Here is a 57,671-nt window from a genome sequence, read left to right as displayed (position 1 = left end):
CGCCATCCCTAAAGCGAACCAGCGTGCCTTCATGTAACTGGGTCAGAGCCGAAAAATGGTTAAAAAGCAATCTATCATAGGGAATCGACTCAATAATGCCTGCTATTACACCAATCCCTAATAACGTCGGGAGAAAGTATGCTGCAGGGGCAGAAATACACATAACTGACTTTCTTCTTTCCTCAGTGTGCTCTGAGAAATAATAGCCACTATTTATAAAAAAGTTAAACCAGTCAGGAACCGGTGCCCAAACATTATTATCATTATAGAAAAAAATTTTGTTATGGATTGACATTGATTATCATCCTTTAGTTCTTTATGCCTAACTTTTTTACATGTTAAAATTCGACATTTTAATCTAGTTTCCTGCTGCGCCAATATTTAACAGTAGCTTCGCTAATATTCAACCTCGCGGCGGAAATGGATTATTTACCATAACTATTTTTATCTCTGTTTTGATCGTTTCAGAATTCTGATTTCTTGCAATTTGGACTGCCTTGTTAATAGCAGCTGCTTGGTTATCCGTTCTAGCGGTTGCACGGGCATTGCTTGCACGAGCTTTTTCAACTCCATGTGTTTTCAATTTTTTTTTGAAAACCATTTTTTAAAAAAAGAGCCGCTTCAGGACTCTTTTAAAAAAGACTTCGGTACACGTATTACCTCCCGCCTTCTTCCATTAAAATTAGGCGGAGATTACAAAGCTCAGATAGTTGCCTACTGGATACTCATCAGACAGATCTCTCGCTGCAATTTTTTTCCTCTCATATACTATATCTAATATCTCTTTCAGGGCTTTCCCTAAATGTCCGAGAAGTATATGACCGTGATTTTTCTTAGCAACAATGCAGTCTTTTAGTCCTTCCAATGAGCTCCCAATATTGTATGCATGATCATATTCTAAATTCAAATTGTCCATGAAGAGGTACTTATCATGAGTCTTATGATTTATCCTCATCCATAGAACAACCTTTAAGATGATTTCATCAACACCTGAAACATTAATTCCATAGACCTCACTCATATTGTAAAAGACCACTCTGCAGCTAGGTCATTATTCTGGAGTTTAAACACTGCAATGACGGACTCAAAAAATTGCATTTGTTGTATTCTCACTTAAAAGCTGTATGCATTCCATAATTCCCACTCTCTTTTTTATTTCGATTTTGTACTTGAAATCGGAAGCCATCTCATTTGACTTAGACCAACTTTAACAAGATGACTTGCGCTATGTGATTTATAAATTTTAGCACATTCGTGAGTCCAATCATGTACATCATTGACCGTGTCGAAACTTCCTATGAGTTTTAGCATACTTTTTCACATCCGAAGGTTTATTCTCAATAACTTTTGGTTAAGCATACCATCAGATTCAGCCCATTTACATGCTGAATTGAGTAGTTTTTGTCATTAATCGTTATTACACTTCCCGTCCCAGAAATAGTGTTCCCCTTCACAACTACATATGTCCCTGTTTCAACGGGTCCAAGTATGCTGTTCCTTGACACTATAATAAATCTCACATTGTCCTGAATTTGTTCGTACACTCCAGGCGACAATGGCTTTAACGGCACTCCTGTCATATCCTCATAAGCGACTGCAGCAGATTTAATATCGTCCGTAAGGACTACCACTTCACATGCAATTTTGTCAATGGTCTGCAACTTTTGCTTTAATTCTTCCGCATCCATCTCATCCATTTTATAAAGCGTTCCATAATCATGCGTCGGTTCTTTCATCAATGCGAGATGCTTTTTACCGTTCATAAAAAACCACTCAATGTATGGCAAGTTTGCCATTACGGTTTCCGGCTGATTTCTGCTTGAGCCGGATCCCCCAAGAACACTATCTACGTGTGCAGCTGGCGTAGAACATAACTTATCCCATATTTTCTTCAGTTCGCTAAAAGGCCTTGTTTTTGCCTTGCCTGCATAAGTAACCAATTCAATCCTCTTAGCTTCCCTGTCTATCCCAGTAAGAGTTATGTTGGCACCCGGTTTAATACTTTCTAACTCCAAACCAACCATCTTCTCGATATCATTAATTACTTCATCAAATGTCATTTTCGTCCTCCTGGCAATTCCGGTGGAAATTTTAGTAGGCTTGTATCCTCGCCTGCCCCTTCAACAGCAGCCACATCTTCAATCCATTGCCTCATGAATGATTCGGTCTGCGGGTCCTCCCCGCCAGCTTTTCTGAAAGTAACTTTATGCGGCAAACTGATTCTGACCGGGTTACCCGGAGCGGGTCCATCTTCAAAGAGACCATCTTTTAAATCAATACCTGCCGCGAATCTGCGTATGTCAGATACGAAGTCGAGAACAATAACCTTTTCCTTGTCTTTCGACAATCTTAAACCTCTGCCTAACTGCTGAATAAATATTCTGCGGCTATGGGTTACTCTCTGAAACACAATAATGTTTACATCAGGTACATCAACGCCTTCATTCAGTATATCAACGGCGCATAATACATCAATCGCCCCGTCTTGAAAATCACAAAGTATACGGTTACGTTCTGCCGGGCCCATCGAACGTCCTGTAGAGGTTTGCGAATATATTGCTGACGCGTTACAAAAACCAAGTGAGTTAATCCTGTCCCTCATAGTTGCGGCGTGGTCTATCGTGCCACAGAAAACTATAGCCCGCGGTTTACGCTGTTCTTGCCAAACCCTCTTCAGCTCAAAGACGACAGCATCGTCCCATTCAGTAATAAATAGTGTTCTATTTATCTGCCGCGGTGAAAAATTCTTCCCTTTTAATTGGCCTAAAGCTTCCCAATTTATATTATCTGTATACATCCTGTAGTCAACATTTGATAAAAAGCCATTACGCAAACCGGTAACAATGTCTACACGAACTAGAGGCTCACCAAAATAATTCGAAAGGTCAACATCATCTGGACGCCAAGGTGTTGCTGTTAGCCCGAGAAGAAAAGGGCCATTTTCCGAGCCAGCCATGGTATCATCTAAAACAGCATTATACATCTGCCCGCCCACATGATGACATTCATCTATAATAATAAGATCAAAATGCGGCAGTTCTTTTCCCCGCTGAACATAATCAGCAACAGTATTTAAACACGCGAAAACCGCACTACTTTGTTTAAGCCGTTCTTCTCCAGGCTGCTCATACCCATTCCATACTGCTGTTTCCTGTTCCTTAGATAAAAATGACCAGAAAGCCTTCTCTATCTGGTAAACAAGTTCATTCGTATGAGCTATCACAAGAATCCTTACCGGAGAAACAGCATTAATCCGTTTAACCGTTTCGCATGCGACGAATGTTTTTCCAAGACCCGTAGCCATCACGACAAGAGCTTTTTTTTTCCCTTCGTTAAAAGCTTGGATCGTTGAACGGATTGTCTGTTCCTGATATTCCCGCGGAACTCTGTCAAGTACGGGCATCTCTGGAAGTTTCTCTGCCTTTGTGACAAGAGCCTTTGTATCCCACAACTGAAGCGGGATTCCTCTACTCATGAGAGCTCTCTGGTGCTCTTTTAACTTTTCATCAAACCCATTTAAAGCTACAATAACTGGGACTTGAGCCCTGTATATTCTCATGGCCTCCAGCGTCTGGTCCGCAACATCGACACCGACCTTGTTCTTCCAATGTTTCATTTGAAACAGCCATCGCTTACCGGCCCGATGTGCAAGAACATCCGCCCCTCGGTCACCAGACTGTCCAACAAGTCTTATACCTTCAAAACCCTCATGGGCTAGTAAGCGCGAGACCACCCGTTCAAATGCCTGCCACGTACCGAACCTCAGGTTTGTATCACTGATAAAAACGCTCACTTCATCACCTTTTGCTGTAGGAAATCCAAAGACAACCTTGTTTTTTGTCCAATGCTTGCCTCAGAGAAACGGTATTTTATATAATTTGCTATATCATTTAAACAGTTCAGATAAATGTTCCGGATTCTTATTTGTGCCTGTTGCAAAATATTCCCTGTTAGTTCTGCGGAACTGGAATAAGAAACATCCCATATTCCACCATCAAAGAAAATGTGTGGATACCTTTTGAATATATCAGTTATTCCATCCTCATCAATATATAATAAAAACGCGCCACTTTCCTTCATATCCCCGAGCTGACTGATATCAGCGCTTTGATTAAGCATGTTATCAACCATAGCTTTCTTCTGCCCTTCGGGCATTTCATTAAAAATATCAACGGCCATTTCCTTTAGGAGTTCCGGAAGCTTCTCCTTTAATTGGGCAAAGAATCCGTTGATCTCTTCTCTTATTTTCTCAGGGCTATCCTCTAACTTATCCGACCATCTGCTATTCAATATCTGCCATTCAATATTAGAAAGCGTATGTTGACCCTGATATTGTTTTCCGGAGAGTCTTCGGTTCATATCGTAGATGTAAAGTGCTACCTCTGCGGCTATCATTTGCTCTGGACGGATTCGGAAAGACTTATATACTTTGTGCGTCTTATCAAGATATATATCGATTTCTTCCCCTTTAAAAGCAATAAGAGGGACCCCTTCTTGTTGCTGATTAGCCTTAATCGATAGCTGTGTTATATACACATTTACATTCACAGGGGAACTATATGTGCCATCAGCTAACATAATAGAACATCCCGGTATGGAAAGATCATCTGATTTATTAGCATTCTTAGAAAGGAACTCTTTTGAAAGTGTATTCTCGGAACCTTTTTCTTCATTACAGGATGTACAGTTTTTTTCTGCTGCCCTGTTTTTCATACCGCAAACCTGGCATGTCCATGGTTCTTCGACTTTTGGATGCTGTGACATTCCGCATTCTGGACAAGAGTGTGCGGATTTCGGTATTTCGTTTTCACATTCCGGATTGATACATGGCTTACCTATTAATACAAAACCACATACGGCACACGTATCATGTTCTTTAAGATTTTGTGCACTGCAGGCTGGGCACTCTGCAAGTTCCTCAAGCGGAGGGGAATCAGCCTGTTCCACGAGCTTCCACCATTCTGAATCATCATAATACCCTGGGAGTTTCACAAGAAATTTTTGATAATATTCTTTTTCAACATCTCTAGATATCCTCTTTGATTCATTCGCTTCCTTATCCCAATACCCCATATACAAATCTGATTTTCCAGGTTTTCTTACTCTGCGGAAACCTTGAAACAATTTATAAATATAACTTTCATTTTGACCTGCACCAGGCTGAGTTGGCTGTAAGGAACTGTCACCTCTTAAATACGAAATAGCACGTTGCCATTCAGGACTGCTTCGCTGAAAATCCTGCTTGAGAAAATCTACAGGAACATGATTGAGATGTACTTCACCTACTATCCTCCCATACGGCCCATCAATAGGGTAATCTTTAATCGTTTTTTTAAATTCGTCAACAAATTCAAAAAAAGCTGTCTTTTCAGCTATTCGGATTGCTCGTCCATTCCGGATCAGATCAATTCCGTACTCCGTACTGTCGTCAAACCTCTGAATACCAACCCAGCCTTTGACTCTTTCCTCAACACTTCGAATGCTTGAAGATTTGCAAGCAGGACATTCAATTAGTCCGGTCGGTACTAGAGCTGTACAGTTACCGCATCTCCTCTGCACTCCTATAATATGGTCAAAATCATATCTTGCCTGAATCTGACCGTGCCCTTTTCGCTCAACATATCTATTGGAATCCCAAACGCAATGCTCAAATGCTTCACACGGCTCTCCATTCACCAATATTCTAATTTCACGTTTAGATAACACTGAAGCATACCGTCGGCCAATCTCAAAACGGACCTTAGGAAGCCCGTATTGAATCAGGCGTTTGACAAATTGACTGTTTGCATTCCCCTCAGGCCACCAATGGCTTATTTCAATAACAGTCCCATAATTGACTTCTCTAGGTTTATCAACGATATTAACAGGAAGCTGATAATTTTTGGATTGATTAATATTATCCAGATCAATAATAACCTCTATTGCCTTCTTCTCATCCTTCCGAGCTGTCAGTAGCCGGGTTACTCTACCTAATTTACCTGTAGAAATATTAAACCCCATACCAAATAATCCGAGACTGTCGTAAGGGTTATTACCAGAGAATCCCGCCTTTATTGATTTCTCAGCCATTTCAGCCGTCATGCCTGGCCCATTGTCACGAATACGTACTATTCCTACATTTTTATTGAGATCTGAATTTCTTGGCAATTCAATTGAGATTAATGGATTATCTATTTTTACACCTATAAGTTTAGCAGCCTGAAATGAATCTATCGCATTATCGATCAATTCACATAACGCATCTAAAGGAAGCATTGGTGTGTGAGTTAAAGCTATCAGCACTTTTGGATCCGGTGTAAAATCAAAAAACAACCCTGGCTGTATCATATAGGTTCCCCCTCTATCATTTTCCTTATTGCTACCGCCATTGCATGTGCCAGCTTCACTGGCACGCCGTTACCGATTGTTTTGAACTTATAAGTTAGTGGCATTTCCGGCGGTAAAACATAGTCATCCGGAACACTCTGAATTCTTAGTGCTTCCCTGACAGTAAGCCTCCTTGGTTGTGTCGGATGCAAGTGAACCTCATTATGACCGTATGCCGCAGTAGGGCTATATCGCCAACGATGCAGCCGTTTAAAACTTTTTCGGTAAACATCCCCTTCATGAATAACATAATACTTATCACTTAATGGCCTTAATCCTTCAAGACCGTTTGGCAATAAAGCTATCTCATCCAGATTACATATTATTGGACCCACCATTAATTCTTCTGGAATATCAGAGGGTTTCTCGGGATTGAATCCAAAAGGGTTTTCCCGCGGCCAAGTAAACCGCTGTTTCGCTCCCGCAAAACGGTGGTCCTCCGGCCATTGAAACCAGTTATAGTCCTTGGGGATATTCCTTACACCAAGTTTCTTTTTTAGCCACTTCTTTTTCAGCCCCACCATAAACACGCGTTCCCTGTCTTGTGGCACACCGAAATCGAGCGCATTCAATATGCGTACATCTGTCAAATAGTGTTCTGAAAACTGCATTCTCAGACTATCGAAAAACTCACGATGTATTGCAGTTTTAAAAAGCCCTTTTACATTTTCAAATAAAAAAAAGGATGGCTGAAGATCCATTATTTTATCAACGTACACCTTTGAGAGGGTTCCATTTTCTCCAGTCCGTCCCTTATTTTTTCCGCCTACCGAAAAGTCAGGACATGGAGGCCCTCCAATAATCCCGAATGTTTCAGGAATTTGGGTATTATGAAAGGCCTCTTTGGCGATTTGATTAGGACCTATCTCAACTATTGAAGAACAGTTAGTGATTTTATGAGGCTGCACCCTCATGGAACTAAGTCCATATTCAAACCCCTTCACAAACTGACGATCATATTCGTTAGACCAAATCGTTTGAAATCCTGCTTGCATAAAACCGATATCTAGAAATCCTGCACCAGTAAAAAAGGATAAGATAGGTATCGGTATTGTATTGATATAAAAATTGTTCATTTCAATACATCCTTTCACACTCGCCACACAAGTCAAGTATTCTTAAATTGTACCGTACGAAAAAATTTAAAAGGGAGATTTTAATTTGAATCATACTACATATTATACCTAAAATCCTCCAGGGAACATATATTCGTTTTTTCCTGAAAGTTTATTGAATATCCTTCGATAATCGGTGATAATAGAAAATAGCATTCAAGATAGAGGAGACTTATTAAAATAATGACCTATCCCGTTATTTCGCTTTTTTCTGGTGCAGGCTTTCTCGATTTAGGCTTTACCGAGACGCATGCTTTTTCTATTATTTGGGGAACAGAATTAATAAAACAATTTGCTCAGTCAAATAACTACAACATGAGGCAGCGTTATGGACATCCTGATAGAATTATCACAGGTGACGTTACTCAAATTGATCCTATAAAAGACATTCCCAAAGGTGCAGTTGGAATCATTGGGGGGCCCCCATGTCAAGACTATTCAATTGGAAATGCTAATAGTCCTGGGGTTGAGGGAGATAGAGGGAAGCTTGTCTGGGACTTCTTAGATAAAATTGAGAAACTGAAGCCAGACTTTTTTTTGTTTGAGAACGTTGAAGCCTTATACAAAACAAAAAAACATCGAATTCAGGCTTTAAATCCTCTCATTGATAAATTTGAGGAGCTTGGCTATGAAGTACAATTTAAGGTGCTTAATACGCTTAACTATGGAATTCCGCAAGATCGGTCAAGAGTATTTATTGTAGGATTTAGGAAATACATTCCTATTACTTTAAGACAGCGGGGCTTTGAAACTTTTAAATGGCCTGCTCCGGTCTATCAGGATCCTAAAAAATCATTTGAATGGCCTGATACATGGGAGATCGGGACTGAAGTTAGTGAAGCTGACTACATTGCTAATCTCGCACCCGATCAATACCAACTAACCATTCATTCGGTTATAGGAAACCAAAACGAATTATTACAATTGCCAAATCATGTTTCATTTAATCCCTACTCTCAACGATTTTTCACCGTACTTGAAGGTGACGTTAAGAGGAAATCATTCAAACGCCTACACCGCTTCAGATATAGCCCAACCGTAGCATATGGTAATAATGAGGTACATCTTCACCCTACTCTACCGCGGCGCTTAACCGTGCGTGAAGCACTTCGGCTCCAATCTGTCCCTGACTGGTATCATTTTGAGGAAGATATACCGCTAGATAAGATGTTTAAGATGATAAGCAACGGAGTAGCCTATAAACTTGCAAATTTATTAGCGGAAGAGATTAGAACAGTTCTAGATAACTACAACATTGCGGTTCAGGAACGCACAGAAAAGATAAGATTAACAAATGAAACTATTAACAAAAATTCTGTATAACATCCCTAGAAGAGCAGTTCGCATAATATGCGAACTGCTCTTTTTCTATTAAATTTGTAAAAAAATTGAGAGAAACTGTCTGATACGTTAATAAAGCTTGTTAGGATCCTCCTTAATAGTATCACCGTTTTTCAAAGTGTTATTATACATGATTTTAAAAACAACAAGTTATCTGGCACATCTCTTAAAATGAATTTATTTTTCTTTTTTATAGGAAATAATGATTCATTTTTCACCGTCCTCTTTGCAGATATACTCCAATTAAGGAGGTGACATGGTGAATCTAAATTTAAAAGAGGTGGGTAAGCGGATTAGACTCGTGAGAAAGAGCCGTTATAGGACAGCGAAGGCTTTTTCCGAGTTTTTAGGCTTGTCTGAGCGTCACATTCATAATATTGAATCTGGAAAAAACCTGCCTAGTTTCGAAATCTTAGCTCAAATCACAAATGAGTTTCATGTAACAATTGATTTCATTTTATTTGGTCAAAAAAGAGGGTTAGTGTACGAAGAAAATTGGGATGCCTTACTAAATACATTTAACAGTCTGAGTCCAGATGGACGGCAAACTTTATTTCACATCGCTAAAGAACTACTAAGATTGGAAAACAAAATAACAGGAGGTAACTCAGAATAGTGGAATTTGACTATTTGAAAAGCTATAGCGTTGAACTGTACGGTACGGAAAATAACCAAAAAACACGGATAAAACCCTCTATAGCTCTAGCTGAGGTATATGGAGATAACCTCCCGACAGGAACTATTAAAGAAAACCTCGACAAACTTGAAATGCACACAAAGAATGCAGCATTGGCACAAAACATGATGGTTCCTAATTCACAAGCTTTCTCAAATACCCGGGGATTCTGGTTTGAAGTTTTCATAGCTGTCCATGCTTGGAATTACCGTATTAGACACAATCTAGATGACGTGTTGATCGTTAAAATGCCCAACGTTAGCTCATTTGATTTCCGTAGAATTTTTGAAGAAAAAACAGATAGAATGCTAAAACAACTGGAAATATCGTTACTTAAAAACAATGTGCGGTTGATCACTTCAAATCCAGATTTATTAATAGTAGAACAAGAAGACCTAATATTGGATGAACATAACATACCCATATCCTGTCTTGGTACTCAAAATATTATGGATGCCGTTAATTTATATAAGATCCTCGAAAATAAGTGTCGTTGGAATAGCCTGAAAGCAGGAATAGGGGTCAAAACATCTTTACGTCCTGATAGAAGGCTCCAAGTCGTACACGAAGGCAACATTCTAAAATCATTATTTGCTCATTTGAAGATGCGTCACTGGAACCGGGAGGCAAACTTTAAATATTATGGTGCTTCTAGTGAGATTATAAGTGGTGCTGATGATGATGCCTTACAAACAGCAGCAACCCATACTATTGTTAATGTAGATTCCTTGCCTGAGAGAGCAGTGGATGGTCTTTACTCCCTCCTTACTTTTGATGACATAGAAAAAATGCTTAATACGATCTTAAAAACAAAAGCCCCCCATCAATAGAGACGGGAGACTCTAAAGAATAACGCTAAAATAATTTTAAACAATTCGCCGTCATTTAATAAGGATCATTGAAATTGAATTCACTATTAATGCTCCTTTTCTAAAAGCTCAGTTTTTAGATTATGTTCAAGAAAATCAGCCAATTTTCGAGATCATTCGTGCGTTGACCACCGTACATAGTGCAACGTGGGAACAGCATTTGCCTTGATATAGGAAAAGGCGGAAGCGTGAGGCGGACCTCAGAAGCGAGTGTATCAAATCGGTGTCTACGACACGTTTCGAGGATGGGGTGTTTATTCTACGAGTCGGGTCCGCTCATAAGCATCGCTATCTTGTATCGCTGTACAAAATAAATTTGCCTATATAGGCTGTATTATCATTTTGAACGCAAAAAGCAACAGCAAGGTCCCTTCAGTGATAAAATACCTGAGGAATAAGATCACGAACAAGTTTATTGTAAACCGTAATGGGCATTCAACCTTTGCATTTTAGTTAATTTTCATCTGTAACACCCTTTCATCTTAATCGTCATAATTAGGAACTATTTTTTCAAGTACTAGAATCAACCACGTTGTTAATATATTTCTGTATTAATAACCGGAAACCTCTGGATACATCCTTTTTATTTCTAATATAAAAACACCTGAATGCAACTCCAGGTGTCCTTGACTAGCGTGTATATTTTTTCGTTACCAATTAGCCAACTCTAGTATTTTTACGCTTCAGTTTTCATTTCATCTGTATTACCCCACACCCACCCCATCACTGCATTCTTAGCCCTCTGTACCATTCCTCACCAACATCGCCACCGATTCCACATGCACCGTGTGCGGGAACATATCCACAGGCGTTACCTCCACCGTGCGATAGCCGCCGTCCTCCAGTACACGCAGGTCTCGTGCTAAGGTACTCGGATTACAACTCACGTACACCACGCGTTCCGGCTTCATCTCAAGGATGGTATCCAGCAAACGCGGGTCGCAGCCTTTGCGCGGTGGATCAACGACGATGACGTCGGCTTCGATGCCTTGTTCTTTCCAGCGCGGAATGACGTCCTCGGAGGCGCCGACTTCGAACTTGACGTTGCGCATCTCGTTCAACTGGGCATTGCTTCGTGCGTCCTCGATAGCTTCGGGCACAATCTCTACCCCATACACTTGATCCGCATGCTGCGCCAGGAAAAGAGAAATCGTTCCGATGCCGCAATAGGCATCAATAACGGTTTCTTTGCCGCTCAGTCCGGCGTATTCTACCGTTTTTCCATACAACACCTCAGTCTGTACCGGATTGACCTGATAGAACGAACGCGGAGAGATTGCAAATTGCACATCACCGATATAATCATAGATGACATCACGCCCCCACAGGACACGGGTTTCGTCACCGAAAATAACGTTTGTCTGCTTTTTATTTACGTTCTGACAGATGCTCGCCACATGCGGAATCGCTTCGCGGATGCTGCCGATCCATTCGTTTTGATGTGGAATATCCCGACCGTTCGTGACCAGCACCAGCATCATCTCGCCTGTACGGAACGCCTTTTTCACCACGACATGGCGCAGTAACCCGCGGCCTGTTTCCTCATTGTATGCACTAATACCAAGATGGCTGCCGATCTCCTTCACCTTAGCCACGACTTCATCGTTGTGCTCATGCTGAATAAGACAGGTATCCATGTCGACAATCCGATGGCTTCCTTTTGCATAAAAGCCAACAACTAAACCACCTTCAGCTGCGCCAATCGGCACCTGTGCTTTGTTCCGGTAACGCCACGGCTCGTCCATGCCCATCGTTGGCAGTACACGGATTGCATGCTCAGTGTCTTCTTCGTTCATGACACCTTCAAGTCGCAGACGTACTCGATTACTCTCGTTGGTTTTTTCTTCGATTTGTTCATCGAATGGAGATTGTTCAGGCTCGCTTACCTGAGTCTCATCCTCCACCAACACGTTCAGCTTCCCGATGCGCTGCAGATTATCGATCACCAGCTGACGTTTCCACGCCAATTGACCAGCATAGCTCATATGCTGAATCTGGCATCCACCACACTGATCATAGATCGGACATGGCGCGGATACGCGATCCGGGCTTGCTTTGACGATCTCCAGCAACTTGGCGTAGCCATACTGCTTTTTCGTTTTCATCACGCGCACACGCACGGTTTCACCCGGAAGAGCACCCTGCACAAATAGTGTGTAACCATTCGCGCGGCCTACGCCCTCGCCGTCATGATTCATGCCGATGATATCAATGACGGTTTCTTCATTTTTACTGACGGGCAATCCTTCGATTGGTGCTGCCGATTCACGAGCTCTTGATTGGTTTGATTGACTTGGCTGACGGGACGCTGAAGTCTTCCCTTTCCCTTGAGGAGCAGCCGAATTCCGGCGGTTTTTTCCACGACCGCTACGGTTCATATTAGACAACGTACATTCACTTCTTTCTTATATAGTACACCGCCTGCAAAGGCAGTGGTTAAATCCAGCAATAAGTCGCATTTTGCGTCATCCAGAGACGATGCAGGTAATTTTTTAAAAGGATGGGCACCGCTCGCTTATGCTCGCTGAATTCTAACGAATCCTGGGAAGCTTATTCACGCCAAAAATAACGTTCCAAAATTCTAACGAATCTCAGAGACGTTATTTCAATGTAAAATCGAGTTTATCGGCCATTTTGAGTCATTTTACCTCAAATAGCGTCTCACCGAATCGTTAGAATTCCAAATGCACTCATTTCGCCAAAATAAGGCTTCCTGAAATCGTTAGCACAAAATGTATCGATTCCAGGCTTACCAAGCGATTCCCACAACAGCAGTGCTCTTACATATACTATCGTTCTCTACACATACATTCGCACTACTCTTACACATACTATTGCTATCTCGCATTCCCGTACTCTCGCACCCTTACATATGCTCATGCGCTCCACGTCTCACATTTACTCTTACACAACAGTCCGCTCTTAAAGCAGTACTCATGTACTCTACATATACTATTGTGCCTCTTAGAAATACTGTCGGACCAATTCCACCACACCAGCCCCAAACAGGGGCTGCTTCATTTTACCGATGGAACAGCTGCAGATGATGCTTGAGATTCGTAAACGTTGCCGGCAGTGATCCGCCCAGTTCCCCGTCCAGATTGAGCAGCACATGTCCTGGCGAGGTCACTTCCATATGATCGGTCTGGAAATGTAGAACCTTCTTGTCGTTCAGATGCTCCCCACGCAGCGCCAGCGTAACAAGGCGGATCATGTCGGCCAGGTTACACTTGCGCACTGCAATCACATCGAGCATCCCGTCATCAATGGTTGCACCAGGAGCAAGCTTCTCGAAGCCGCCGACGGAATTGGTATTGGCAATGAGGAACAGCATGAATTCATCATGAATTTCTTCCTGTCCGTTCGCACGAATGATCAGCTCCTGCGGGGACAGGTTCGACATCTTTTCGATGCCCTTCATATAATAGGCCAGCTGCCCGATCATCGTTTTCAGACGACTCGGCACTTCATAGGTTAACTCGGTTAACGACCCGCCGCCTGCAATATTAATAAAATATTTATCATTCGCCTTGCCCAGATCAAGCGGACGTGTCTGTTGATGAATGACCAAATCCACGTAATCTTCCCATTGTCTTGGAATACCGAGCGCACGTGCAAAATCATTCGTCGTTCCCAAAGGAAATACACCCAGCGGCGGACGATTCTCCCGTTCAGCCATGCCGTTAATGACCTCATACAACGTGCCGTCGCCGCCTGCCGCAATAATCATGTCATATCCGCGTTCAATGGCCAGCTCCGCTTCCCGCGTTGCATCCCCTTCACCCGTTGTTGCATGACAGGAAGCCTCAATACCGCCCTGATCCAGACGCTGCAAAATATCTGCCAGACGTTTCTTCATTTCTTCCCGGCCGGAGGTCGGATTATATATTAATCGAGCTCTTTTCATCTGATACGCCACCTATTCCACATTATCCATGAGTCGGAACGACCTCATCCGCTTTGTTCACTTTTCAGTAAAGGCCGCCATTTAACACAACATTAAACTTCAATTCATCCCGCCCAAACAATACGTTCCACATTCATATCTATGCCAAAGGAATTTCGTCTCATTCCATAGACCGCTACTTCTATCATATCACCAAACGTAAAGATGTCCTAGCCTGTAATCCACAACTCGTTTTTGCAAAAAAAACTGCCTATCCTTCAATTCTGCCCGCCTGAACACGAATTAATCTCTCCTACCCTTTCAGGCATCCTTTAATGATGACATAAATATACCGCAAATTTACAAATCTCAATATAAAAATATAAATATAATCAATATTTTTCCAGTAAGATGGGAGTACATGTCTCATACATAACAACCAGCACTCCATTATGTCGCAAAGGAGAATTGCATGATGAACAAAACGAAAAAACTTGTACTGATGCTCATGGTCACCCTCCTCGCCTTTATGCCTCTGGTTACTACCGCCGATGCGGCAGTGATCAATCATGATCAGGTCGTCGGCTTTCAGGAGGTCACACCCGTGACCGCTACACAGATTACAGCGAAGCGTTTCCAGCCGTTCTTGAAGGTTTATCATGGATGCGTGCCTTTCCCCGCTGTAGATGCACAAGGCAACACAAGTGCAGGCTTGGCAACATCAGGATCACACAATGGCGGCTGCAGCTCCAATCTGGGCCAGGTCTACTCCCGTTCTGCCTGGCATAACGGGGTGTGGGCGATCATGTACGCATGGTATTTCCCGAAAGACAATCCATCTCCCGGATTTGGTCATCGTCATGATTGGGAAGGCATTGTCGTGTGGGTAGACAATCCCGCTGTAGCCAATCCGAAAGTGCTCTCCGTCGCCTATTCCGGTCACGGCCAGTTCACGAACGTAGCTCCAAGCTCAAGCAATATGCAGGGGGATCATCCGAAAATCTCTTACAACAGCACTTGGCCGCTTAACCATGAGCTGGGGGTAACCAATGTGGTCGGAGGAACTCAGCCGCTGATTGGTTGGGATGATCTGACTTCGGCCGCACGCAATGCACTGAATACAACGGACTTCGGAAGCGCCAATGTGCCTTTTAACGATAACAACTTTACGAACAACCTGAACAAAGCCTGGTTTAGATAATGAATAATGCAATGATTATTCTTAATCTGAACCAAAGACTTTACACGGCCCACTTCAAGGACGAATAACCTTGAGAGCCGCTGTTATCCCAAGATTTTATCGTATTCATTATCTAAATTTAACTGCTTACTGACTACGTTTTGCCTAACTAAAAATCCGAACCAAAAAACCACGTCCTCGGACGTGGTTTTCATTATGCTGACTGGATGCTTACAATTAAAAGCCATTGACGCGAATTCCTTTCCTTAATCCTGAGCGCTATTGCACTGCTCTAACAAAAACTGAATTTGCCGTTCCAGCCACTGACCAAGCAGTGGATGAGGCAGCAGCGTCTCCCCGCTATATGCGAACTCCACACCTTGAAGCCGCTCTGGAATAACATGACGCGTGAAATAACCGGCGCTCAGAAACAGCGGCGCCACAATCACACGGCTTCCACGCTCTTCGCTCCAATATTTCGCCTTGTCATGCACACTCTCGGGATTAAGCAGCGCGTAATCTGTATAAGCTACACCGCTAATATCTTGCACGCGTTGGGCAAGAGAAGCTATGCCGGCTTCCCAGCGCTGGCGAAATCCGTCATGGATGCTTCCATGACCGATAAGCAGAATAGTTTCCTTTTCGGGCTGCTGTGACAATGACTGAACCTTGTCCCATACCATCACCGCAATATCTGGATCATCATCCACCGGATAACCGAAATGAACCCGGGCCTGTACCTCGAAAGGTTCGAGATCAGTCTCCCGTTCAGGTGCTTCCTTGGCTCCAATCGCGTATTCAATCTCGTCCACATGTGTGCTTCCAGACGAAACAAAGAGAGGTACAACGAGCAGATCCGTTACACCTTGAGCTTCCAGTCGGTTGATACCGTCCTGAATTAAACGTCCATCCACGAGTTCCAGAAATCCGGCTTCGACAGGCAGCGGCTCAGGTAGATTCAGCCGGGAAATCGCGTCATCGACGGATTCAACCCAGGTCTTCTCCTGAGAACCGTGACTAATGATGAGTACACCCGGCTTCTTCATGAATTAGCGCCCCAGGCGTTCCAGCGTCATCTTATAACCATCATTGCCGTAATTCAGACAACGCTTCACACGCGAGATTGTAGCTGTGCTCGCGCCAGTCTCCGCTTCAATCTGGTTATATGTATTGCCTTTACCAAGCATACGTGCCACTTCCAGACGCTGGGACATGGATTGAATCTCGTTTACGGTGCAGAGGTCATCAAAAAAGACATAACACTCCTCAATATCCTTCAGTGTCAGGATGGCCTCGAATAGTTGTTCAATACTTTTATCATTTAGCTTTTTCAGCTGCATTTATTTATCATCCCCTAGCGGTTACTGTGTACCTACATTGTACCTACCCTGAGTTGGTATTTCAAGCGTTAACGATTTCACGCACTACAGAATAAAAACACATGTTAACGCTTACAAACAGTATCATTGTCCTTCACTCGTGGACATTACCCCTAAATATCGCAGTTTATCCCCATTTATAGGGAACTATATCCGATTATTCCTCTAGGATTTTACACAACTAAATTGTGACAAATTTGTGTCCAAACTTCATTTTTCTTCCTCAAGGCACATTCCCGCTCCCTACATGCCATCTGCGCCCAAATCCGCAAATATCCCGTTTCCCGTGACACTCGCCTACGCCGCTTCTCCGCGAATGACATACAGTATATCAAAAGGGAGTTCCACCTTGCTTGTTGTTTCCTCATTTCACTCCAATGATATCTCGGTAAAAATCCATTCCGGGACCCTCGGTGGAACGCAATTCCGAAATCCAATATAGAAGGAACGTGATCGTTCATGCCACAGCATTATTACCATCGTCAGCCGGGAACACGGCCGCGGCCGGCTCCTCCTGGTCATCGGCAGGCCCATACATCGGCCTATGTACCTTATGGTGTCCCGCGTTCTCTGAATGAAGCCCAGATTCAGCCGATGTATCCTGGAGTTGATCCGCAATACCCGGGCTTCGCTGAAGTGGAAGCATCCGGTCTTGTGCCTTACGGGCAAGGTGCACCGGGTGGGAGCTTTCTGGGAGGCGGCACTCCAGTTACCCCTGTTGTTCCAGCCCAGACACCCGCATCTTCAGGTAGTTCAGGCTTTTCCCTCGCGAATCTGGGGGAGCTCAAAGGCATGATTGACCGCTTCGGCGGTATTGACGGCATCATGAACGGTGTAGCCAAGATGCAGAAGGTCGTTGGCGGTATTCAGCAGATGGCACCGATGATGAAGCTTGTCATGGGCATTCTGCCTTTTGGCAAAAATAAAAATAGCAGCAGTGAAGCAGACGCTGATTTCGAAGAATACTCCAAGCCTCGCCCGCGCAAGCGCCGCAAACAAACGAACGGCACGCAGCGCAAACGCACCTCGTCTCCGGCACGCCGCAAAAACTCTACTGCAAAACCGCGCCCCAAAAGACGCAAAAGCTAGTTTCCTTCGGACACCCCCTGTACGAAGGCGGGGTGTCTGAATAATTTTTTTCAAGATATATTTATCAGAAACATATGTTCTCATCCAAAGAAAATGAGGTATACTATATAAGTTGAACTCTTCATTTACACGTTAACGGAGAGGACAGAAAAAACCTGAAAAAGCGGAGCGGTCGCCTTTATCACCGGATTTTCCCCTTTGGAAAAGAGGATCGAAAAAATCTGGGGATAACAGCGATTGGAAGGTTATTCTGTCATCGGAGTGGTCTGTGTAAATTCTTTAGTTCAACTTATACTAGAGAATACATATAAGGAGGCAGACCATGGAACTGTTCAAAGACAAATATACCCCCGCTCTGGTTGATCGGACCGCTGACCAGCTTCGCCAGTTTTATCCGCAGCTGCAGACACAGCAATTTCATGAGTTGATCTTTGCCGAGGGCTGGGAGACACTCGAATTCAAGGCAAGAATTCGTCGCATTACGGAAGCTTTGACTCAGGTGCTTCCAGCAGATTATGAAGAAGCGTTACATATTATCGGGCAGGCAGCTCCGCAGCTGCGGGGTGTTGAGTTTCTTTTCATACCTGACTTCATTGAAGTGAATGGACTTGCACCAGACAGATACGAGCTATCCATAAAGTATCTTGCGCTTGTTACACCTTATTCCAGCTCGGAGTTTGCGGTGCGCCCCTTTATTCAGCGTTACCCTCTCCAGACGATCAAACAGCTGATGGAATGGACGGAAAGCAGTGATGAGCATATTCGCAGGTTAGCCAGTGAAGGCAGCCGCCCTCGTTTGCCATGGGGAGCCAAGCTTGGTGAATTTATTGCTGATCCGACGCCGGTGCTTCCCATTTTGCATGCACTCCGGCAGGACAACTCTCTCTATGTACGCAAAAGTGTCGCCAATCACCTGAACGATATCTCCAAAGATCATGCGGATCTCGTACTGGATTTAGCTCAGTCCTGGCATGGCCAGCACCCGCATACGGACTGGATTATCCGTCACGCGAGTCGTTCACTGCTCAAAAAAGGGCATCCCGCTGCATTAAGCTTGTTCGGCTACAACAAACAGGAAGCTGTTCATATTGAGAACCTCAAGCTGGAACGGGATACCATCGCGACAGGGGAGGAGCTTCATTTTTCATTCGATGTGGTCAATACAAGTGGGGAGCCGCAGATGCTGCGAATTGAATATGAGATCGGTTATATGAAGGCTAACGGCAAGCAGGCACCCAAGCGCTTCAAATGCTCTGACAGAATGTATCCAGAAGGCCGCACGCCAGTCGCGACCAAGCAATCCTTCAAGCTGATCACCACTCGCAAATTTTACGCGGGACTCCATACGCTCACGATTGTCGTGAACGGGCAGGAAATGCAAACTGTTTCGTTTGTGCTTGAGGTAGATTAAGCCTGCGTTTAAGGCAGAACTGGTCGTATTTTTACTCTTTTTACTTATGCACAGCAGCTATGTATCAACGAAATGACTTATTCACATGTGGATAGAACAATAAAATGAGACAAGACAGGGGCAACTAGCCCCTGCCTACTTAAACCAGCCTCGCTTCACAAACCACGCCACCATGCAGCCGCCCAGCACAAACATCAACAGCAGCACGGCACCATATCCGTATTTCCATTGCAGCTCTGGCATATGGGTGAAGTTCATTCCATAGATACCGGCAATCAAGGTGAGCGGCATAAAGACGGTTGTAATTACGGTTAAAGTTTTCATAATCTGATTCATGCGGTTGGAGTTCAGCGAAATATAGCTGTCACGCAGATCGGCCGTCATCTCCCGATCCGCTTCAATCATATCTGCCAGCTTGAGCAAATGGTCATATATATCAGTGAAATACACCGTATGCTCCCCTGATCGCTGCACATGCTGTGAATTCACGACCCGATAGAGCAGATCACGCATGGGAACAACGGTGCGTCTCAGCTTCAGCAGTCGACTTCTCAGGTCAAATACCTGATTCATCAGTTCCTCTACCGACTCCTGACCGCCGCGGTTTTCCAATTCAGCCAGCTCATCCTCAATGGCAAACAGGGACGGAAAATAATGATCCACCAGCTTGTCCATCACGGTATAGGCTGCCGCGACCGGCCCTCTTGCCCAGATCGTTCGTTCGTGTGCATGCTGCAGCAAACGATCCCAGGCTTCATCTACTTCTTCCAGCTTCCCATGATGAAAAGACACCAGAAAGTTGGCTCCCAGAAACAAATCCACCTCTTCGGCCTCCAGCGTGACCGGATTCAGTGCATGCAGCACGAGAAACTGCAAGTTTTCATAATAGTCCAGTTTGGGCCGCTGCAAGACATGCATACAGTCCTCAATCGCTAACGGGTGAAAATGAAAATATCTATCCAGCAATCGGCTCTCTTCTTCTGTCGGCTGGTTGAAATCTGCCCATACCCATGCATAATCGCTCAATTCCAGCTGCTCCAGCGGCATGTTCACGGTAACCTGATGATCCCGCGTAATTGCAAGTGTACGAATCATGGAGTAGACCACGTCCTTGTCTCTTGTCAAAGTTCTTTCTGTTATCATACAACGCCCAAGCCTCACACGTCTTCTTTACGGAGTAAGTCATCGCTGCAGATGTTTTACTTGATATGACTTATTGTGGCTTGATACGACAAGCACAAACAAAAAAAGCCAACCCGGTTGGCTTCTCTCATTTCCCCTATCCACACAGTTTCCTGTATCCACAGGAAGATTTCTTTTGGTTTATCATTCCACGGATGGCTATCCACATATCCAGCCTGTCCACAATTTCGTGCACAGCCTATTTTCCATATCATTGATTAATTATCCACATATCCCGATATTCACATGGTTATAGACAGACCATTGTTCGGTTTTCTAAAACATATCCACGGATGTGTTGCTTTATATGAGCGGTTTAGAAAATAATCCAGTACAGCAGTCCCGCAAGAGCTCCCGTAATTGGAATCGTAATAAACCACGTAATAATTATACGGCCAGCCAGTCCCCATTTTACCGCCGAGAAGCGCTTAGCGGAACCTACACCCAGAATGGCGGATGTAATCGCATGTGTAGTACTTACCGGAAGGTGAAGCAGCGTTGCCGTGAAAATAACGGAGGCCGCCGACAAATCTGCCGCAAAGCCGTTAATCGGTTCGATTTTGAAAATTTTCGTGCCCATCGTTTTGATGATTTTCCATCCACCAATGGACGTTCCCAGTGCCATCGCAGTGGCCGCCGAAATTTTTACCCACAGCGGTACTTCGAGATGATCCTGTACTTTAGCTGCGACGAGCGCGAATGTAATAATCCCCATAGCCTTCTGCGCATCGTTAGTACCGTGCGTAAATGCCTGCAGTGCAGCTGTGAAAATCTGTACCGTACGGAAGCCTTTATTGACGTTATGCGGGCTTCGTTTGGCAAATACATATTTGAGAATCGTCATGACGATATAACCAATCGCAAAAGCAATCAGAGGTGATAACAGCAAACCGCCTACAATATCAATAAAGCCCGTCCATTTCACTTTGTCCGAACCTGCTCCAACGAGTACAGCACCCGCGAGCGCGCCAATCAGCGCATGTGAAGAGGAAGAAGGAATTCCAAACCACCATGTCACCAGATTCCATATGATAGCGGCGATCAAGGTGACGATGACGACCTCGATGCCGTTATCCAGCTTGGTGGGGTCCGTCACACTCCCCCCAATCGTCTTCGCTACACCTGTAAACATCATTGCACCGACAAAGTTCATCACAGCCGCCAGAAGAATAGCCCGGCGCGGCGTCAATGCACGTGTTGATACCGAAGTTGCGATTGCATTGGCTGTATCGTGAAAACCATTAATGAAGTCAAACGCCAGTGCAAGGAAGACGACTATACCTAATACCCAAATCGTTGTTTCCATTAGTCTCTGGCTCCTTAAGAATTACGCATGATGATGGACTCAAGAACGTTGGCAACATGCTCACAATCATCCGTTGTCGTTTCAAGGCGTTCATAAATCTCTTTGCGCTTGATCAGTTCAATCGGATCGGATACTGTAGCGAACAGATTCTTGATACAGTTACGCAATACCTCGTCGCCCTGGTTTTCCAGATCGTTCAGACGAATGGTGTATTCGCGAATCGCCAGCAATTTTTTCTGGGACAGCAAATGAATCGCCTTTTGAATTTCATAAGCCGATTGACGCAAAATTTCTGCAAATTGAATGATATACTCATCCGGTTCAACCAGTTGGTACATATAGAAACGGGAAGCTGTAGCTTCGATTCCGTCCAATACGTCATCAAGAGTTGTTGTCAGTTCCATAATATCATCGCGTTCAATCGGCGTGATAAATGTTTTGTTCAGCTCTGTAATGATGGTGTGTACATAGTCATCACATTGCGACTCGTACTTCTTCATTTCATTAGCAAAAAGAGTTACATCCTGAAGGTTGGAAACATGCTGGGAGAAATAATCTGCCGCTTGAACCACCGTATCTGCCATGTTCTCCAGTGTTTCAAAAAATATATCCTTCTTCTTCTTAATCTTCATAGCTCTATCCCCTCTTCGAGAAATTGCGCTGATAACCGATGAAACATGAAATGACAACCTTTGATATCTTATCATATTTGTTTCATGGTTTGTACAAAAGCTGCGATGCTTTTTTATATTCTTCTCATATAAACCTGAAATGAATCTTAATTATGTGGAATTATGGCAAAATCAGACTCAAATTTTACACTGCGTTTACATTTCTCCAGGAAAATCAACCCAGAAGCTTATCATGACTGCTCACCGAGCTTCACATGATCTGCAAATTCCGGGGCGTTTGGAACGATGTTAATGAAGGTTTTACCAGGAACAAGTTTCATCTCCACTCCGTCCTGCACGAAACGAATGATATCCCCTTCTTTCCTCACCCACTGCCCGCGAATCATTTTTCCCTTCTGAAACAGCATCGCTTCCCCGCCTTGATCCACATTAACAGCCAATCGGCCTACATCGTCGAGCACCTTGTGATCTGCTCCGGCAACAATGATGTTAGCTGCACCAAGCTGATGGCCATTATCTTTATCCTCATCGGGCTTTCCATTAACCATTCTCATATATCGTCCGCTAACCTCATCGTAATCATACGTTACTTTATAACTATTCAATAAATAATGGAGTTCAAACTGCTTCACAGCCTCCCCTGCTGAAGTAGACCCTTGTTCGTCGTACATATACACAGGAGATTGAAACTCATGGCTGTACCCCTTCTTCTCTGCACCCTCTCTAAGCTTTTCGACAGAGGTATACAGATTGTGAGGAGCCTTGCGATCCTTGGAGCGCCAGAAATAGGGGCCGCCATTCGAAATTTCATCCATATGCTGCTTCTGCTGTTTTTGCAAAATAGAATAGGCCTCCGGGCTGCCTCCCGCATGCACAAGCACACCATCATAGCTTTCGCCGAGCTCGATCAGGTACGGACGTATGCTGCGCACTGGGCCAACAGCGTCTGCGCCGCCTTCACTCTGGAAAACCGCGATAAAACGGGTGATGCCGCCTTCAGCAAGCACCTCGATAATAATGTCTGCTGCGCTTAGCCCGGATTGAGGACGTGCCGCAGGTGCATTGTTAATCATGACCGCCAGCGGGCGATCCGTAGGTGCTGTCTCCACAGCTAGTCCTGTTAAAGGAGCTGTAAACATCGGATTAACAGGCTGCTCAATCGGCTGCTCTTCCTGCACTGGTGCAGGTGCAGGCTCCGGCTGAGGAACCTTGGCGAGCTCCTTATCCTGACAAGCGACAAGGCTAATAGCCAGAAGACAGCCTGATGCTGTCAGCAATGCTTTTTTCCAAGAAAACGAATTCAAAATAAAACCTCCTGAACGATCTGGCTGACTCCCTTCAGATGTCATATGTGATATTTCTCTCATGCAGACAACCATCTCACGTATTTCCTTCCATTTAATCACAATGCTCCCGTTTTGTCTGCGCCTGAAAAGCCTTGATACAGCTCGTTTATCGTTTTTGAATCACAGGTTAAGAGATTAAATGTGTCAGAAATGTGAACTTCTTAAACCTTACTTAAAATTTGAACTAGATTGTGATTATTATCACAAACAAAACACCTTTACGGCTATACAATAAAGACATCAAAGGTGATCACTTAGAAAAACAAAAACAACACACACATTAGATTTCATAAAAGGAGTGGTTTATATGTTCAGCTTCAACCAATGGATTAGAGAAAACAAAGTGGCAATGTGGATTTTGACAATACTTCGGGTGTATATCGGTTACGACTGGATGACTCACGGCTGGAGCAAATTGACTGGCGGTTTCCAAGCTGGCGGTTTCCTCGCAGGAGCACTTGGTAAAGCAACAGGTGAAAACCCGGCCGTTCAAGCTTGGTGGGCAACATTCCTTGAAAAATTCGCAATTCCGAATGCCGGATTGTTCGACTTCGTTATCCCGCTTGGTGAATTCCTTGTAGGTCTGGGACTTCTCCTTGGATGCTTCACAACCCTGGCAGCTCTGATGGCAATGGTCATGAACTTCGCGTTCCTCTTCTCGGGTACAGTAAGCACTAACGCTCAACTGGTTCTGATGGAAATCTTCATCGTCGTAGCTGGTGCAAATGCTGGTAAAATCGGTCTGGATCACTGGGTTCTGCCTTACCTTCGCGGATTGTTCAACCGCAACAAAACGGTGACACCTACGACACCAACCATTACACCAACGAAGAAAACAGCGTAATCTAAATAAATTATAAAACCTCGGTCCTGCTCCTTCCACGGAGCAGGATTTTTATTGATTTGTAAGTTGGCCGCATCTTGTTCACCACAACAAATAAAGCAGCGGCTTCCCAGAGGAAGCCGCTGCTAACGATGTTATATAATTTAAACACATAATATCATTTGAATTTCATTTCTTCGGCTCTCATCAGAACCTGAGTTGCTTCCGCGCGAGTCAACGGAGCTGAGGAATCAAAAGCCCCATTGACTCGGCCCTTCATTATCCCCGACTGCTGCAATTGAGCTGCTGCCTGAATTGCCCAGGCAGGAATGGTTGCTACATCCGTGAAGGAAGCCTCCGCGTCAGCATCTGTGATCGCCATGGCACGGCTGACCATAACGGCCATCTCTGCTCGGGTAATCGAAGCGTTGGCACGAAAGTTACCTCTCATATCTCCCTGAATCCAGCCCAGAGCACTGGCTAAGGCAACATCTTCACGCGCCCATGCCCCGATCTGTGCCATATCTGAGAAGACTGGCGAAGCTGAATCCGTATCGATATGCTCAGTTGCTGGCTTGAGCATCCGCACCAGCATTGCTGTAAACTCCGCTCGGGTTACAGGGGCTCCCGGATGGAATGTACCATCCGCATAACCTTTGACGATACCCAGCTCAGCCGCTTGGCGAATGGTGGAAGCTGCCCAGTGTCCGCTAATATCACTGAAATCACCTTTTGCAGGTATCGGACTCGCGTCAGCTGCTGGAACAGCCATCACGGCAAAACGTGTAAAGTGATTCACATCTACACTAATTGTGTTCCCTTTGATTACGCCACCTTCAACCATGATCCATGGCGTATTGGGCTGATTTTGGTAGAAGACAGCAAGCTTCTCATTGCTCGAGAGTGATGTAGGGTCAAAACTCAGCGTTAATTTCACTGGAGCGCCAAAGTTCCCCTGCATGTTTTTGGTAAATTCGTATACCTGACTCACAACACGCATGTTGCCGTTCAGCCCGGTCAGTGGTGTGTTCACAACGATAGCTTTGATCTCCAACTGCTGATTGGCTGCACCTGCTGGGACCTGGAGCTGCATTCCCGTACCTAATTTAATTTCAGCAGCTTGCCCTGCAGCAATAGATACGTTTACTTGCGTATCACTCGTACTATTCGAAGCATTATTTTCAGTGCCGAGGGCAGAGTTAGAGTTGGAGTTAGAACCTGAACCTCCTCCACTTTCGCTGCTTCCGCCATTCCCACTGCTCCCTGTGCCACCGTTGCCATTGTTCCCTGAGTTTGAACCGCCCCCTGGTGTCGTTACCGGCTTCCAGCCCGCGTACAACGTCACATTCGACTGGATCGGCTCACTAAAATCAAACGGCACCGTGAGCTGGGTATCCGTAAACCAACCGGTAAAGGTATAACCGGTTCGCGTTGGTGCGGTGGGTTCAATACCATGATCACCGTAATACACTTCTTGCTTGTCTACACTCGATCCGCCGCCGCTGTCAAATAAGAGCTGGCGCGGTGCATAATAGCTGAAGGTAAGTGTCGAACTATTATTAGCTTCGTCAGTAACAATCAGGGTGTAGCTCCCCTCCTGACTAACCTGACTCCCACTTTTAAATGCTTCACCATTCAACTTGGCATTCCCATCACTGAAGGTGATCGTAGGCGGTTCGGTATATCGTGCCCCGTTTCTTACACCATCCACTGTTGGCGGTGTAAGATCAATTGTAAAAGAAACGGTTGTTGTACCATAGTTGTTGGTTACTACTAAAGTGTAGCTGCCTTCCGAACCAATGGGTGTTCCATTCAGATATTCACTACCATTTAGCGTCGCCTTACCATTTGTAAAACCGGGAGTTACGGTACCATTGTATATGCCTCCGTCGCTAACCCCACTCACCGCTGGGGGTACAGGTGCCTCCACTTTGATCCTGATCGTAGAATAACCGCTGGCGAATCCATTGTTGTTGTAAGTACGGACGGTAAAGCTGTCATCCCCTGAATAATTGCTTGCAGCTGTATACGTAAAGCCGTTACCGCGATCGCTTACCGTTCCATGCTGAGGCTGCGTTCGCAACGATACACCCGAAGCCCCACTCCCGGATGCATTGCCAAGCAAATCCGAACTATATATTTGTACAGACTGACCAGATGGAACTGTATAGATCGTGCTTGTTCCTGCCAACTCACCCGGAACACTTCCACCATCAACACGTCTCGGATAACCACCGTTTTTAACAATATAATATTGGAACGCATAAGGATTATTGCTCATATTCGGCACTCCAAACTGGCGAGTTCCATCACCGCCAAATTTCTCGCCTAGCAGTGAAAACAATTCTTGGTTGTCCATTAATGAGACAAGTCTGCCATCACTAGGTTCCCAGGTTGTCTGCATTGGCACAAGAAATGGTATCGTTTCGCCGATAAGCTCATAACCAGTTCCATTACCGATATCGTTCCCATTCTGCTCGGCAGAAGTTGTTGCTGCCACAGCAAAAAACAGCTTGGTGTCCGGTATCGGAATCTCAACAGACGGCAGCGTAAACGTTTCACCATCCGAAGAACCAAACGCCGAGCCAATCGTATCATAAAGTCTTGGGTAATCCAGTGATCTATGCTTGCTTCCATCCAGCTTCAGCCATCCACTAGGTACAAAAGCGTATGGGAACATACGCACTTCGCCCGCCAGAGCATTACTTACCATTCCTTCCTCTCGTGGTGGGAACAATCCCCCGGTTGAAATGTAATATCCCATCCCGTCAGGCACGGGTAAAGATGTCAGATTCGGCAACGAAAAGTTATCCTTCCCATCGCCGCCATACCAAGTTCCGATCAAGGAAAACAAAGTTGAATTGCTCTGAATGCTCAATGTCTGGCCTGCAGCGAATGTCCATCCTTCTGGTGCAAAATTGTAAGGAAAGAGCTGAATCTCACCTACATACGGTTGATTAGCAGCCGCATGCGCTAATCGCGTTGTTCCATTCCCCAAGGAACATGTCGTAAACGTTAACACAAATACCAATGTGATTTTCCAAAAGACACGGCACGCATGTTGAATCACTCCGCTATCTCCCCTTTATTCATATTTCCTCATGCTAAATGCAATAAGAATTATTGAACTTTCCGCTATCCCCGCCTGTATGGGATTTTTCGTAACACGTAACATGATTACGCTTAGTTTAATTGATGCATTGGGAAATGAATATAGCGAATTTCTAGCTATTCAGCCTTATTTTTTTTGCACAATTATGAATTGGCAATGATATTAATCATAATACCCATTCACTTTTTCCAGAACGCTACAATACAAGTTGATGGTATCCAGTCCCGTACACTTGCTCACCTGCCGGACTCCATATTATGATAAATATAAAGTCTGTTCGTAAAAAGGAGTATCCTATGCCAACTCAACGCCGTCTTGAAACGGACGCCGATTTTCAGGAAGCCATGACTTTAAAACATAAAATTCGCGTATTCAAAGATAACCACCAGATTGATTCTGGCGGCATTATCATTCGTTTTGATGAGAAAACCGTTGTTGTGCAATCCAGTGTCAGCGAGCTGGCCTATCACTCGCGTGCGGAATGTGAATTGTTCGAGATTCGTAAATAGTGTTAAAAGTCAGGATACAGGCATGCTTCTTTGAGATATTACAGCAAAAGCCTGTGACGTCTCTAAACACCAAAAAAAGGTTCCACGCAGTCGTTAACAGACGCGAGGAACCTTTTATCTTATTTATACGGTATTCTTCACTTCATTAATCGTTAATAACTTGAAAGACGTCACTTGCATCCAAACTGGATGAGAACTGCATCCCAGTATTTTCATGTACTCCACTCTCATCTGCTCCGGGTTACATGCCGTCTCCAAACTGCCAGCAGTTCAGACTAAGCGTGCCATGAGGATAGGATTGAAATAACCTCCGGGCTGTGCGGGACATATCCGCTGAGCCCATCGCATAGAACAAAGGTGCGATATGCTCCATTCCATAGGAGGGTACTGCTGTCCGCGCATGAGGAGCTTTTTTATCATACTGAAACAGCTCTCTTGTATTCCACTGCTGCAGTCGCTCCCCCAGCCAATCATCAAATTCGATTGCCCAGTCCTGTGGCTCGTCATCCTGTGCCAGCATTCTCAGATTATGAACCGTTCCACCGCTACCAACAATCAGCACATTATCATACCGGAGCTGCTCCAGCATACGCCCGATATCATACTGCTCTTGAGGAGAACGCAGGGAGTCCACTGATACCGCTATAACCGGAATGTTGGCCTCGGGATACATATGCAACAGCGGCACCCACACGCCATGATCCAGCCCTCGTCCAAGAACAGGCTGATATGGCAAGTTGCTTCGGGAGAATAACGCACAGATCTCGTTCGCAATTTCAGTCTGCCCGACTGCAGGGTACTGTATGTTATACATTGCTGAAGGATATCCGTAAAAATCATGCAGGGTCTGATGGTTCTCATCCATCGTCACCGAAGGCACAGGACAGTCCCAGTGTGCAGTAAAAACAACGATAGCCTTTGGAGCCGGCAGCCTCTCTCCAAGCTGGTTCAAAAATTGAGTGTAGTCACTGCTCTCCACCGAAAGCAGGGGAGAACCATGCGCAATGAATAGTGCGGGTAATGTCATCGCTGCCAACCTCCAGACACGGATAGGATGCTTACCTCTCTATTTTACCCCGAAGAAGGCGCTTTTCCAAGCTACCCCCCGTGACTTTTGATTGATGACGTTTGACTGATCGCTTAGATCATCCAGTGCTGCCAGTTCTCTTCAATCTTCTGACGCTCTCCAAGCCATTCTCTTGTGCGAGTAATGAGCTGTTCCCGCTCTTTACCTGATGAGAAGGTATGATTGCCTTGGAAGATAATCTCCTTGTCGCAGCGCCCTTCCTGACGCATCCAGAAAACTTTCTGATACAGAAACGCATAGTCTACCGGGATGACCTCATCGGAAGTACCGTGTACAACCAGCACATCCCCGCTGAACTTCACGGCTTCCTGGAATGGTTGATGTTCTGCCAACGAATCGAAAAATTTCGGTGTGAATTTGTAACCTAGATAATCGGCAGCACCTTTTCTCACGCCTTCATCGTACACGTCCCGGCCTGTAATCTTTACAATATCGTTGAATGGATAACCGACAGCAGACCACATCACGAGATTTTTAACCCGTTTGTCTCGAACAGCCGTCAATAGCGCAACAGCTCCACCCAAGCTGTGTCCAATCAAAGTGACACGTGTAGGATCTACATCACTGCAGTTCACAGCATAATCCAGTACAGAACGGGTTTGCAACACCATGGACTCCAGCCCTTCTGCCCCATACTCACCACTGCTCTCTCCGCAGCCGATGTAATCGAAACGAAGCACCAGATATCCGTCTTCCGCGAGTTCGCGCGCTGTCTTTACAAACAAACGATCCACACCAATTCGGCTTCCCACAAAGCCGTGGCAGATGACCGCCAAAGGCACACGCTGCTGACGTGTCTCCTCTTTGATATCTTTTACAACCGGATAGTGAATGGTCGCGGTTAACTCCTCTTCGCCGTGACGGATGCTGATCTGACGTTCCATACCGATTTCCCCTTTCCTTGGTGAAAATGCAATCTATTTGACGTTTATCGTTCTTATGTTAATTGTATTTAATCCGATAAGTTTAGTAAGCATTAAGAAGATATTAGTATATTATCATTCCCTTACCCGTAAGTCAACGCGAGAAATGATCGTTCCTTGTCGTATGCTGTTGTTCTCTTTTTGAGCCATTCCCCCTGCAAAAAAAAGAGCCTGGCTATGTTCAGCAAGGCTCGTAATTTACGCTGTTTGGTTCCTGTAGCAGTTATTTCCTCTGCATGTATAGTCCATGGTTCTTTCCTACTCGTAACTCCTACGGAACATCGCATGAGTCTCGATTCGGCCATTCCATTCATGCTGCTGACCTTCACCATCGTTGTCCCAGAAGCTTCTGCCCTGCAGATTGTCATCGTTAAGCTCTTCCCCAAACTCCGCATCGTCCACAGTCTCATTCATTGGCACTACCTCATCCTTAACACCACGGGAATTACTGTTGAGCAGCATTTTGCGTGTCAGTTCTGATTGCTTGTCCATCTTGAGCTCCCTCCTGTCCGTCATTTCGGTTTTAAATTGCTACTATTGTGGTGGATTGCACAGCTCTTTATTCACCGTTCACAGAATCGTTGCTTCTTCGGAACGGTCTGTGTATATTCCAGATTCACAAGGGGAAAATACAACCAAAATCAAAGGCATCCCCTCTGGAACGCCTTTCACCGAAAGGAATGAGCTCATGGCACATCTGCTTGCATGGATTCAGCATCATGGAAAGCTGGTGCTCTTATGTACCTGTGTTGTGCTAGCCTGCATCGGGCTATGGGTGAACCACAAGCAGTTATTTTATAAGGAATGACTTTGCGAAACGACAGCCCTTCCCGTATACTAAAATACCGTCAGGGTCTTCATGAATATGGAGGATCAGAACGTGTGAGGACAGGGGGAGCAACATTGGGGATTTCGTATAAGAAGCTGAAAGAAATACAAAATCGGCAAATCACCGAGATGAGTCGAATGACACCAGATAACGTAAAACTGTATAACCAGATTAGCAGCATTGCACGGCAGTCACCGGCAGACGAGAGAACTCAGGAAGAATGGATTCTCGCCGCAGGTAAAGCCATCGTACAGGCACAGCAGTCAAACAAACCAGCTCGCGAATTGTATGGACCTGATCTGGAAAAGGATATTTATATGCAGCTGGGAATAGGTGATGCTGAGCCAAACGTCCAATCAGGGACAAATACGGGCAGAAATTATTCCAGTACAGTTTCCAACAAAAAGAATAATGCCAGCACCGTTCAGCACGCGGATCATGACAATACGTCAGAGCCTGCGCAGCGAACACCTAAATGGTATGTGATGATCGCCTGGGCAGCTATATCCGTAGTACTGTTCATTCAAGGCTGCGCAGGATTATTCTTCGGTATGACAGACGGCGATACCGAGCCTTTCGAGCATATTAGCCTGTTTTCCCTCCTTATTGCCGCTGTAGGCGGGATTGCACTGGTGGAGATGCTGCGTCGCTTAGCAGCACGACCAGACGACCAGGGCGAGGACAAACATATGATGCCCAAAGTCAACGTTGGAGGCATCCTCATCTTTATCGTCATCGTTGTGCTTGTACTCTTTGTCGGTTACCCGCTTAGAAATAAACTTCCTGTTTTCTACATGGCCCCGTGGGTGAGTGCGGTCATTGGCATTGTTGGACTGGCTCTAATGAGACCGCTATTCGGGCAAAAGAAACAGGCATAAAAGGACACAGACAGGCACATATTCACTGGTGGTCATTACTACAATGGAAGTTTAACAGGGACCGAATAGGTCCCTTTTTATATGGCTGCCGTTTTGATAGTTTAAATCACTAATTCAGTTTATGCCATTTGATTAATCAATTTTTTGCTTCTCATCCCTCTACCAGAGGTTTCGGGCTACTGCTGTGGTGCAGCGTAAGACTCTGCTCCAGCTTGAGCTGATTGCGCTGCTTTACACCTTTGCCCGGCGTCTCCCCGAATTCACGTTTGTACATCCGGATAAAATAATTTACTTCCATGCCTACATTCTCTGCCGCTTCCTTCACACTCGCGTGAGGATGTTCGTTCAGCCACTCCATTCCCTTATGCAAACGCCAGCGCTGCATGTACTGATGCCCTGTCACACCGTAGTGCTGATGAAACAGGCGATTTAGATGCTGTACAGAGTAACCTGCTGCATCAGCCACATGTTTGAATAACAGATCATCCTGATAATGAGCCTGCATCAAGGCAATAGCCCGGTTGAGCCCCTGTTGGCCAGCATCCGGGTGCAGCTGCATTCCCGACACGCTGCTCTCTTGCCCTGCACTGTCCGCTTCCTTGGATAAGTGCCTGATTTTTGGCGCTGCCGCTGGAAAAGTTGACAGTGCTTCTTGAGGCATAGCCTGAGCGAGTTCCAGAATGAACTGGTATACCAAGGCAGAGATACTCCACATCGACATCTTGCCCTGATCCAGCGCCTTCCACAATTCCGTCATCCGTGACCATATCACATCAAACCCCGATACGATGCCAGGTTCCCTGCGAACCAATCCTGCAGCCTGAAGCACCGATGCCGCTGATTCACCGCCGATTCCGATGCACGCCAGCTCACCGCTCGTTTTGGGATGAGGAATATACTCATGAGCTATTCCCGGTTCAAGTGCAAACAATTGACCTGAACCAATAACAAGAACCCCTCTTCCCTCAATGTTAAACCGCCCCCCGCCACCTCGTGCCATAAACAGCTGGTACACCGGAAAACCGTCCGGTCTATGCAATCCCTTCTCTTCCTGCGTACCCACACCGTACAGGTACAAAGGCATTCTTGAATCCGGCCGCCCTGTCAAACGAAACGCTAACATGCCATCCTTCCTTTCAGCTTATGAGCTAATGCCTCTCTGCCTTTTATTATCGGTCGTTTGATCACAGATCAGCAATGGCCCAAGGAACCCTTTTCAGCGCTATAATTGTCCGAAAATAAGGACATTGGTCATGACGTTGGCAGATGCTGTCGTGTGGCGATAACGGAGAAAAGGAAAAACTCCCTTTCCGAAAATGGAAAGGGAGCTGAAAAGATGTTATATAGAGATTAACCTTGAGTTGTTGTAGATGATTGTCCTGTAGGCGTTCCCGACGAATCACCAGGTGTATTTGTGGTATTCGTTTGATCCGGATTTGTAGTTTGAGTAGATGCGGCTTTTTCTAGCTTAGCTACATTCGACGAACCTGAAAGTGCATGTTTATACTTGGTGGCATCTGTAGCAAATGACAAAATATATGCCTTATACTCTCCCCCAACTGCAATTTTAGCACCAGCGGAATCTATTGTTGATACTGCCGATAAGTCGACCACACCTGCTGCCAATTCTTGAGGAGATAGTGTTCGATAGTTGTTGTTAGAAACTGCTGATGAAAGATCCAAATCTGATCCTTGAACAATGAATAAGCGATATTGGTTACTACCTTCTGCAGTTTGTGGAGTAAATGTGAGTTTGTAGCTCTCATTGTCAACTGTACTTGTATTTTGAAGCGATAATCCTGTTGCCACTTGAGCTTGAGTTGCTAGGGCATAGATACTAAATACATTAGAAGCAGGTGACAAGCTTGATGAACGAGAAGAACTTTCGGATACAGACATAACAAAGGCTTGATAATTTTGTCCAACAACAAGATCTTTGCCGTTAATATCCTTATACCCTGTATTCAATCCAATCGGTTGACCTGCATTTGCTTTTGGCTGATCAGAGTATCCTTCTGACCCAAGTTTGAGAGCTGAACTCAAGTTGAAGCCACTTACATAATTTGCAGGTACTATAAATAGACGATAATTAGCTATGCCTGTTTCATTCGCTGCCTTAGCAAAATTCACAGTCACATCTGAAGCATTGCCTGCCTGTTGCCCTTGATTTTTAACAGTTACATCTACCTTGCTTACTGCTGCTACAGCAGATGTGCTATTCAATCTCACTACAGCCGATGCCGATGAGATTGTACTGGACTGAGAAGAATTATTGTTCACCGCCACAACAAACACTCGATAATCAATATTGTTTGCTATAAGATTTCCGTCCGTTGATCTGACATTATCCGTTAAATTGAAAGTCTGATTACTTCCCGTCTTGCTTCTGTACGTGTAATATCCATTATTTAAAGCAGAATTCAAATTAAAGTTGCTAACATCCGAATTTTTGACAACAAACACACGATAATGATTTACATTCGTCTCATTGGATGACTTATTGAACGACACACGCAGGTCACTACCATTACCGTTATCGCCAACATCAGCTGCAGCCACATTCGTCGGAGCCGGCACCGTTGCATTCTGTGTCAGTGTAATTTGAACCGATGATGAGGACAAAGCATTCTGGCTCCAATTGCCGTTGTTGTTCACGGACAGGACGAACACACGGTAAGGAAGCCCGTTAACAATGAGATTTCCAATGGTATCTCTAGTGCCCGATTGCAGTGATACTGACAGATTACTGCCCGTTTTGTTTACCTGAGTGTAATAATTCGACGAATTGGCTGCATTCAGATTGAAGCTTCCCGCATAGCTGGCAGGTACCACGAACACGCGATAGTGCGAAATATTGGACTCATCCGACGCTCTGTTGAATGTTACGCGCAGATCAGAACCGTTCCCGTTGTCACCGATATCTGCAACTGACAGGTTGCTTACCACACCTGCAGTGCTATTCGACGTCAATCTCAATACACTGGAAGAAGCCGACAGTGCATTGGTGTAGTTATTTTGCTGACTGCCTGCTGCCATGACATAGATTCGATAATCCTGCAAATTCGTGATGTTATAACCGCTTGTATCCCGCATATTGGAAGGCAAGGTTACAGTAATGTTGTTGCCCGTTTTATTTACCGTGTAATAGAGGCTGGAAGACAGATTGCTTGCTGTATTCAGGTTAAAGCTGCTGGTTACCGAATTGCGTACAACGAACACACGATAGTTTGCCACCTTCGACTCATCGGATACACGGTTAAAGCTTACCTGAATGTCGCGGCCATCTCCATAATCTGAAATGTCTCTGACTTGTGTAATCACTGGAGCTGCTGCTGTATTCACGGACAACGTCAGGGAAGATGATGATGTGGATAGCTTGCTATCCATTGTTGTATTCGCACTCACTGACATGATGTATACCACATAGGCTGTTCCGCTTTTGATCAACTCGCCAGAAGTATCCCGGGATGAGGAAGTCAGCTGAGCTTTAACTGCACTTGAGTTGCCTTTGTAGATGATCGTAGAATTGGCACTGGATACTTTATTAGCCGCATTGAGATTAAATGTCGAGGCATCCTTTGCTTTCACTACATATGCGCGGTAATACGTAATATTGGACGTCGTGCTTGGCTGTGTAAAATTAATCTCCATATCTCGGCCATCGCCATAATCGTTTACGTCAGCTACACGCAGCCCCGTTACAGCCTGAACGGAAGATTTCACCTGGTTCAGCTTTAGAACTTGGGAAGACCAGTTCAATATATTTTTGTAGTTATTACTGCTGTTGCCTACGGTTAATACATACAGACGGTAGCTTTCATTGCCGTTAAGCAAATCTCCGTTAACGTCACGTGTCTGAGCATTCAGTGTGAGCTTCGGATTGCTGCCGTTTGGCGTAATGGAAGTATAATTTGCGGAAGGAACAGCTGAGGCCGTCTTTTCATTGAAGCTGTTCACATCACGCGTTTTTACCAGCATAATCCGGTACGCAGACACGGTTTTTTCCGAAGTCGCACGTGTAAAGCTTACCGTCAGATCGCGACCATCTCCGTTGCTGCCGGATACCGCGCCATATATATTCCAGGCCGCAAACTGCGTATCATCTACTGGCGTTTCAGGCGTTGATGATGTTGTTTTGATATCCACACGCTGATTCCGTGAGTTCCAGAATACTTTTTCGCCAAACGCTTCACTCACAAAACGAATCGGCACCATCGTGTTTCCCTTGATTGTACTCGCAGGCACATCCAGCATGGTGAGCTGTCCGTTGATATATGCAACCTTGGAACCGAGCGTTAATGAAACCTCCTGATCCCCGCGTGTTGCTGTAATTTTTTTCGTTTGATTGCTGTACTTTACATCTGCATCCAATCCTTCGAAAATCGACCGCAGCGGTACAAGTACGCGCCCAGCCTTCATAACTGGAGCCTGAGCAGATGGTAGCTCGGCATCATTAATATAGATACTGATTCTTGCCGCTGCGTCCATCACCGACAGTGGCAGTGCAGACATGAGCATGGCCGACACGGCCAACGCTGACATCACCTTTTTGACTTGATTTCCTCCCGCTTTCCTCATACCTGTATCCCCATTCTCTCCATAATTAGTAACATCGTATAGACTAGCTTTGCTATTGGTGAATTCCTGTATTTTCCTATGCACATCTAAGACGTTCCGATTCGATAAAAAGTTTCCGGTCTGCCCAAAAATTATTTTCGCAGAAAAATTTACCTGTTATCTACCTTGAAAAGTTAAAAATAACAGAAGAATTTGTCATTATTCCGCAACCACTTTGTGTGCCAATTAATGTAATCTGTGGGTAATGGTTAACCACGACTGCTCAGGCAGGGGACTTATTTTCCTATGCAGCCTTTACTTCGATCGCTCCTAATAATACAGAATTGCAGGAGGTTTATACGGATGACATCATCTTTACATTATTTTAAAAATAAAGGTTTACGCACGCTGCTTACCGCCACGGCTATAGCTGTACTGTTGCAAACGGCCGCTGCTCCAGTCACTGGCATCGCTTCTGCTGCCCCGGCTGCGGAGACCAAGGTTACAACAGCCAGTTCATCCGCGATCTACAAATCATTTCAGAATATGCTTTACAAAAAAAATGGTCTGCCCGCAGCCGATCGCTACCTTGAATCCAAGATCAGCCAGGTGACCCCGTATCATGCAACACTAATGGTAATGCAGCTGGAGAACGCTCGGATCAAGGCACTGACTGCTATGACCGATCGTATGCTTGTTCCGAATGTACAGGATCAGATGTTGAAAATCTATAAGTGGAATAACAGCTTCACCCAACTGATGGCCCGCACCAAAGACAACACGCTGCGCAACTTGCTGCAGCAAGCCAGAGACAGTGGTTACCGCCTGACGATGATCGAGGGCTCGCTGTATCCAATCATGAATTACGCTGCTTTTGACAAATATACCTCCTACGTGAATAAGGATATCAAACAGTACATCCGAATCATGGCCGTGGAAACAAGCAATATTTCTACGGAGGATGGAGGCCTCATGATTGGATATCAGGAGATGCTCAATCGTGCGCTGAATCAGGAACAATTCCTGAATGATTATCCCAAGTCCAATCGGAAGCAGCAGATACAGATGCTGCTGAACGAGTATACCTTTTATACTTTTTATGGGCTGGATAATACACCTCTGTTCGATTATGACACCACTATCATGGATGCGAATGCTCAAAAAGGTTACAAAGCTGTCTTACAGCGCAACTCCTCCAAGGACAGTGCTTTTCTGAAAAAGCTGAATGCTTTTATGGATGTCGTCGCCGAATCCAAGTATGAACAAACCGAAGCGGTCGAAAACTGGCTGGAACAGAATATGCCTAGAAGTGAGTTTTGGAACTAGTAGTGTGAGGTTGCGATGAGACGGTGATTGCTGAATGGCATAACGTGAGCTAGATGAATGGGTGTGCAGAGTTATTTACATGCTTAGAGTGATTCAGCAGTGATTCAGATTGCTTTCGAGTACTTTAGATTGCGTTAAATGCTTCAGCTTTCTTCAGAGTGCTTAACCCTATGTTTCGAGTCGCAGCAGACTGCGTTTGCGGGGCACAACATTTTCTAACGATTCCCAGAAGCCTTATTTGGCGTTTTTTGAGCGGTTCAGCAATGTAACGATCTCCAGCGACGCTATTTCATCTAAAATGAGTGAAAACCTGCGATTTTCGGCATAAAAAGTGGAAATAACGTTTCTCAGATTCGTTAGATGTTAAAGTGAGCTGAAAATGGCGAAATAGCGTCATCTGAGATCGTTAGCCGAATCGCTCTGTCGGTACACACAGCAAAAAGACGAAACCCACCTCATCATGAGGGGGTCTCGTCTTCTTTCTTTTGCGTATCCCGTTGTTCCTGTGTTCCTATGTGCAGCAAATGCGGAAACGTCATGACTATCCTTGTCCTGTGTCCTGAGAATCCACCTCGAGCCCGTAGCCAGTAGCCTACCGTCTCCGGCCTTCGCCTTTAGCCATATTTGACAAAGACCACGTAACACAACCGCTTAAAGCGGTTTAATCATATGATCGTACGCATGTCCTCCAATGAGGATGGTTTCATCCCGGACGTAACCTTGCCGTTCATACAGCTGCCTCGCACGTCCATTGTCCTGTTCTACGATGAGGGCTGCCCGTGTGTGGCCGAGTTCTTTCCCCTGCTGCTCAAAAGCAGCCATCAGTGCACGGCCGATGCCCTGCCCCTGAAATGACTCGCTTACCGAGAGAGTATCCAGATAATACTCCCCGGGACGGGTTTCTTTTACCAATGCATACTTCTCGTCCGTATCCCGTCCAGGCCGATCCAGAATCGGCTGATCCAGACGGTCCGCATCATCCCCCGCGTAAGCTACCAGAATTCCAGCAACCTGCCCTTCCTGCTCCATCACGGTAATGTTCTGATAACTGATCCTGTTATGCTCCTGTGTCATCAATTCCCGCAAAATGTGCATCGCCCGTTCAAGATCACCCTCACCTGCAAGTGCATAAGCAATATCGTCAATCGCCTGCACCAGCAGCGGAAGCATCTGATCCACATCTTCCTTCCGGGCAGGTCGGAGCTGAGGTGTTGAATTGGGTACAGCTGACTCTGTCGTTGGTTTCACTTGTCACCAAATGCCCCTTTCTGCTTGTCTGTCTTATAACCAGCTGAGATCCTTCATCAGATTAACATGTTGAACAGATTGAGGTTTTTGTTCAGCTCTGTATAGGCGATGCCTTTGCGGTTCATGCGCTCGATCAGCGGCTGGTAGTCCTCTTTGTACATCAGCTCGATGCCGACCAGGGCCGGGCCGTTTTCCTTGTCATGCTTTTTCGTATATTCAAATCTGGCGATATCGTCATTCGGACCAAGCACTTCCTCCAGGAACTCGCGCAAAGCCCCTGCACGCTGCGGGAAATTCACCATAAAGTAGTATTTCAACCCTTCATAGATCAAGGAACGCTCCTTGATCTCCTGCATCCGGTCAATGTCATTGTTACCGCCGCTAATTACACAAACAACCGTCTTGCCGGCAATCTGTTCCCGATACTGGTCGAGTGCAGCAACAGCCAGCGAACCGGCAGGCTCCACCACGATGGCATTTTCGTTATATAACTCCAGAATGGTTGTGCAGGCTTTGCCTTCCGGCACCTTAACGATGTCATCCAGAATGCTGCTGCAGATGTCAAAGGTCAGATCGCCAACCCGTTTCACCGCCGCACCATCGACAAACTTATCAATATCATCCAGTGTGACCACCTGCTTGCGGAACATCGCTTCACTCATAGAAGCCGCGCCTAGCGGCTCAACGCCGATAATTTGAGTGTCAGGGCTGACCGTTCTCATATACGTTCCCACACCGGCTGCCAGACCACCGCCACCAATCGTTACAAATACATAATCTGCATGCTCATCGAGACTTTCCATAATCTCCATCGCAACCGTACCGTTGCCCGCAATAATCTTCGGTGAGTCGAACGGGTGAATAAAGGTCATGCCCTGCTCGTCACACGCACGCATTGCTTCAGCATAAGCATCATCATACGTGTCTCCGATCAGAACAACCTCTACATTATCGCCGCCAAAACGACGCACCTGCTTCACCTTCTGATTCGGCGTTGTGCTTGGCATAAAGATTTTGCCGTGAATTCCGAGCGCATTACAGCTGAAGGCCACGCCTTGCGCATGATTGCCGGCACTTGCACAGACAATACCCTTCTCCATCTCGGCTGGAGTCAAATTGCGAATCATATTATAGGCGCCCCGAATTTTAAATGAACGCACCACTTGCAGGTCTTCACGCTTCAGATAGACGTTACAGTTATATTTGGCCGACAATACAGCATCCCGCTGCAGCGGCGTTCTTACGATCACTTCACGCAGCACATGATGTGCGCGCACGATATCTTCCATGCCAACACTGGCATGTCTGGAGCCTTCATTTCCTGTACTCGTTCCTGTTGTTTCCTGATTCTCTGGTTTCATCTGTCTCCACACTCCGCTTATATGGTCTAACAATGTCACACATTGTTTTTTCTTTTCATTGTATCACTTTTGCTCTGTCCATGCGCCTGGTGAAGAATTGGATAACCTCTACTCCCCGTCCCTCACCATTCGCATAATCTCTGCCGTAATCACCTCAGGGTCTGTGAACATCACCATATGCCCTGACTGTGCCGCCTTCACCCATCTGGCGTTGGACAGCTTGTTAACCGTCTGTTGGTGAGCCTTCACGATGGCGGGTCTGATTTTACGCTCCCCTTTGCCCGGCAGTGTACCTGAAATCAGGCTAACCGCCACATTTCCCAGCTTGGGAGGCTGCTCCTGCAGCATTTTCAAATCCTGTATAAATCCCTTTCCCTCCGCAGCCATCGTGCGTGCCGCCTGTACGGTAAAGTCCTCCTGTCGGTGTTCCGCAACAACATCAGCAGGCTGCATGTGGAATGCTTTGATACCAAGGAAACGATACAAGCCCAGATGAGCCAGCATCGGAATAAGTGCACCATTGATTGCAAAGCCCACTTTCGCCATCCTGGAAAAATACAAATCACAATGCTCATCCGATGGATCAACGAGAACAATCCCCCGCAGACGAGACAGATTAACCCCTGCCGCTGTACGAACAATGGGACCTCCCCAGCTATGTCCGACCAGAATAAACGGCCCTGGCCCCAGCGCATCCAGCAGCTCGTTCAGATCTTCCGCAATCCGCGCCAGCGTACGAGGAGAAGCATCGACATCACTTCGTCCCGCTCCCGCCCTATCGTAGACAACGGTACGTGCCTGCTCGGCTACAGCGGGTACAATCAGTCCCCATGTTGATCTGGAGACACCCATGCCCGATTCAAACACAACCGTAACTTCCCCTTCTCCCCTGGACATATAATGAAGCTTTCTGCCATCACGGGTTTGAATATAAGCACTGGAACCAAACGTATGTAAATCAGGATGATGATTCATCAACTTGCCTTCCTCCCTCCATTGATGCACAGCTATCTCCATTTTCTATCGTTCATGCTCTCTGCTATCTTTAACCCGCTCTCTTCTATCTTCCATCCTATCTCTTCTCTCTTGTACCTTCCGTTCATCTATTCCCTATCTTCACCGTTCCCTAAATGAAAATGATTATCAATTAATGATTATACCTTGTTCTATGTAAAAAAAGAACACCCGATCCATCATCCGATCGGTCCCCCTCCCAGCCTTGCAGCGGCTGACCGTATAATATCAATCCTCTGGCTTCGCGCGCATTTCCTTGCGCATAACCTAATCTCTTAACGCAAAGATCCGCCCTCTTATCCACAAATGTTGTGATGTTTGTTGTTCATACGCTCCAGCAGCTGGTTCATCGCCTCTTAGCTCATGGCACCGCCGCTGTAATAAAAAAATATTTATAAGAAAAACAGCCCGATCTCAATAATCAGGCTGTTTTTTTACTGCTTGTATGTCGATGTGTACTCTCATCTTATAGATGTGGATCGGTATACTTATATACCTAATTACACCTGTGACTTATACCATGCTGCCGCAGCTTCTGCCTCGGTGCGTGTCAGCTGATGTCCCTGACGCTCCCAGTGCATATGCACATCAGCACCTGCCCCGCTCAGAAGTGAAGCCAGCTCCTCCGTTTCGTGCCGAGGTACGATCGGATCATTCTCTCCCGCACCGATGAACACAGGCAATCCTGTCAGATCGGGCAGTGTGAGCCCGCGCAGCGGTACCATTGGATGGTGAAGAATCGCTCCCTTGAATACATCTGCCTGATGGAACATCAAGCTTGCAGCGATGTTAGCGCCATTGGAGTACCCCAGTGCATAGACGTTTTTCCGATCAAATCCATACTCTGCCGCAGCAGCATCGATGAAGGAACCCAGCTCCGCTGTTCGTGCAATCAGATCCTCTTCGTCAAAGATTCCTTCGGCCAGGCGGCGGAAGAAACGTGGCATGCCATTCTCGGATACATTGCCCCGTACCCCAAGTATAGCGGCTCCCGGCGCAATCATCTCTGCCAGTCCAATCAGATCGTTCTCCGTACCTCCCGTGCCATGCAGCAGCAGCATCGTCGGTGCATCTGGCTGTGCACCTGCTTTATAGATATGTTTCATTGTCGCTGTACTCATGATTTGGACTCTCCCTTCCACTCACGTACTTGAATTGGCGGCAGCAGTTGTTCAATCTGCTCGCGTTGTGGTTCATACCATTCAGGCAGCATCAATTTTTCGCCCATGCTCTCTTGCGGCTCATCCCGCGCAAAGCCTGGAGGGTCCGTGGCAATCTCGAACAAAATGCCGCCTGGCTCCCGGAAATATACCGCATTGAAGTATTGACGGTCAATCACCGGCGTTGGGTGATATCCGGTTTGCTCCAGCTCCTGCTGAATCTGTTCATGCTCGGTGTAATCTCTGGCACGCCATGCAATGTGATGTACCGTACCCGCACCGCCGATGCCGCGCTGGATGCCTGTCGATTGAATATCAATAATCTGTCCCAGATCACCGCTGGCACGCAGTCGGATCAGGCCATTCTCTTCACCCACTTGCTCCAGACCCAGCTTGCTGACGAGCACCTCCATCGTTTTCTCAGGCACATGACTGTACAGTACAGCACCACCGAATCCCTTGATGGCATGCTCCGGGGTTACTCCATTGAATGTCCACTGACTTGGCTGACCGCCTTCACGCTCAACCAGCTCAAGCAGCAATCCACCTTTATCGAAGAAACGAATGTAGCTTTCACCGAATCTCGTTTTATTTTCATATGGGATATCAAAGGAAGCAAGACGTTCCTTCCAGAACGACAGGCTGCCCGCAGGTACCGCATAGACGGTCACCCCGGTTTGGCCTGAGCCAATAACACCTCTTCTTGAATTTTGCTGTGGGAAAAAGGTAATAATGGTCCCCGGCGCGCCCTGCTCGTTGCCGTAATACAAGTGATACACGTCTGGTGCATCAAAGTTAATTGTTTTTTTCACCAGTCTGAGTCCCAGCACACCTGCGTAAAAATCTACATTTTTCTGTGCATCGTCAACAAAAGCCGTAATGTGATGAATGCCTGACGTTCTGAACATAATCTCCACTCCCTTGGTTTTGGTTTATAAATCATATCTTGGTTGTAGTATGCTTCTTTTATTTACTGTAAATAAGAATTAACTTACCTTGACTTTGTTATTTATCTTTAAATTAAGATTCTTTAAATTTATATTAGTACATTTCTATCCATTACGCAAGCATTTATTTTAAAATTAAGACTTTAGTGCTGTGAATCTCTTAAAAACGGTTCATTTGCAGGTTCTAAGGAAGTATATCCATGAAAAAACAGGCCCCGTCCTACGGGAACCTGTCGGTTTAAGCTCAGTATCATGTTTGTTAAACCAGCTTTATTGTCTTTCCATACCAGTTTCGTTGTCTTTTCCATACCAACTTCATCGCCTTTTCTACACCAGCTTCAATTTTTTCGGCGGATTTACCAGATCTTTATGCTCATACTCATCCTTGATATCCCCGACAATCTCTTCAAGAATATCCTCCATTGTGACCATACCAATCGTATCCCCGGCTTCGTTTCTCACCGATGCGATATGCACGCGGCTCTGCTGCATCTGAACAAGCACATCCTTGATCGGAGTTCGCTCCGAGAAGCTTGGCATCGGATGTATGAAGGTGTTCATACTGAACTCCCTGCCTGCGGCCACACTGGTCAATGTTTGTTTCGTATTAATAAAGCCGACAAAATGGTTGGTTTCTCCGTGTGCAATGACTGGATATCTCGTATATTCATGCTGGTTCAACACCTCGATAATCTGATCCAGCGGCATATCTTTGTTGAGTGTAACAATTTTGTTGCGTGGAATCATAATCTCCTGGAGCAGACGCTCATCAAACGCAAAAATGTTTTTGAGGTAATCCAGCTCGGTTTGGTTGATCTCCCCGCTCTCATACGATTGTGCCATAATCAGCTTCAGTTCCTCCTCGGAGTGAACCGTATCATGTCCGGCGGGTTTGATACCGAACATACCAAGCAACAAACGAGCCGCACCATTCAAAGCATAGATGAATGGATTCATGATTTTACCGAACCAATAGAGCGGTGGTGCAAGCATTAAAGTCATCCGCTCGGCAAACTGTATAGCCAAAGTTTTGGGTGCAAGCTCACCAATCACGACGTGCAGGAAAGTAATCACTGCCAGCGCAATACCGTAAGACAGAACGGTGGACAGAGCGGCAGGCACCTCCAGACTTTCAAATAACGGATGCAGCATCTTCTCTACTGTTGGCTCACCCAAGGCTCCAAGCACGAGAGCCGTAATCGTAATCCCAAGTTGACATGCAGACAGATAATAATCCAGATGTTGTGCCACTTTTTTGGCGACCACTGCTTTTTTGTTGCCTTCCGCGATCAATTGATCAATACGGGACATCCGCACTTTCAGAATCGCAAATTCAGCACCAACAAAAAACGCGGTCAAACCGATAAATACAACGACTAAAAATAAATTCAAGGCTATTATTCCGTCCAATGACTTCCCTCAGATTGAGGGATTCACCTCCATTAAGTTTAGAAATAAAAATATATTCAAGAGACTTAACATTAAGCCAGATCGCTTGCAGGTTCTTCAGCCTCAGTGCCCTGTACACGCTCAAGCAGCACCTGCTTGATGTGATAGTTCTCGGCATCCACAACCGTCCAGACATAGTCGCCGTGTTCCACAGTGTCCCCTTTTTCGACACCGACACCCCTCTGGTACTGAATCCATCCGGCAACGGTATCCATCTCTTCATTGCCCTCAAACACCATCCCGAATTGACGCTCCAGTTCATCGAGCAGCACACGTCCGTTGATCAGATACTGGTTTTCCCCGGTTTCCTGAATGTCTGCCACTTCATCTGCGTCGAACTCATCCCGAATCTCGCCGACCAGCTCCTCAAGAATATCCTCCATCGTAATGATTCCCGAAGTACCGCCGTACTCATCCACGACAACAGCCATGTGCACACGTTCCTGCTGCATTTTGATCATCGCATCCTGAATGGAGGTCACTTCCGACACAAATGGGATTTCACGCACGAATTCACTCAATTGATGTGCTCGTGTCGCCACCATGTCCGGCAAAATCTTCTTCACATTCACCACGCCGATAATGCGATCTTTATCTCCATCCTCAATGACGGGATATCTGGAGTAGTTATGCTCATCCAAAATCGGAATAATATCGTCATAGGTCATATCCTGATTCAGTGTAATCAGTTCGGTACGTGGAACCATGATGTCTTTGGCATCCCGTTCGTCGAACACAAAAACATTTTCCAGATACGAAAGCTTCGTCTGATTACTCTCATCGCCTTCATAACTCTGATTCATAATAATTTTAATCTCGTCCTCTGAGTAGGCCTGATCATGCCCGGCGGGTTTCACTCCAAATCCGCGCAAAATGACACGGGATGCACCGTTGAGCGCCCAAATGAACGGATACATGATTTTACCAAACCAGTACAGCGGTGGCGAAAGTAATAATGTCAGTTTTTCGGAAAACTGAATCGCCAGCGTTTTGGGTGCCATCTCACCCACAACAACGTGCAAAAACGTAACGAGAATAAAAGCTATCGCATAAGAAGCTATCGCCGAGATGGAGGCAGGTACGTCCAGATAGCTGAACACCGGATACAGCAATCTCTCCACCGTTGGTTTACCCAAAGCCCCGAGTCCCAGGGCGGTAACGGTAATGCCAAGCTGACAGGCAGATAGATAATAATCGAGATCCGAGACAACCTTTTTGGCTAACACAGCCTGTTTATTTCCCTCGGCAACCAGTTGATCCACCCTTGATGTACGAATCTTGACCACTGCAAACTCCGATGCCACGAAAAATGCAGTCAATACAATCAAGATGATAAGTAATGCGATATTTAATATGGTAATTATGTCCAAAGACTTCCCCGATCCTCAGGGATTCACCTCCAAAGATAGTTACAGCGCGGTATAGTAACGTTTATGTCGTTAACCATTCATACGCTGTTTAGTGCCTGAAGTTAATAGCCTAAGACTATTAATATGCCAAACGTATATAAAAATCAGTTCATGATCATTTCTGAATGCATCGCATAATGACCTTGTAAATCTAAAACAGGAATCCAAGATGAAGTCAATACGTCCATGACGTCTAGAAACGACTTCACTCCAAGCGGGTTTGTTTCCCCCTCATGCTGTCCATTGTTCCTTGATCAACTCCACCTAGATTCTCCATTTGGACAATTTACAATATCGCCTACCCAATAGATATCCACCTCCCCCCGTACCGATTCCTGTTTCCGAAAAGTATATCATGTTTTGATCCAAACCATCCAGTTGCACGTTATGGTTTGGATCAAGCTTACAGTCTATTGTTCACAGAATAGTCTATATGTATGTTAAGTCCTGACCGCTTAAACTCAATATAAAGTATTACGCAGCAAAGAGCCCGCAGGATGCAAATACCTTTCGGTACCCCATCGTACGGGCTTGTTCAAATAGGTTTGGAACGCTATTTTGCTTGCACTCTCGCGGGTTTCACCGCTTGAATGCTGCGTATTCGTATGCGGCTTATACTAAAGCTTTCGCTGCAATGTCGCTGCGCTGATGTTTGCCCTCGAACTGAATACGCTCTGCCTGTGCATATGCTTTGTCTCTTGCATCCGCAATATCTGTGCCTAGGCCAACAACCCCCAGGATTCGCCCACCATTCGTTACCCATTCTCCGGCTTCGTTACGAGCGGTTCCTGCATGGAATACGACGCCCTCATGCACCTCATCCAGTCCGTTGATAACGACACCTTTCGCGTATGGACCCGGATATCCGCCGGAAGCGAGCACGACACATACTGCAGCCTCGTCACTCCACTCAATCTCAATATCAGCTAATTTCCCGTGCACCGTTGCCCAGAATATGTCCAGCAGATCACTTTTCAGACGTGGCAAGACCACTTGCGTCTCTGGATCTCCAAAACGTGCGTTGAACTCAATCGTTTTGGGCTTGCCATCCGGGGAGATCATCAGACCCGCGAACAATACACCGCGGAATGGCCGACCTTCGGATACCATCGCTTTCGCTGTTGGCTTGATAATCGTTTCCACCGCTTCTTCAATAATAGAGGCCGGAATATGAGGCAGCGGGGAGTATGTCCCCATTCCACCCGTATTGGGACCCTGATCATTATCGAAGACAGGCTTGTGATCCTGCGCTGCCGCCATCGGACGTACGGTTTCGCCATCGACAAAAGCCAGAATCGACATTTCTTGCCCTGCAAGGAATTCCTCGATAATGACCTTTGCTCCAGCCTCGCCGAATACTTTATCAACCATAATGCTGCGCAGCGCCTGATTTGCTTCTTCACGGGAGTACGCCACGGTTACCCCTTTACCCGCAGCGAGACCATCCGCTTTAATGACCACAGGAATGGCCTGCTCATCCAGATAGGCTTGAGCCTGCTCGTAGTTATCGAACTTCTCGTATGCAGCAGTAGGAATATGATACTTATGCAGCAGGTCCTTCATAAACGTTTTGCTGCCTTCGATCTCTGCCGCATTACGGCGCGGTCCGAAGACCGGAATGCCTGTCGAGTCAAACGCATCTACAATCCCGTCCGCCAGCGGATCATCCGGTCCGATCACGACAAGGTCTACCTTCAGCTCCACAGCAAGTGCCTTGAGCTTATCGAATTCAAGTACAGCAATCGGATGACATTCTGCCAGCTGCGCAATCCCTGCATTCCCCGGTGCACAGTGAATCTTGCCTGCCTTGGGACTCTTCGCCAGCGCCCAGATGATTGCATGCTCGCGGCCACCGCCGCCAACAACCAAAATATCCATTCGTCTCTTCCCCTCCACGCTTCAATAGTATTGGTATGTTCACACATATCAGATCATATCTCTTCCTGAAAAAAGGAGTGTCCCATACGTCATGAGCATGACAGGTGACACCCCCTTGAAACACCTGTCACTTATGATGACAGATTATAGCTTATACCTTCGTGCCTAGTGTTTGAAATGACGTACGCCTGTAAATACCATGGCGATGCCGTATTCATTGGCTACTTTGATCGACTCTTCGTCTTTGATCGAGCCGCCTGGCTGAATAACTGCTGTGATGCCGGCTTTCGCTGCCAGCTCCAACGTGTCACCCATCGGGAAGAATGCGTCGGAAGCAAGAACTGCACCTTTCGCCAGCTCGCCAGCTTGCTCAATTGCAATTTTGGCAGCACCGACACGATTCATTTGTCCTGCGCCAACACCTACGGTCATGTCGTTCGCAGCAAGTACGATGGCGTTGGACTTCACATGTTTAACGACTTTCCAGCCAAACAACAGCTGTTTCAATTCTTCTTCGGAAGGTGCACGGTCCGTCACCACGTTAAGCTCGCTCGCTTCAATGGAGTGTACGTCCGATTGCTGCACGATCATACCGCCGTCAATCGATGTCACCACGAATTGGCTTTCGCGGTTGCGAGCTGCACTCAGCTCACCTGTTTTGAGCAAACGAATGTTTTTCTTTTTCGTCAGGATATCCAATGCTTCCTGGGTAAAATCAGGCGCGAGTACGATTTCCAGGAAAATCTCGCTCAGCTTGTTCGCCGTATCGCTGTCGATGATGCGGTTTGCTGCGACAATGCCGCCAAAAATCGATGTTGGGTCAGCAGCATAAGCTTTGCTGTACGCCTCATAGATACTCTCGCCGATCCCCACACCGCAAGGGTTCATATGTTTCACAGCCACCACAGCAGGCTCTTCAAATTCCTTGACGATCTGCAATGCTGCGTTGGCATCGTTGATGTTATTGTAGGACAGCTCTTTGCCGTGCAGCTGCTCGGCTGCTGTCAATGTATCCTGTGCAGCCAGCGGTTTGCGGTAGAATGCTGCTTGTTGGTGTGGATTTTCGCCATAGCGCAAATCCTGGAGCTTTTCATAAGTAACCGTCAAGCGCTCTGGCAGCGGGTCGCCATTAACGTTGGAAAGGTAGTCGGAGATGAGTGCATCGTAAGCCGCCGTATGACGGAACACTTTTGCCGCAAGCCGTTTGCGAGTTTCAAGGGTGGTATCTCCACCGCTGCGAACTTCCTCCAGCACCTGGCTGTAGTCTGCAGCATCAACAACAACGCTGACAAAGGCATGGTTTTTCGCCGCAGAACGAAGCATGGTTGGGCCGCCGATATCAATGTTCTCGATGGCATCTTCATAGGCTACATCCGGTTTCGCGATCGTTTCCTGGAAAGGATACAGGTTAACCACAACCAGATCGATATAACCGAGACCAAGCTCCTGCATTTGGCGTGTATGCTCTTCGTTATCACGAACAGCAAGCAATCCGCTGTGAACTGCCGGATGCAATGTTTTGACACGTCCGTCCATAATTTCCGGGAATCCGGTCACGTCCGAAATTCCGATGACAGGAACGCCTTCCTTCGACAACAGGCTGCTTGTACCTCCTGTCGAAATAATCTCCACACCCATTTGCGACAGCTCGCGGCAAAAGTCCACGATGCCTGTTTTATCCGATACGCTGACCAGCGCTCTTTTGATACTCACAATATGCTCCTCCTTTAATGTCCCATAAGCTTCGCGTTTCCTGACGAAACACAGCCGATTTATTTCCCGAGAAATATCACAAAATGCGTACCAACATTCGACTTCTGTTATATAAGTTGAACTAAGATGTTTACACAGAACACTCCGATGACAGAACAACCTTCCAATCGCTGTTATCCCCAGATTTTTTTGATTTCCCTTCTCAAGGGAAAAATCCGGTGATAGGCCTATGCTTCCGATGCAGCTTTCTTTCAGAAAGCTTTCAGGCGAACGCTTCGCTTCTCCAGCTTATTTCTGTTCTCTTTGTTCATGTGCGGAAAAAATCTCAACTTAATATCAAACCGGTTTGGTAATGGTGACATGGCGTCCGTCTAATTGAACCAGACCTTGCGCAAACCAGGATACCACTTCAGGGTACAGCTGCTGCTCAGCTGCATGAATGGCTTTGCTGATCGTTTCAGCTGTATCTCCCGGCTGCACTGGAACCGGGTGCTGGGCAATAATCGGCCCCGTATCCATTCCCCCGTCAACAAAATGCACGGTCACACCGGTCACCTTCACACCATACTCCAGTGCTTGTCCAATGGCATCCTTGCCTGTAAATGCTGGCAGCAGGGAGGGATGAATATTGATTAGTCGGCCTGCGTAACGATCCACCATTACTGAAGTCAGCAGTCTCATATACCCCGCGAGCACAACCAGATCAATCTGTTTAGACTCAAGCACCTCGATAATCTCTGCCTCATATGCTTCACGCGAAGCATACGCCTTAGGTGTAAACAGATGGCAGTCTATACCTGCATCCTGTGCTCGCTGCACAACACGTGCAGCAGGCTTGTCACAGACAAGCAGCTCCACCGAAGCGTTCAACGCGCCATTGCGTGCTGCATCGACCAGAGACTGGAAGTTGCTTCCCTCCCCGGAGGCAAATACAGCAATGCGATAGTTCGCCATTAAACATCCGCTCCTGTGAAGGTTACTCGCGCATCTCCTTCAGTTACACGGCCGATGATGTACGCTTCTTCACCCGATGCTTTCAATTGCTCCAAAGCTTTCGCTGCATCTGCTTCGTTCACAACTAACACAAGCCCGATGCCCATGTTAAAGGTAGTGAACATATCGCGGTTGGAAACATCGCCTTTTTGCTGTAACAGATTAAAGATCGGCAGAATTGGCCATGAGCCATAATCAATATCCACATTCACGCTGCTTGGCAGCATACGCGGGATATTTTCGATAAATCCACCGCCTGTAATGTGCGCCATGCCTTTTACTTTCACGTTTTCCAACAGGGACAGCAGTGGTTTTACGTAAATTTTTGTTGGCTCCAGCAGCGCATCTCCCAGCTTGCCGCCCAGTTCTTCCACTTCCGAGTGCAGATCCAAGCCAGCTTCTTCGAGCAGCAATCTGCGAACCAGAGAGAAGCCGTTACTGTGTACACCACTGGAAGCGAGACCGATCACCGTATCTCCAGGTGCAATGGTTGTGCCGTTGATAATCTTTGCTTTGTCCACAATACCAACCGTGAAACCTGCGATATCATACTCGCCTTCACTGTACATGCCTGGCATCTCAGCCGTTTCGCCACCAATCAGCGCACAGCCGGACTGATGACAGCCTTCTGCGATACCGGCGACGATGGCTTCAATCTTCTCAGGAATGACCTTGTCGCAAGCAAGGTAGTCCAGGAAGAACAACGGCTCAGCGCCTTGTACGACGATGTCATTCACACACATGGCTACTGCGTCAATCCCGATGGTGTCGTGACGATCCATGGCAAAAGCAATTTTTAGCTTCGTGCCAACACCATCTGTACCGGAAACCAGTACCGGCTCATCATACTTATCTTTGTTCAAGCCGAACAGTGCTCCGAATCCACCCAGATCAGTCATCACTTCCGGACGGAAGGTACGCTTTACGTGTTTCTTCATCCGTTCAACCGCTTCATTGCCTGCCGCGATATCCACGCCGGCCTTTTTATATGCTTCGGACACAACCCTCACACCCTTCGTATCTTGTATAAATTGAGTTGAAAATATTATTTGTGTAAATGAAAAGTCCAACTCATTTATTGCTACTCATCTCTAGCAGATGAATCTGTACCAATTCAAATCCAGCTACACCCATTGTAATGTACTGACTGTACTCTTCTGGTGGAACCATTCGAATGTATTCGTCACCGTTGTATACCGCACCGGCACACTGGAATACTTGCAGTTCCTTTTTCTCCGGAGTCAGCGGGATGTTACCAACAATGCGCCATGTGCCATCTTTCAGCAGCTTGGGTGACGTGAAGATCACGCTGCTCTTACGTTTACCATAAGAATAGACAAGGAATTCGCCGTCTTCCAAACTTACAGTTTCGTCACGCTGAATGCTCATCACGCCGAATGAAAAAACTTTTTTGAAGCGATCTCGCAGTGCACATACAATCTGACAGACAGCAAACCGTCCATCATGCATCGGAATCAGAAAAATATCGCCCTCATTATAGCTTTTTCTTCCCATAAGCCTGACCTCCTAACAGCTGCAGCCGAACTTCTCTTCACCGTCGAAGTCGAGACGGGTCGGATAATCATTATCGAAGCAGGCCAGACATAGCCCGCCCTTATAGTCATCCTGATTATCTCCTTGAATCGAAGCAATCAGTCCATCCGGGCTGAGAAACGCCAGTGAATCCGCATTAATCTCACGGCAAATCTCTTCTACCGACAGAGAGGATGCAATCAGTTCACGGCTATCCGGTGTATCAATGCCATAGAAGCACGGATTTTTGAATGGCGGTGATGTAATGCGCACATGTACTTCGGTTGCCCCTGCATCACGCAGCATATTCACGATCCGGCGCGATGTCGTGCCCCGTACGATGGAGTCATCAATCATGACAACACGTTTGCCTTCCACGACGCGGCGCACTGCGCTGAGCTTCATCTTCACGCCCTGCTCACGCAGCTCCTGGCTTGGCTGGATAAACGTACGTCCCGTGTATTTATTTTTGATCATACCCATCTCATAAGGAATGCCCGTCTGTTCAGCGTATCCAATCGCCGCCGAGATGCTGGAATCTGGTACCCCCGTAACCAAGTCCGCATCCACGAACGACTCAATCGCCATCCGGCTGCCCATCCGTTTACGAGCAGCATGCTGGTTGGCTCCATTCATATCACTGTCCGGGCGAGCAAAATAAATATATTCCATCGCACACAGCGCCTTACGGTGTTTGTGATCGTCAAAACGATCTTCATGCAAGCCGTCTGCATCCAGCACAAGCAATTCACCAGGCTGAATATCACGAATCAGCTCTGCGCCGATGGTTTCAAGCGCACAGGTCTCGGAGGCAAACAGATAAGCATCCCCCAGCTTGCCCATCGTTAACGGACGAAGTCCATGCGGATCAGAAGCTACCAACAGCTTGTCATTCGTCATAATGAGGAAGGCATACCCGCCCACAATACGCTGAAATGCATCTTTTGCCGCCTCCACAAGTCCTTTTGGAGAACGTGCAATCAAGTGAGCAATAACTTCAGTGTCACTTGTCGTTTGGAAAATAGAACCGCTCTGCTCCAGCTCGCGCCGGATCGTTGGCGCATTCACGATGTTTCCGTTCGTTGCAACGGCCAGATCGCCATCGCGATATTTGAATACGAGCGGTTGTGCATTCGTCAGCTTGCTGTCTCCACTCGTGGAATAGCGCACATGTCCTATGCTAATATCGCCTGTCAGTGTCTGCATCAGGTCTTTGGTGAACACTTCCTTCACCAGTCCCATGCCGCGATGATAGTTAAACTGTGTACCATCGCTTACACACATGCCTGCGCTCTCTTCCCCGCGATGCTGGAGTGCATGCAAACCATAGTAAGAAAGGGAAGCCGCATCAGGGTGACGATACACCCCGAATACGCCGCATTCTTCCTTTAATTTGTCGAGTCCTTCCTTGCCGGACCCTTCGTTATAATAATCGCCTGTCCACAACGGTTCCGTCATCAGTTCATGAGACATGGAATCGCATCCTCCCAGACCTTCGCCAAACCTCCTACAGGTTCGTTCACGGCTGATGTTCCGTTCAATTCAATCGTCAGGTTACTTCCTTCGACACGTCCAATGACAGCTACAGGCACACCGCGCTCACGTACAAAAGCTTCAAGCTTGCCCGCTTGCTCCGGCGAAGCCGACAGCAAAATACGGGATTGACTCTCACTGAACAATGCGTGATCTGCACGCAATGCAGTCTCTACATTCACTTGTGCGCCCACGTTACCGCTGATGCAGGACTCTGCCAATGCAACCGCCAAGCCGCCTTCGGACAAGTCATGCGCTGAGCGAACAAGTCCGGATTGGATGGCTTCCAGCACGGTGCTGAGCAATGCCTTCTCCGTGTTCAGGTCAAGCTGTGGCGGACGTCCTTCCGTCACGCCGTGCACGGCGTACTGCAGCTCGCTGCCGCCGAGTTCCGCTTTGGTTTCACCGAGGAGAATGATCACATCACCTTCGGATTTGAAAGCCTGTGTCGTGATATGATCCGTATCATGAACGAGACCTACCATACCGACAACTGGCGTTGGATAGATGGAGCCTTTGGCGTTTTCATTGTACAAACTTACGTTACCACCGATGACCGGTGTATCCAGAACACGGCAAGCTTCTGCCATACCGTCTACCGCTTTTTCCATCTGCCAGAAAATATCCGGTTTCTCCGGGTTACCGAAGTTCAGGTTGTCCGTAATTGCGAGCGGCTCCGCACCGGAACATACGATATTACGCGCTGCTTCACTCACCGCAATTCGTCCGCCCACTTCAGGATCAAGGTACACATAACGTCCGTTACAGTCTGTCGTCATCGCAAGACCTTTGCGCGTGCCACGGATCGTTACCACCGCTGCATCCGAGCCTGGACGCACGGCTGTGCTTGTACGCACCATGTAGTCATATTGATCGTAAACCCATTTTTTGCTCGCTACAGTCGGGGAAGCCAGTACTTGTTTCAAGGCACCGCCGAGATCCGACACCTCGTCATAACGCAGCGTGTCGATGGAAGCACTCGCTTCATAATAAGCGGGTACAGAAGATGGCTTGTCATATACTGGACACTCGTCAACCAATGCCGTAACAGGCATATCACCAACAACCTCACCGTGGTGGATCAGCTTCAGACGACCATCATCTGTAACTTTACCAACTTTGGCGCAGATAACGCCCCAACGTTCAAAGATTTCCAGCGCCTGTGCTTCATCCTTCGGCTCAACGACAAACAGCATCCGTTCCTGAGACTCGGAAAGCATCATCTCGTACGGTGTCATGCCTTCTTCACGTTGTGGCACCTGATCCAGATACAGCTCCAGACCGTTACCTGCTTTACTCGCCATCTCCGCACTGGAGCATGTCAGACCTGCTGCACCCATGTCCTGAATACCGAGCACGATGCCCGTGTCGATCAATTCCAGACAGGATTCCATAACCAGCTTCTCCATGAACGGATCACCGACCTGAACCGCTGTACGCTGGGACTCGGATTCTTCGGTCAGCTCAACGGATGCAAACGTTGCACCGTGAATACCGTCACGACCTGTTGGCGGCCCCACGTAATACACCGGGTTACCTACACCCTTGGCTACACCACGCTGGATTTTATCATGATCGATCAGACCGACACACATTGCGTTAACGAGCGGGTTACCCTCATAGCTCTCATCAAACATCACTTCACCTGCAACGGTTGGAATCCCGATACAGTTACCGTATCCCGCAATACCCGCTACTACATGCTCAAATAGATATTTTACGCGCTCGCTCTCCAGCTTACCGAAACGAAGAGAGTTCAACAGCGCTACCGGTCTTGCACCCATGGAGAAAATATCACGGATAATGCCGCCCACACCTGTTGCCGCACCTTGATAAGGTTCTACCGCGGAAGGGTGGTTATGGCTTTCAATTTTGAAAACAACAGCCTGATTATCGCCGATATCCACGATTCCGGCACCTTCACCCGGTCCCATCAGGACACGCGGGCCGCTTGTCGGGAAACGACGCAGGAGCGGCTTGGAGTTTTTGTAGGCGCAGTGCTCGGACCACATGACGCTGAATACACCGATTTCCGTGTAGTTTGGCTTGCGGCCCATGAACTCACAGATCAGCTCATACTCGCTGTCAGACACGCCCATCTGTGCGTAAAGTTTATGTTCTGCGACCTGTTCTGCTGTTGGCTCCTTAGCGGATAGCTGCTGCGTCATGCCGATCCCTCCATGCTTTCAAAATTGATGTGAACATCCGTTTGCCGTCTTCCGAGCCGAACAGTGAATCCACTGCACGCTCCGGGTGCGGCATCATGCCAACTACATTGCCTGCTTCGTTACATATTCCCGCGATATCCCCCAGAGAACCGTTCGGGTTGCTGCCATATGTGAAAACAATCTGATTGTTTGCTTGCAAGCTTGCCAGTGTTGCTTCATCACAGTAATAGTTGCCTTCACCGTGAGCGATCGGAATGATAATCTCTTCGCCTGGTGCATAGTCACGTGTGAATGGTGTGTTTGCATTAGCTACTTTCAGCACCGTGTCATGGCAACGGAATTTCAGAGACGTATTACGGATCAATGCTCCCGGGAGCAAACCTGCTTCCGTCAAGATCTGGAACCCGTTGCAAATGCCCAGTACATATTTGCCTTGCTCTGCAGCCTTAGCCACTTCGTTCATTACCGGTGCGAAACGGGAAATCGCTCCGCAGCGCAGGTAGTCTCCATACGAGAAACCACCCGGAACCAGAATGCAATCATACGCCGACAGATCGGTAGCCGTATGCCATACATAATCAACCTCTTGTCCAATCGCATCTTCCACCGCTTTGTAACAGTCGATGTCGCAGTTGGAGCCAGGGAACACAAGAACTGCAAATTTCATGAGATTAAGCCTCCAATTCGTAGCGGTAATCTTCAACAACGGTGTTGGCGAGCAATTTCTCACACATCACTTTCAATCGTTTCTCCGCTTCCACACGATCCGTTGTATCCAGGTTCAGTTCCATGACTTTACCGATCCGTACACTTTCCACTTCGTTGAATCCCATGGAATGCAGGGCTCCTTGAACGGCTACCCCTTGCGGGTCGAGTACGCTTTGCTTGATAGTGACATATACGGTTGCTTTGATCATGATTCGAAGTTCCTCCTCAGTAATGAACGGGATAAATGCTTTATGCTGTTAAAAAAGTAACGGGCAGCCTTGGGACGGTCGCTTCGGTGTGGATGCTTCCTCCGGCCGCTGGTTGTTCCCAGGTTTTTCTTGATTCGTTTTGGCCCGCGCTGCGGTCAAAACCCGGGAACAAAGGCGGACGCTTCGCTCCTTCGTGAACCATTCCACCCCTGTGCTTGATCCTGCGGCTATATTTTTTAAAGGCCTAAACCCTTTATGTTGCTCGGCGGGTAGTAAAAGCGGTTGCCTTGGGACGGTCGCTTCGGTGTGGATGCTTCCTCCGGCCGCTGGTTGTTCCCAGGTTTTTCTTGATTCGTTTTGGCCCGCGCTGCGGTCAAAACCCGGGAACAAAGGCGGACGCTTCGCTCCTTCGTGAACCATTCCACCCCTGCGCTTGATCCTGCGGCTATATTTTTTAAAGGCCTAAACCCTTTATGTTGCTCGGCGGGTAGTAAAAGCGGTTGCCTTGGGACGGTCGCTTCGGTGT

The 57,671-nt window shown here is 46.5% G+C and carries 47 protein-coding genes (1 of these 47 only partly in view); 10 read left to right on the top strand and 37 right to left on the bottom strand.

Features of this window, described 5'->3' with window-relative positions:
- From HNR77_RS15990 to HNR77_RS15960, 7 genes are all read right to left on the bottom strand, one after another.
- A protein-coding gene (locus HNR77_RS15990) for a hypothetical protein (RefSeq protein ID WP_184186205.1) crosses the window boundary here: on the bottom strand, positions 1–295 show its 5' end (the start). The gene continues 695 nt to the left of window position 1, outside the view; the window shows 295 of its 990 coding nt (coding positions 1–295); the start codon lies at positions 293–295; its stop codon lies off the left edge, out of view.
- Between the two features lie 108 nt (positions 296–403).
- Positions 404–601, bottom strand: a complete 198-nt coding sequence (locus HNR77_RS15985) for a DUF2188 domain-containing protein (RefSeq protein WP_184186202.1) — start codon at positions 599–601, stop codon at positions 404–406.
- A gap of 81 nt (positions 602–682) precedes the next feature.
- On the bottom strand, positions 683–1,021 hold the full coding sequence (locus HNR77_RS15980; protein WP_184186199.1) for a hypothetical protein: 339 nt from the start codon (positions 1,019–1,021) through the stop codon (positions 683–685).
- Between the two features lie 316 nt (positions 1,022–1,337).
- Positions 1,338–2,060: a hypothetical protein gene (locus HNR77_RS15975; protein WP_184186196.1), complete on the bottom strand. Its 723-nt coding sequence runs from the start codon at positions 2,058–2,060 to the stop codon at positions 1,338–1,340.
- Positions 2,057–3,793: a DEAD/DEAH box helicase family protein gene (locus HNR77_RS15970; protein WP_179261671.1), complete on the bottom strand. Its 1,737-nt coding sequence runs from the start codon at positions 3,791–3,793 to the stop codon at positions 2,057–2,059. Before HNR77_RS15970 ends, HNR77_RS15975 begins: the two co-directional genes overlap by 4 nt.
- Positions 3,790–6,327, bottom strand: a complete 2,538-nt coding sequence (locus HNR77_RS15965; RefSeq protein WP_184186193.1) for an ATP-binding protein — start codon at positions 6,325–6,327, stop codon at positions 3,790–3,792. Before HNR77_RS15965 ends, HNR77_RS15970 begins: the two co-directional genes overlap by 4 nt.
- A complete protein-coding gene (locus HNR77_RS15960; RefSeq protein WP_184186190.1) occupies positions 6,324–7,442 on the bottom strand; it encodes a DNA cytosine methyltransferase in 1,119 nt (372 codons plus the stop codon). The genes HNR77_RS15965 and HNR77_RS15960 overlap by 4 nt, the downstream gene beginning before the upstream one ends.
- A 222-nt stretch (positions 7,443–7,664) precedes the next feature.
- On the opposite strand from HNR77_RS15960, the gene HNR77_RS15955 reads away from it, so the two are divergent.
- The 3 genes from HNR77_RS15955 to HNR77_RS15945 all read left to right on the top strand — a co-directional run bounded on the left by HNR77_RS15955 (position 7,665) and on the right by HNR77_RS15945 (position 10,328).
- The gene (locus HNR77_RS15955; protein ID WP_184186187.1) at positions 7,665–8,804 is read left to right on the top strand and encodes a DNA cytosine methyltransferase; all 1,140 of its coding nucleotides are present in this window, start codon (positions 7,665–7,667) and stop codon (positions 8,802–8,804) included.
- A gap of 277 nt (positions 8,805–9,081) precedes the next feature.
- A complete protein-coding gene (locus HNR77_RS15950) occupies positions 9,082–9,438 on the top strand; it encodes a helix-turn-helix domain-containing protein (RefSeq protein ID WP_184186185.1) in 357 nt (118 codons plus the stop codon).
- Positions 9,438–10,328, top strand: a complete 891-nt coding sequence (locus HNR77_RS15945) for a Cfr10I/Bse634I family restriction endonuclease (RefSeq protein ID WP_179261680.1) — start codon at positions 9,438–9,440, stop codon at positions 10,326–10,328. The genes HNR77_RS15950 and HNR77_RS15945 overlap by 1 nt, the downstream gene beginning before the upstream one ends.
- A 773-nt stretch (positions 10,329–11,101) precedes the next feature.
- Here HNR77_RS15945 and rlmD read toward each other — a convergent pair.
- The gene (gene rlmD / locus HNR77_RS15940; protein ID WP_260410593.1) at positions 11,102–12,745 is read right to left on the bottom strand and encodes a 23S rRNA (uracil(1939)-C(5))-methyltransferase RlmD; all 1,644 of its coding nucleotides are present in this window, start codon (positions 12,743–12,745) and stop codon (positions 11,102–11,104) included.
- A 644-nt stretch (positions 12,746–13,389) separates the two neighbouring features.
- Positions 13,390–14,274 (bottom strand): diacylglycerol kinase, encoded by an 885-nt coding sequence (locus HNR77_RS15935; protein ID WP_184186181.1) that lies wholly within the window; start codon positions 14,272–14,274, stop codon positions 13,390–13,392.
- Positions 14,275–14,755: 481 nt separating this feature from the next.
- Here HNR77_RS15935 and HNR77_RS15930 point away from each other — a divergent pair, with 481 nt between their 5' ends.
- Positions 14,756–15,454: an NPP1 family protein gene (locus tag HNR77_RS15930; protein WP_397366951.1), complete on the top strand. Its 699-nt coding sequence runs from the start codon at positions 14,756–14,758 to the stop codon at positions 15,452–15,454.
- A gap of 245 nt (positions 15,455–15,699) precedes the next feature.
- On the opposite strand, the gene HNR77_RS15925 is transcribed toward HNR77_RS15930, so the two are convergent.
- Positions 15,700–16,479 carry a sirohydrochlorin chelatase gene (locus HNR77_RS15925; RefSeq protein WP_184186178.1) on the bottom strand — a complete coding sequence of 260 codons (780 nt, stop codon included), beginning with the start codon at positions 16,477–16,479 and terminating at the stop codon, positions 15,700–15,702.
- A 3-nt stretch (positions 16,480–16,482) separates the two neighbouring features.
- Positions 16,483–16,773: a YerC/YecD family TrpR-related protein gene (locus tag HNR77_RS15920; RefSeq protein WP_017690665.1), complete on the bottom strand. Its 291-nt coding sequence runs from the start codon at positions 16,771–16,773 to the stop codon at positions 16,483–16,485.
- A gap of 498 nt (positions 16,774–17,271) precedes the next feature.
- Here HNR77_RS15920 and HNR77_RS15915 point away from each other — a divergent pair, with 498 nt between their 5' ends.
- Together HNR77_RS15915 and HNR77_RS15910 are read left to right on the top strand one after the other, a co-directional pair.
- On the top strand, positions 17,272–17,901 hold the full coding sequence (locus tag HNR77_RS15915; RefSeq protein ID WP_184186176.1) for a tyrosine protein kinase: 630 nt from the start codon (positions 17,272–17,274) through the stop codon (positions 17,899–17,901).
- Between the two features lie 322 nt (positions 17,902–18,223).
- Positions 18,224–19,312, top strand: a complete 1,089-nt coding sequence (locus HNR77_RS15910) for a DNA alkylation repair protein (protein WP_184186172.1) — start codon at positions 18,224–18,226, stop codon at positions 19,310–19,312.
- A 135-nt stretch (positions 19,313–19,447) separates the two neighbouring features.
- Here HNR77_RS15910 and corA read toward each other — a convergent pair whose 3' ends face one another.
- The 4 genes from corA to HNR77_RS15890 form a co-directional block, all read right to left on the bottom strand.
- A complete protein-coding gene (gene corA / locus HNR77_RS15905; protein ID WP_184186435.1) occupies positions 19,448–20,407 on the bottom strand; it encodes a magnesium/cobalt transporter CorA in 960 nt (319 codons plus the stop codon).
- Between the two features lie 403 nt (positions 20,408–20,810).
- A complete protein-coding gene (locus HNR77_RS15900) occupies positions 20,811–21,800 on the bottom strand; it encodes an inorganic phosphate transporter (RefSeq protein ID WP_184186169.1) in 990 nt (329 codons plus the stop codon).
- A 14-nt stretch (positions 21,801–21,814) separates the two neighbouring features.
- Complete coding sequence (locus HNR77_RS15895; protein WP_184186166.1) at positions 21,815–22,432, bottom strand: DUF47 domain-containing protein; 618 nt, start codon at positions 22,430–22,432, stop codon at positions 21,815–21,817.
- 230 nt (positions 22,433–22,662) lie between these two features.
- Complete coding sequence (locus tag HNR77_RS15890; protein WP_184186163.1) at positions 22,663–23,781, bottom strand: DUF3048 domain-containing protein; 1,119 nt, start codon at positions 23,779–23,781, stop codon at positions 22,663–22,665.
- Positions 23,782–24,085: 304 nt separating this feature from the next.
- Between HNR77_RS15890 and HNR77_RS15885 the strand changes: the two genes are divergently transcribed.
- Positions 24,086–24,622: a DoxX family membrane protein gene (locus HNR77_RS15885; RefSeq protein ID WP_184186160.1), complete on the top strand. Its 537-nt coding sequence runs from the start codon at positions 24,086–24,088 to the stop codon at positions 24,620–24,622.
- 157 nt (positions 24,623–24,779) lie between these two features.
- On the opposite strand, the gene HNR77_RS15880 is transcribed toward HNR77_RS15885, so the two are convergent.
- Positions 24,780–27,671, bottom strand: a complete 2,892-nt coding sequence (locus HNR77_RS15880) for a tail fiber protein (RefSeq protein WP_184186157.1) — start codon at positions 27,669–27,671, stop codon at positions 24,780–24,782.
- Positions 27,672–28,009: 338 nt separating this feature from the next.
- On the opposite strand from HNR77_RS15880, the gene HNR77_RS15875 reads away from it, so the two are divergent.
- Entirely contained in the window at positions 28,010–28,222 is a 213-nt protein-coding gene (locus HNR77_RS15875; protein ID WP_184186154.1) for a hypothetical protein, read from the top strand.
- 241 nt (positions 28,223–28,463) lie between these two features.
- On the opposite strand, the gene HNR77_RS15870 is transcribed toward HNR77_RS15875, so the two are convergent.
- From HNR77_RS15870 to HNR77_RS15860, 3 genes are all read right to left on the bottom strand, one after another.
- The gene (locus tag HNR77_RS15870) at positions 28,464–29,249 is read right to left on the bottom strand and encodes a DODA-type extradiol aromatic ring-opening family dioxygenase (protein ID WP_184186152.1); all 786 of its coding nucleotides are present in this window, start codon (positions 29,247–29,249) and stop codon (positions 28,464–28,466) included.
- Between the two features lie 113 nt (positions 29,250–29,362).
- Complete coding sequence (locus HNR77_RS15865) at positions 29,363–30,193, bottom strand: alpha/beta hydrolase (RefSeq protein ID WP_184186149.1); 831 nt, start codon at positions 30,191–30,193, stop codon at positions 29,363–29,365.
- Positions 30,194–30,490: 297 nt separating this feature from the next.
- The gene (locus HNR77_RS15860; RefSeq protein ID WP_145405546.1) at positions 30,491–30,724 is read right to left on the bottom strand and encodes a hypothetical protein; all 234 of its coding nucleotides are present in this window, start codon (positions 30,722–30,724) and stop codon (positions 30,491–30,493) included.
- A 411-nt stretch (positions 30,725–31,135) separates the two neighbouring features.
- Here HNR77_RS15860 and HNR77_RS15855 point away from each other — a divergent pair, with 411 nt between their 5' ends.
- On the top strand, positions 31,136–31,939 hold the full coding sequence (locus HNR77_RS15855) for a DUF1129 family protein (RefSeq protein WP_184186146.1): 804 nt from the start codon (positions 31,136–31,138) through the stop codon (positions 31,937–31,939).
- Positions 31,940–32,090: 151 nt separating this feature from the next.
- Here the strand turns inward: HNR77_RS15855 and HNR77_RS15850 are convergent, their stop codons facing one another.
- Together HNR77_RS15850 and HNR77_RS15845 are read right to left on the bottom strand one after the other, a co-directional pair.
- Positions 32,091–33,062, bottom strand: coding sequence for an AraC family transcriptional regulator (locus tag HNR77_RS15850; protein ID WP_184186143.1), 972 nt, complete (start codon positions 33,060–33,062; stop codon positions 32,091–32,093).
- 227 nt (positions 33,063–33,289) lie between these two features.
- On the bottom strand, positions 33,290–36,517 hold the full coding sequence (locus HNR77_RS15845) for a copper amine oxidase N-terminal domain-containing protein (protein WP_184186141.1): 3,228 nt from the start codon (positions 36,515–36,517) through the stop codon (positions 33,290–33,292).
- Positions 36,518–36,859: 342 nt separating this feature from the next.
- On the opposite strand from HNR77_RS15845, the gene HNR77_RS15840 reads away from it, so the two are divergent.
- Positions 36,860–37,822, top strand: a complete 963-nt coding sequence (locus HNR77_RS15840; protein WP_184186138.1) for a hypothetical protein — start codon at positions 36,860–36,862, stop codon at positions 37,820–37,822.
- Between the two features lie 651 nt (positions 37,823–38,473).
- Here the strand turns inward: HNR77_RS15840 and HNR77_RS15835 are convergent.
- The 16 genes from HNR77_RS15835 to purS form a co-directional block, all read right to left on the bottom strand.
- Entirely contained in the window at positions 38,474–39,070 is a 597-nt protein-coding gene (locus HNR77_RS15835) for a GNAT family N-acetyltransferase (RefSeq protein WP_311768638.1), read from the bottom strand.
- Positions 39,071–39,126: 56 nt separating this feature from the next.
- A complete protein-coding gene (gene ilvA, locus HNR77_RS15830; RefSeq protein ID WP_188594359.1) occupies positions 39,127–40,359 on the bottom strand; it encodes a threonine ammonia-lyase IlvA in 1,233 nt (410 codons plus the stop codon).
- Between the two features lie 180 nt (positions 40,360–40,539).
- A complete protein-coding gene (locus tag HNR77_RS15825) occupies positions 40,540–41,406 on the bottom strand; it encodes an alpha/beta fold hydrolase (RefSeq protein ID WP_184186429.1) in 867 nt (288 codons plus the stop codon).
- 539 nt (positions 41,407–41,945) lie between these two features.
- Positions 41,946–42,551, bottom strand: a complete 606-nt coding sequence (locus HNR77_RS15820) for an alpha/beta hydrolase (protein WP_184186423.1) — start codon at positions 42,549–42,551, stop codon at positions 41,946–41,948.
- Between the two features lie 11 nt (positions 42,552–42,562).
- Positions 42,563–43,513 (bottom strand): ring-cleaving dioxygenase, encoded by a 951-nt coding sequence (locus HNR77_RS15815; protein WP_221443868.1) that lies wholly within the window; start codon positions 43,511–43,513, stop codon positions 42,563–42,565.
- Positions 43,514–43,879: 366 nt separating this feature from the next.
- Complete coding sequence (locus tag HNR77_RS15810) at positions 43,880–44,962, bottom strand: hemolysin family protein (RefSeq protein WP_184186132.1); 1,083 nt, start codon at positions 44,960–44,962, stop codon at positions 43,880–43,882.
- 71 nt (positions 44,963–45,033) lie between these two features.
- Positions 45,034–46,371, bottom strand: a complete 1,338-nt coding sequence (locus HNR77_RS15805; protein ID WP_184186129.1) for a hemolysin family protein — start codon at positions 46,369–46,371, stop codon at positions 45,034–45,036.
- Between the two features lie 651 nt (positions 46,372–47,022).
- Positions 47,023–48,288: a phosphoribosylamine--glycine ligase gene (gene purD / locus HNR77_RS15800; RefSeq protein ID WP_184186126.1), complete on the bottom strand. Its 1,266-nt coding sequence runs from the start codon at positions 48,286–48,288 to the stop codon at positions 47,023–47,025.
- Between the two features lie 165 nt (positions 48,289–48,453).
- The gene (gene purH / locus HNR77_RS15795) at positions 48,454–50,001 is read right to left on the bottom strand and encodes a bifunctional phosphoribosylaminoimidazolecarboxamide formyltransferase/IMP cyclohydrolase (protein ID WP_145405554.1); all 1,548 of its coding nucleotides are present in this window, start codon (positions 49,999–50,001) and stop codon (positions 48,454–48,456) included.
- Positions 50,002–50,337: 336 nt separating this feature from the next.
- Complete coding sequence (gene purN / locus HNR77_RS15790; RefSeq protein ID WP_184186123.1) at positions 50,338–50,955, bottom strand: phosphoribosylglycinamide formyltransferase; 618 nt, start codon at positions 50,953–50,955, stop codon at positions 50,338–50,340.
- Positions 50,955–51,995, bottom strand: a complete 1,041-nt coding sequence (purM, locus tag HNR77_RS15785; protein ID WP_184186120.1) for a phosphoribosylformylglycinamidine cyclo-ligase — start codon at positions 51,993–51,995, stop codon at positions 50,955–50,957. The genes purN and purM overlap by 1 nt, the downstream gene beginning before the upstream one ends.
- A gap of 70 nt (positions 51,996–52,065) precedes the next feature.
- Positions 52,066–52,509 (bottom strand): immunity 26/phosphotriesterase HocA family protein, encoded by a 444-nt coding sequence (locus HNR77_RS15780; protein ID WP_184186117.1) that lies wholly within the window; start codon positions 52,507–52,509, stop codon positions 52,066–52,068.
- A gap of 12 nt (positions 52,510–52,521) precedes the next feature.
- Entirely contained in the window at positions 52,522–54,000 is a 1,479-nt protein-coding gene (gene purF / locus HNR77_RS15775) for an amidophosphoribosyltransferase (RefSeq protein WP_111273230.1), read from the bottom strand.
- Complete coding sequence (gene purL, locus HNR77_RS15770; protein WP_184186114.1) at positions 53,985–56,228, bottom strand: phosphoribosylformylglycinamidine synthase subunit PurL; 2,244 nt, start codon at positions 56,226–56,228, stop codon at positions 53,985–53,987. Before purL ends, purF begins: the two co-directional genes overlap by 16 nt.
- Positions 56,206–56,895 carry a phosphoribosylformylglycinamidine synthase subunit PurQ gene (gene purQ / locus HNR77_RS15765; protein WP_184186112.1) on the bottom strand — a complete coding sequence of 230 codons (690 nt, stop codon included), beginning with the start codon at positions 56,893–56,895 and terminating at the stop codon, positions 56,206–56,208. The genes purL and purQ overlap by 23 nt, the downstream gene beginning before the upstream one ends.
- A gap of 4 nt (positions 56,896–56,899) precedes the next feature.
- Positions 56,900–57,145 (bottom strand): phosphoribosylformylglycinamidine synthase subunit PurS, encoded by a 246-nt coding sequence (purS, locus tag HNR77_RS15760; protein WP_110897836.1) that lies wholly within the window; start codon positions 57,143–57,145, stop codon positions 56,900–56,902.
- Positions 57,146–57,671 lie beyond the last annotated feature (526 nt).

The sequence above is a fragment of the Paenibacillus sp. JGP012 genome (assembly GCF_014203995.1).
Classification (GTDB): Bacteria; Bacillota; Bacilli; order Paenibacillales; family Paenibacillaceae; genus Paenibacillus; species Paenibacillus silvae.
Note: the sequence above shows the minus strand (reverse complement) of the source record. Positions and strands in the feature narration are given on the sequence as shown.

Excerpts from the sequence above, each read along its gene's own strand:
- corA (WP_184186435.1), bottom strand. The coding sequence starts at position 20,407 with ATGATTCGTACACTTGCAATTACGCGGGATCATCAGGTTACCGTGAAC.
- purN (WP_184186123.1), bottom strand. The coding sequence starts at position 50,955 with ATGGCGAACTATCGCATTGCTGTATTTGCCTCCGGGGAGGGAAGCAAC.
- HNR77_RS15780 (WP_184186117.1), bottom strand. The coding sequence starts at position 52,509 with ATGGGAAGAAAAAGCTATAATGAGGGCGATATTTTTCTGATTCCGATG.
- purQ (WP_184186112.1), bottom strand. The coding sequence starts at position 56,895 with ATGAAATTTGCAGTTCTTGTGTTCCCTGGCTCCAACTGCGACATCGAC.
- HNR77_RS15955 (WP_184186187.1), top strand. The coding sequence starts at position 7,665 with ATGACCTATCCCGTTATTTCGCTTTTTTCTGGTGCAGGCTTTCTCGAT.
- HNR77_RS15820 (WP_184186423.1), bottom strand. The coding sequence starts at position 42,551 with ATGAAACATATCTATAAAGCAGGTGCACAGCCAGATGCACCGACGATG.
- purF (WP_111273230.1), bottom strand. The coding sequence starts at position 54,000 with ATGTCTCATGAACTGATGACGGAACCGTTGTGGACAGGCGATTATTAT.
- HNR77_RS15930 (WP_397366951.1), top strand. The coding sequence starts at position 14,756 with ATGCTCATGGTCACCCTCCTCGCCTTTATGCCTCTGGTTACTACCGCC.
- HNR77_RS15900 (WP_184186169.1), bottom strand. The coding sequence starts at position 21,800 with ATGGAAACAACGATTTGGGTATTAGGTATAGTCGTCTTCCTTGCACTG.
- HNR77_RS15870 (WP_184186152.1), bottom strand. The coding sequence starts at position 29,249 with ATGACATTACCCGCACTATTCATTGCGCATGGTTCTCCCCTGCTTTCG.
- rlmD (WP_260410593.1), bottom strand. The coding sequence starts at position 12,745 with ATGAACCGTAGCGGTCGTGGAAAAAACCGCCGGAATTCGGCTGCTCCT.
- HNR77_RS15960 (WP_184186190.1), bottom strand. The coding sequence starts at position 7,442 with ATGAACAATTTTTATATCAATACAATACCGATACCTATCTTATCCTTT.
- HNR77_RS15890 (WP_184186163.1), bottom strand. The coding sequence starts at position 23,781 with ATGACATCTGAAGGGAGTCAGCCAGATCGTTCAGGAGGTTTTATTTTG.
- HNR77_RS15845 (WP_184186141.1), bottom strand. The coding sequence starts at position 36,517 with ATGAGGAAAGCGGGAGGAAATCAAGTCAAAAAGGTGATGTCAGCGTTG.
- HNR77_RS15910 (WP_184186172.1), top strand. The coding sequence starts at position 18,224 with ATGGAACTGTTCAAAGACAAATATACCCCCGCTCTGGTTGATCGGACC.
- HNR77_RS15850 (WP_184186143.1), bottom strand. The coding sequence starts at position 33,062 with ATGTTAGCGTTTCGTTTGACAGGGCGGCCGGATTCAAGAATGCCTTTG.
- purL (WP_184186114.1), bottom strand. The coding sequence starts at position 56,228 with ATGACGCAGCAGCTATCCGCTAAGGAGCCAACAGCAGAACAGGTCGCA.
- HNR77_RS15895 (WP_184186166.1), bottom strand. The coding sequence starts at position 22,432 with ATGAAGATTAAGAAGAAGAAGGATATATTTTTTGAAACACTGGAGAAC.
- HNR77_RS15865 (WP_184186149.1), bottom strand. The coding sequence starts at position 30,193 with ATGGAACGTCAGATCAGCATCCGTCACGGCGAAGAGGAGTTAACCGCG.
- purS (WP_110897836.1), bottom strand. The coding sequence starts at position 57,145 with ATGATCAAAGCAACCGTATATGTCACTATCAAGCAAAGCGTACTCGAC.
- HNR77_RS15935 (WP_184186181.1), bottom strand. The coding sequence starts at position 14,274 with ATGAAAAGAGCTCGATTAATATATAATCCGACCTCCGGCCGGGAAGAA.
- HNR77_RS15825 (WP_184186429.1), bottom strand. The coding sequence starts at position 41,406 with ATGAATCATCATCCTGATTTACATACGTTTGGTTCCAGTGCTTATATT.
- HNR77_RS15885 (WP_184186160.1), top strand. The coding sequence starts at position 24,086 with ATGTTCAGCTTCAACCAATGGATTAGAGAAAACAAAGTGGCAATGTGG.
- HNR77_RS15860 (WP_145405546.1), bottom strand. The coding sequence starts at position 30,724 with ATGGACAAGCAATCAGAACTGACACGCAAAATGCTGCTCAACAGTAAT.
- HNR77_RS15915 (WP_184186176.1), top strand. The coding sequence starts at position 17,272 with ATGCCACAGCATTATTACCATCGTCAGCCGGGAACACGGCCGCGGCCG.
- HNR77_RS15925 (WP_184186178.1), bottom strand. The coding sequence starts at position 16,479 with ATGAAGAAGCCGGGTGTACTCATCATTAGTCACGGTTCTCAGGAGAAG.
- purD (WP_184186126.1), bottom strand. The coding sequence starts at position 48,288 with ATGGATATTTTGGTTGTTGGCGGCGGTGGCCGCGAGCATGCAATCATC.
- HNR77_RS15920 (WP_017690665.1), bottom strand. The coding sequence starts at position 16,773 with ATGCAGCTGAAAAAGCTAAATGATAAAAGTATTGAACAACTATTCGAG.
- HNR77_RS15840 (WP_184186138.1), top strand. The coding sequence starts at position 36,860 with ATGACATCATCTTTACATTATTTTAAAAATAAAGGTTTACGCACGCTG.
- HNR77_RS15965 (WP_184186193.1), bottom strand. The coding sequence starts at position 6,327 with ATGATACAGCCAGGGTTGTTTTTTGATTTTACACCGGATCCAAAAGTG.
- HNR77_RS15980 (WP_184186199.1), bottom strand. The coding sequence starts at position 1,021 with ATGAGTGAGGTCTATGGAATTAATGTTTCAGGTGTTGATGAAATCATC.
- HNR77_RS15815 (WP_221443868.1), bottom strand. The coding sequence starts at position 43,513 with ATGTTCAGAACGTCAGGCATTCATCACATTACGGCTTTTGTTGACGAT.
- HNR77_RS15985 (WP_184186202.1), bottom strand. The coding sequence starts at position 601 with ATGGTTTTCAAAAAAAAATTGAAAACACATGGAGTTGAAAAAGCTCGT.
- HNR77_RS15975 (WP_184186196.1), bottom strand. The coding sequence starts at position 2,060 with ATGACATTTGATGAAGTAATTAATGATATCGAGAAGATGGTTGGTTTG.
- ilvA (WP_188594359.1), bottom strand. The coding sequence starts at position 40,359 with ATGGAAGATATCGTGCGCGCACATCATGTGCTGCGTGAAGTGATCGTA.
- HNR77_RS15875 (WP_184186154.1), top strand. The coding sequence starts at position 28,010 with ATGCCAACTCAACGCCGTCTTGAAACGGACGCCGATTTTCAGGAAGCC.